Origin of the sequence: Leptotrichia hongkongensis, from assembly GCF_007990635.1 — a bacterium.
Taxonomy (GTDB): domain Bacteria; phylum Fusobacteriota; class Fusobacteriia; order Fusobacteriales; family Leptotrichiaceae; genus Leptotrichia; species Leptotrichia hongkongensis.
This window is the reverse complement of the sequence record NZ_AP019846.1, coordinates 749730-807400: the sequence shown is the minus strand read 5'-3', so window position 1 is coordinate 807400 and position 57671 is coordinate 749730. Positions and strand designations below refer to the sequence as shown.

General features: G+C 29.1%; 58 protein-coding genes, 1 tRNA gene and 1 CRISPR repeat array (2 of these 60 cut by a window edge). Of the genes, 17 read left to right on the top strand and 42 right to left on the bottom strand.

The window, feature by feature from the left end:
• The 3 genes from tilS to FVE75_RS03840 form a co-directional block, all read right to left on the bottom strand.
• On the bottom strand, positions 1-116 hold the start of the coding sequence (tilS, locus tag FVE75_RS11245; protein WP_232052620.1) for a tRNA lysidine(34) synthetase TilS. Its footprint begins 844 nt before the window's first position; 116 of the gene's 960 nt are visible here — the first part of the coding sequence; it begins with the start codon at positions 114-116; its stop codon lies beyond the left edge, outside the window.
• A 30-nt stretch (positions 117-146) separates the two neighbouring features.
• Entirely contained in the window at positions 147-1097 is a 951-nt protein-coding gene (gene mltG / locus FVE75_RS03845) for an endolytic transglycosylase MltG (RefSeq protein ID WP_147005293.1), read from the bottom strand.
• 187 nt (positions 1098-1284) lie between these two features.
• Entirely contained in the window at positions 1285-2349 is a 1065-nt protein-coding gene (locus tag FVE75_RS03840) for a hypothetical protein (RefSeq protein ID WP_147005292.1), read from the bottom strand.
• Between the two features lie 334 nt (positions 2350-2683).
• On the opposite strand from FVE75_RS03840, the gene FVE75_RS03835 reads away from it, so the two are divergent.
• Positions 2684-2881 carry a hypothetical protein gene (locus FVE75_RS03835; RefSeq protein ID WP_147005291.1) on the top strand — a complete coding sequence of 66 codons (198 nt, stop codon included), beginning with the start codon at positions 2684-2686 and terminating at the stop codon, positions 2879-2881.
• A 43-nt stretch (positions 2882-2924) separates the two neighbouring features.
• Positions 2925-3419, top strand: coding sequence for a hypothetical protein (locus FVE75_RS03830; RefSeq protein WP_147005290.1), 495 nt, complete (start codon positions 2925-2927; stop codon positions 3417-3419).
• A gap of 60 nt (positions 3420-3479) precedes the next feature.
• Here FVE75_RS03830 and purD read toward each other — a convergent pair whose 3' ends face one another.
• The 10 genes from purD to purH form a co-directional block, all read right to left on the bottom strand.
• Complete coding sequence (purD, locus tag FVE75_RS03825; protein WP_147005289.1) at positions 3480-4748, bottom strand: phosphoribosylamine--glycine ligase; 1269 nt, start codon at positions 4746-4748, stop codon at positions 3480-3482.
• A gap of 263 nt (positions 4749-5011) precedes the next feature.
• On the bottom strand, positions 5012-6040 hold the full coding sequence (locus FVE75_RS03820; RefSeq protein ID WP_232052619.1) for a tetratricopeptide repeat protein: 1029 nt from the start codon (positions 6038-6040) through the stop codon (positions 5012-5014).
• 8 nt (positions 6041-6048) lie between these two features.
• Complete coding sequence (locus FVE75_RS03815; RefSeq protein ID WP_147005288.1) at positions 6049-7158, bottom strand: tetratricopeptide repeat protein; 1110 nt, start codon at positions 7156-7158, stop codon at positions 6049-6051.
• Positions 7159-7417: 259 nt separating this feature from the next.
• On the bottom strand, positions 7418-8593 hold the full coding sequence (locus tag FVE75_RS03810) for a YARHG domain-containing protein (RefSeq protein ID WP_147005287.1): 1176 nt from the start codon (positions 8591-8593) through the stop codon (positions 7418-7420).
• A 253-nt stretch (positions 8594-8846) separates the two neighbouring features.
• On the bottom strand, positions 8847-10220 hold the full coding sequence (locus tag FVE75_RS03805; RefSeq protein WP_147005286.1) for a cation:dicarboxylate symporter family transporter: 1374 nt from the start codon (positions 10218-10220) through the stop codon (positions 8847-8849).
• Between the two features lie 152 nt (positions 10221-10372).
• A complete protein-coding gene (locus FVE75_RS03800) occupies positions 10373-11905 on the bottom strand; it encodes a DKNYY domain-containing protein (protein ID WP_172618768.1) in 1533 nt (510 codons plus the stop codon).
• Positions 11906-12206: 301 nt separating this feature from the next.
• Positions 12207-12283 (bottom strand) — tRNA-Lys (locus FVE75_RS03795).
• A gap of 238 nt (positions 12284-12521) precedes the next feature.
• Complete coding sequence (locus tag FVE75_RS03790; protein ID WP_197735202.1) at positions 12522-12707, bottom strand: excalibur calcium-binding domain-containing protein; 186 nt, start codon at positions 12705-12707, stop codon at positions 12522-12524.
• A gap of 252 nt (positions 12708-12959) precedes the next feature.
• Positions 12960-13493, bottom strand: a complete 534-nt coding sequence (locus tag FVE75_RS03785) for a hypothetical protein (RefSeq protein ID WP_147005283.1) — start codon at positions 13491-13493, stop codon at positions 12960-12962.
• Between the two features lie 257 nt (positions 13494-13750).
• A CRISPR array of direct repeats spans positions 13751-14396; the repeat unit is 37 nt; unit sequence GTTTTAGTCCCCTTCGATATTAGGGTAGTCTATATCA.
• 130 nt (positions 14397-14526) lie between these two features.
• Positions 14527-16047 carry a bifunctional phosphoribosylaminoimidazolecarboxamide formyltransferase/IMP cyclohydrolase gene (purH, locus tag FVE75_RS03780; protein WP_147005282.1) on the bottom strand — a complete coding sequence of 507 codons (1521 nt, stop codon included), beginning with the start codon at positions 16045-16047 and terminating at the stop codon, positions 14527-14529.
• A gap of 331 nt (positions 16048-16378) precedes the next feature.
• Here purH and FVE75_RS03775 point away from each other — a divergent pair, with 331 nt between their 5' ends.
• The 5 genes from FVE75_RS03775 to FVE75_RS03760 all read left to right on the top strand — a co-directional run bounded on the left by FVE75_RS03775 (position 16379) and on the right by FVE75_RS03760 (position 19491).
• Positions 16379-17395: a hypothetical protein gene (locus tag FVE75_RS03775; RefSeq protein WP_147005281.1), complete on the top strand. Its 1017-nt coding sequence runs from the start codon at positions 16379-16381 to the stop codon at positions 17393-17395.
• A 30-nt stretch (positions 17396-17425) separates the two neighbouring features.
• The gene (locus FVE75_RS11240) at positions 17426-17794 is read left to right on the top strand and encodes a hypothetical protein (protein WP_232052618.1); all 369 of its coding nucleotides are present in this window, start codon (positions 17426-17428) and stop codon (positions 17792-17794) included.
• A gap of 250 nt (positions 17795-18044) precedes the next feature.
• Positions 18045-18200, top strand: coding sequence for an SH3 domain-containing protein (locus FVE75_RS11235; RefSeq protein WP_232052617.1), 156 nt, complete (start codon positions 18045-18047; stop codon positions 18198-18200).
• Positions 18201-18246: 46 nt separating this feature from the next.
• Positions 18247-18669, top strand: a complete 423-nt coding sequence (locus FVE75_RS03765; protein WP_147005280.1) for a hypothetical protein — start codon at positions 18247-18249, stop codon at positions 18667-18669.
• A gap of 138 nt (positions 18670-18807) precedes the next feature.
• Positions 18808-19491, top strand: coding sequence for a hypothetical protein (locus FVE75_RS03760; protein WP_147005279.1), 684 nt, complete (start codon positions 18808-18810; stop codon positions 19489-19491).
• Between the two features lie 86 nt (positions 19492-19577).
• Here FVE75_RS03760 and FVE75_RS03755 read toward each other — a convergent pair whose 3' ends face one another.
• From FVE75_RS03755 to FVE75_RS03745, 3 genes are all read right to left on the bottom strand, one after another.
• Positions 19578-20807, bottom strand: coding sequence for a replication-associated recombination protein A (locus FVE75_RS03755; protein ID WP_147005278.1), 1230 nt, complete (start codon positions 20805-20807; stop codon positions 19578-19580).
• A 63-nt stretch (positions 20808-20870) separates the two neighbouring features.
• Positions 20871-21815, bottom strand: coding sequence for an Abi family protein (locus FVE75_RS03750; protein WP_147005277.1), 945 nt, complete (start codon positions 21813-21815; stop codon positions 20871-20873).
• 213 nt (positions 21816-22028) lie between these two features.
• A complete protein-coding gene (locus FVE75_RS03745) occupies positions 22029-22838 on the bottom strand; it encodes a hypothetical protein (RefSeq protein ID WP_232052616.1) in 810 nt (269 codons plus the stop codon).
• A 299-nt stretch (positions 22839-23137) separates the two neighbouring features.
• Between FVE75_RS03745 and FVE75_RS03740 the strand changes: the two genes are divergently transcribed.
• The 6 genes from FVE75_RS03740 to FVE75_RS03715 all read left to right on the top strand — a co-directional run bounded on the left by FVE75_RS03740 (position 23138) and on the right by FVE75_RS03715 (position 27408).
• Positions 23138-23635 carry a methylated-DNA--[protein]-cysteine S-methyltransferase gene (locus FVE75_RS03740; RefSeq protein ID WP_147005276.1) on the top strand — a complete coding sequence of 166 codons (498 nt, stop codon included), beginning with the start codon at positions 23138-23140 and terminating at the stop codon, positions 23633-23635.
• Positions 23636-23815: 180 nt separating this feature from the next.
• Entirely contained in the window at positions 23816-23995 is a 180-nt protein-coding gene (locus FVE75_RS03735; RefSeq protein ID WP_147005275.1) for a hypothetical protein, read from the top strand.
• A 127-nt stretch (positions 23996-24122) separates the two neighbouring features.
• The gene (locus FVE75_RS03730; RefSeq protein WP_147005274.1) at positions 24123-24302 is read left to right on the top strand and encodes a hypothetical protein; all 180 of its coding nucleotides are present in this window, start codon (positions 24123-24125) and stop codon (positions 24300-24302) included.
• 127 nt (positions 24303-24429) lie between these two features.
• A complete protein-coding gene (locus FVE75_RS03725) occupies positions 24430-24609 on the top strand; it encodes a hypothetical protein (protein ID WP_147005273.1) in 180 nt (59 codons plus the stop codon).
• Between the two features lie 290 nt (positions 24610-24899).
• On the top strand, positions 24900-25319 hold the full coding sequence (locus FVE75_RS11230; protein WP_232052615.1) for a DUF6290 family protein: 420 nt from the start codon (positions 24900-24902) through the stop codon (positions 25317-25319).
• A gap of 841 nt (positions 25320-26160) precedes the next feature.
• Positions 26161-27408 carry a dicarboxylate/amino acid:cation symporter gene (locus FVE75_RS03715; protein WP_147005272.1) on the top strand — a complete coding sequence of 416 codons (1248 nt, stop codon included), beginning with the start codon at positions 26161-26163 and terminating at the stop codon, positions 27406-27408.
• A gap of 123 nt (positions 27409-27531) precedes the next feature.
• On the opposite strand, the gene FVE75_RS03710 is transcribed toward FVE75_RS03715, so the two are convergent.
• The 8 genes from FVE75_RS03710 to FVE75_RS03675 form a co-directional block, all read right to left on the bottom strand.
• Positions 27532-28734: a Sapep family Mn(2+)-dependent dipeptidase gene (locus FVE75_RS03710; protein ID WP_232052614.1), complete on the bottom strand. Its 1203-nt coding sequence runs from the start codon at positions 28732-28734 to the stop codon at positions 27532-27534.
• A 12-nt stretch (positions 28735-28746) separates the two neighbouring features.
• Entirely contained in the window at positions 28747-29712 is a 966-nt protein-coding gene (locus FVE75_RS03705; protein WP_147005271.1) for a N(4)-(beta-N-acetylglucosaminyl)-L-asparaginase, read from the bottom strand.
• Positions 29713-29739: 27 nt separating this feature from the next.
• Complete coding sequence (locus FVE75_RS03700; RefSeq protein WP_147005270.1) at positions 29740-30819, bottom strand: M42 family metallopeptidase; 1080 nt, start codon at positions 30817-30819, stop codon at positions 29740-29742.
• Between the two features lie 5 nt (positions 30820-30824).
• On the bottom strand, positions 30825-31814 hold the full coding sequence (locus FVE75_RS03695) for a hypothetical protein (RefSeq protein WP_147005269.1): 990 nt from the start codon (positions 31812-31814) through the stop codon (positions 30825-30827).
• Between the two features lie 134 nt (positions 31815-31948).
• Positions 31949-32470 carry a GrdB-related putative oxidoreductase gene (locus FVE75_RS03690; protein WP_147005268.1) on the bottom strand — a complete coding sequence of 174 codons (522 nt, stop codon included), beginning with the start codon at positions 32468-32470 and terminating at the stop codon, positions 31949-31951.
• 264 nt (positions 32471-32734) lie between these two features.
• Positions 32735-34084, bottom strand: coding sequence for a PTS sugar transporter subunit IIC (locus FVE75_RS03685; RefSeq protein WP_147005267.1), 1350 nt, complete (start codon positions 34082-34084; stop codon positions 32735-32737).
• Complete coding sequence (locus FVE75_RS03680) at positions 34077-34412, bottom strand: PTS sugar transporter subunit IIB (RefSeq protein ID WP_147005266.1); 336 nt, start codon at positions 34410-34412, stop codon at positions 34077-34079. Before FVE75_RS03680 ends, FVE75_RS03685 begins: the two co-directional genes overlap by 8 nt.
• A 51-nt stretch (positions 34413-34463) precedes the next feature.
• A complete protein-coding gene (locus tag FVE75_RS03675) occupies positions 34464-35360 on the bottom strand; it encodes a DUF7916 family protein (protein ID WP_147005265.1) in 897 nt (298 codons plus the stop codon).
• 678 nt (positions 35361-36038) lie between these two features.
• Between FVE75_RS03675 and FVE75_RS11780 the strand changes: the two genes are divergently transcribed.
• Both FVE75_RS11780 and FVE75_RS11220 read left to right on the top strand, forming a co-directional pair.
• Positions 36039-36494 (top strand): hypothetical protein, encoded by a 456-nt coding sequence (locus FVE75_RS11780; RefSeq protein ID WP_332069802.1) that lies wholly within the window; start codon positions 36039-36041, stop codon positions 36492-36494.
• Positions 36481-36825: a hypothetical protein gene (locus FVE75_RS11220; protein WP_232052613.1), complete on the top strand. Its 345-nt coding sequence runs from the start codon at positions 36481-36483 to the stop codon at positions 36823-36825. Before FVE75_RS11780 ends, FVE75_RS11220 begins: the two co-directional genes overlap by 14 nt.
• 221 nt (positions 36826-37046) lie before the next feature.
• Here FVE75_RS11220 and FVE75_RS03665 read toward each other — a convergent pair whose 3' ends face one another.
• Together FVE75_RS03665 and FVE75_RS03660 are read right to left on the bottom strand one after the other, a co-directional pair.
• Positions 37047-38795 carry a glycoside hydrolase family 13 protein gene (locus FVE75_RS03665; protein ID WP_147005264.1) on the bottom strand — a complete coding sequence of 583 codons (1749 nt, stop codon included), beginning with the start codon at positions 38793-38795 and terminating at the stop codon, positions 37047-37049.
• A gap of 124 nt (positions 38796-38919) precedes the next feature.
• Positions 38920-40242: a 6-phospho-alpha-glucosidase gene (locus tag FVE75_RS03660; protein WP_147005263.1), complete on the bottom strand. Its 1323-nt coding sequence runs from the start codon at positions 40240-40242 to the stop codon at positions 38920-38922.
• Between the two features lie 394 nt (positions 40243-40636).
• Between FVE75_RS03660 and FVE75_RS03655 the strand changes: the two genes are divergently transcribed.
• Positions 40637-41344 carry a GntR family transcriptional regulator gene (locus tag FVE75_RS03655; RefSeq protein WP_147005262.1) on the top strand — a complete coding sequence of 236 codons (708 nt, stop codon included), beginning with the start codon at positions 40637-40639 and terminating at the stop codon, positions 41342-41344.
• A gap of 129 nt (positions 41345-41473) precedes the next feature.
• Here the strand turns inward: FVE75_RS03655 and FVE75_RS03650 are convergent, their stop codons facing one another.
• The 7 genes from FVE75_RS03650 to FVE75_RS03625 form a co-directional block, all read right to left on the bottom strand.
• On the bottom strand, positions 41474-43066 hold the full coding sequence (locus tag FVE75_RS03650; RefSeq protein WP_147005261.1) for an alpha-glucoside-specific PTS transporter subunit IIBC: 1593 nt from the start codon (positions 43064-43066) through the stop codon (positions 41474-41476).
• Positions 43067-43286: 220 nt separating this feature from the next.
• On the bottom strand, positions 43287-44078 hold the full coding sequence (locus FVE75_RS03645) for an endonuclease/exonuclease/phosphatase family protein (protein ID WP_147005260.1): 792 nt from the start codon (positions 44076-44078) through the stop codon (positions 43287-43289).
• A gap of 36 nt (positions 44079-44114) precedes the next feature.
• Positions 44115-44261, bottom strand: a complete 147-nt coding sequence (locus FVE75_RS10905) for a hypothetical protein (RefSeq protein WP_172618767.1) — start codon at positions 44259-44261, stop codon at positions 44115-44117.
• 404 nt (positions 44262-44665) lie between these two features.
• Positions 44666-45235: a hypothetical protein gene (locus FVE75_RS03640; RefSeq protein WP_232052612.1), complete on the bottom strand. Its 570-nt coding sequence runs from the start codon at positions 45233-45235 to the stop codon at positions 44666-44668.
• Positions 45225-45812, bottom strand: a complete 588-nt coding sequence (locus tag FVE75_RS03635) for a restriction endonuclease subunit S (protein WP_147005259.1) — start codon at positions 45810-45812, stop codon at positions 45225-45227. The genes FVE75_RS03640 and FVE75_RS03635 overlap by 11 nt, the downstream gene beginning before the upstream one ends.
• Before the next feature lie 111 nt (positions 45813-45923).
• Positions 45924-47648: a hypothetical protein gene (locus FVE75_RS03630; protein ID WP_147005258.1), complete on the bottom strand. Its 1725-nt coding sequence runs from the start codon at positions 47646-47648 to the stop codon at positions 45924-45926.
• Positions 47649-47709: 61 nt separating this feature from the next.
• A complete protein-coding gene (locus tag FVE75_RS03625; RefSeq protein ID WP_147005257.1) occupies positions 47710-49362 on the bottom strand; it encodes an Hsp70 family protein in 1653 nt (550 codons plus the stop codon).
• Between the two features lie 325 nt (positions 49363-49687).
• Here FVE75_RS03625 and malQ point away from each other — a divergent pair, with 325 nt between their 5' ends.
• Complete coding sequence (malQ, locus tag FVE75_RS03620) at positions 49688-51184, top strand: 4-alpha-glucanotransferase (RefSeq protein WP_269472171.1); 1497 nt, start codon at positions 49688-49690, stop codon at positions 51182-51184.
• 107 nt (positions 51185-51291) lie between these two features.
• Here malQ and FVE75_RS03615 read toward each other — a convergent pair whose 3' ends face one another.
• From FVE75_RS03615 to purE, 9 genes are all read right to left on the bottom strand, one after another.
• Positions 51292-51840 (bottom strand): hypothetical protein, encoded by a 549-nt coding sequence (locus FVE75_RS03615; protein WP_147005255.1) that lies wholly within the window; start codon positions 51838-51840, stop codon positions 51292-51294.
• Positions 51841-51993: 153 nt separating this feature from the next.
• Entirely contained in the window at positions 51994-52146 is a 153-nt protein-coding gene (locus tag FVE75_RS10900) for a hypothetical protein (RefSeq protein ID WP_006803660.1), read from the bottom strand.
• Positions 52147-52173: 27 nt separating this feature from the next.
• Complete coding sequence (gene purN / locus FVE75_RS03610; protein WP_147005254.1) at positions 52174-52797, bottom strand: phosphoribosylglycinamide formyltransferase; 624 nt, start codon at positions 52795-52797, stop codon at positions 52174-52176.
• Entirely contained in the window at positions 52785-53783 is a 999-nt protein-coding gene (gene purM, locus FVE75_RS03605; RefSeq protein WP_147005253.1) for a phosphoribosylformylglycinamidine cyclo-ligase, read from the bottom strand. Before purM ends, purN begins: the two co-directional genes overlap by 13 nt.
• Before the next feature lie 127 nt (positions 53784-53910).
• Complete coding sequence (locus FVE75_RS03600; protein WP_147005252.1) at positions 53911-54195, bottom strand: YciI family protein; 285 nt, start codon at positions 54193-54195, stop codon at positions 53911-53913.
• A 9-nt stretch (positions 54196-54204) separates the two neighbouring features.
• Positions 54205-55656, bottom strand: coding sequence for an amidophosphoribosyltransferase (purF, locus tag FVE75_RS03595; RefSeq protein WP_147005251.1), 1452 nt, complete (start codon positions 55654-55656; stop codon positions 54205-54207).
• Positions 55657-55908: 252 nt separating this feature from the next.
• A complete protein-coding gene (purC, locus tag FVE75_RS03590; RefSeq protein ID WP_147005250.1) occupies positions 55909-56625 on the bottom strand; it encodes a phosphoribosylaminoimidazolesuccinocarboxamide synthase in 717 nt (238 codons plus the stop codon).
• Between the two features lie 25 nt (positions 56626-56650).
• Entirely contained in the window at positions 56651-57379 is a 729-nt protein-coding gene (locus FVE75_RS03585) for a hypothetical protein (RefSeq protein WP_147005249.1), read from the bottom strand.
• An 11-nt stretch (positions 57380-57390) separates the two neighbouring features.
• A protein-coding gene (gene purE, locus FVE75_RS03580; protein WP_147005248.1) for a 5-(carboxyamino)imidazole ribonucleotide mutase crosses the window boundary here: on the bottom strand, positions 57391-57671 show its 3' portion. It continues 199 nt past the right edge of the window; the window shows 281 of its 480 coding nt (coding positions 200-480); its start codon lies beyond the right edge, outside the window; the stop codon is at positions 57391-57393.

The following is a 57671-nucleotide window of genomic DNA, read 5'->3' as shown; positions in this document are numbered from 1 at the left end:
TCAGGTCCTCCAGAAAAGGCAATAAGAATCTTGTCTTTTTCAGATATCATCCCTTCCTTTATAGCTTCCTCTAATTTTTTTAATATTTTTTTTTCAATTTTTTTTACTTTTTCCATCAATTTTATTCCTAATCTTGATTTTCAATTTTATTTTAACTGTCCGCTTTCACGACGTTTTTTTAAATGTTCCTCATGTGTTTTTGAATAATATGTTTTTCCTTTATATGTAAAGAAAAATAGATTATCTGTCTTTTCTGCATTTAAAACTGCCTTGAAAGTTTCTATTGGTGGATTTCCAATCGGTGTTGGCGGCAACCCTTTGACTTTATATGAATTATACGGTGTATTTTGAGATTTTAATTCATTTCTTGATGCTTGTCTTCCCAGTTCATATTTCAAAGTTGCATCTGATTCCAATTTCATTCCAATTTCCAATCTTTTCAAAAATATTCCCGCAACTTTTGGCTTATCTACAGCATCAGGTACTTCCGCTTCCACTATTGAAGCCATTTTTAAATTATCATAAAACTTTTGTTTATCAGGATATTTTTCAGGTGGAAATTTTTTCAAAAATTCACCTAAAATAGTTTGGATAACCTGTTTGGTTGTAACATTTTCAGAAAAAATATAAGTTTCAGGATAAAAATATCCTTCAAAATTATTATTTTCATGCGGATATGGAAAATCCATTTCACTAAGGACTTTGTTTATTTCTTCTCTGTTCCCCAGTTCTAATGCTTCCATTCTTGCAAATACTTGCTTTGAAGTAAATCCTTCAGGTATTGTTAATCTAATTCCATTAGTTTCACTGCTCTTAATTTTTTTTATAATTTCATATTTTGAGAATTTTCCATTAAATTTATAAGTTCCTACTTTTAATTTTATATTTCCACCATTTAACTTTAAATATATTTTATCTACAATTCCATATTTTAACTTTAAATCTTTGTATATCTGTGCGAAATTTGTTCTTTTTTTTATATTTATATTAACATTTTTATATTCTCTTTTAGCAAAAAAGAAATTATAAAAAAGTGTTAGGCACATAAACAATATTAAAAATAATATTGTGTAGACAATTTTTAGTGTATTTTTCATTTTTTCTCCTAAATATTTGTTTTTATATTCTGTTATATAATTAAATTGAAATTTTTTATATTTTTAAAACTTATATTTTAAGTAAAATATTTTACGGGAATAATTTTAAAGTGTGATTTTAAAACAATGTATAAATTTTAAGCTTGTCAAATAGTATACAGTAAAATTTGATAATTATTTATTATAATTAATGTCTCTTATTTGTTTCTGTGTCACTACTGTTATTTTTTATGTTAGTTTCATTTTTTAAATCTTTATCATTTATTTCTATAACTTCTACGTTTTTAGGACCATTTTTTGTTTCAAGTTTAAGTGTATTTTCTTTTTTCTTTCTTCTTTCAAGCTCTTTTTTAGCACCAATTGTGTCAATTTGAAATACACTCGCAGGATTTTCACTTAATTGCTTTTCTAATTCATCTGTTCTATTCTTCAATTCAGCTTTTTTTCTTTCATTTTCAATTTCCCTAATATTTTTTATTTTTACATCATAGAAAACATTTTTTAGATTATTATTATTTCCAACAATTTTTTCAAATTCACCTAATTCTTTATTCTCAAGTGAAATTTTTTCATTATTTGGGTAACGTGAAAATACTTTTGTAGTCCCGTTGTTATATCTTATAACCATGTATCTATAATTTTTATCAAAAAATACAATTTCATTTTTTGTATTTTTAAAATATTTCTTTTCAATATTCAAGTATACATTCCCCTTTTTTTCATCAATCCATCCTCTATATCTTTCTTCACTCCATTTGTCAGTTTTAGGATCAAAATAACTTTTAATAATAGCGTATCCATTTTCTTGCTGTATAAAATCATATCTTACATTTTTTAATTCTTTTTCTGCATTATCATCAGTTTTTATCAGATACCATACACCATAACTTTTTGCAATCTGAAATTTTATAATTGGATTGACTTTTTCATCTATTTTTCTAATAATTCGCTCAAATTTATTGACTTTTTCCATTTTTTTCTGTTTTTCTTCTTCTTCATCCTCTATCTGATCTAAATATATCAGATTCCCATCTTCATTATTCTCTTCTATATCGCTATTTTCATTTTCAAAATCACTAATATTGTTTTTGTTAATGATAATATCAACTTTTACAGCCTCGTCTTCAAGTTTATTTTTACTCACAGAACTTTTATTCTCGTTAGCAAAAGTTAACAATGAAAATATCCAAAAACAAGTGGCAATATAAAGTCTCATTTTTTCATATTGATTATATTTTTTTATCCAAAGCATTCACCTTTTTTCATTTCTAAAATTATAATAGTCAAAATCTTAAAACTTAAATTTAAATATTTTTCAGTCTGATTTTAGAATTATTTCAAGAATATTATAACTTTTAATAATTATATCATACATTCCTTAATTTGCAAATTAAATATTTCTTTGTAATTAATCATACTTTTCTTACAAATAAATATTTTATTTGTGTTTTTAAAACAGTTTTTTAATTACCGTAAAAAATATTGTAATTTTATAAATTGTATATTGACTTTTTTAAAAGATGTCTTATAATTATATTACAGAAAAATAATTACCGTTAAAAGAAGATAGAAAGGAAATGATTATTATGAAAAAGAGTTTTAAGCTTTTAACAATTATTCTGGCAATGTCATCATTTAGCAGCTGTACAAGCTTAATGGCACTTGCAGGAAGTGAAAAGGCAGATCGAGAGCTACGTGGTCATACTATTGAAGAATCAAAACGTTATTGTGCTGTCTCAAGAGTTTCTACTGGAGAATGCTTAGAATGGAGAAAACATAACTAATATTTGTTTTAATTAAAAATGAAAAGAGAAAGAAGGTTTTAAAATGAAAAGTTTAAGAAAAATTATACTATCACTATTTGTTGTGATGTCAGTATTTACATTTGCAAAAGGAAATTCAGGTTCAAGTATAAGATTCGGAAGTCCTAGAGTTGGATATATAACTGTTCCTACAAACTGGTATGAATTTGGAGATCCTGATGCTTCACCTACAGCCAAACAAGTATCAATAGATAACACAAATATTATAACTTTAGATATTGTTGCAACTAACGGAAGAGGTACTGCAAAAAGAGCAGCTGAAGTAATCATTCAAAAATATATTAATCTAGGAACTCCTGAAGATAACATTTTTGAAGGCAGCGTTAACATAAATGGTTACGAAGGGGAACAAGTGGCAATAGAATATGATGATGGAAGTGTATTAATAATGTACTACATTGAAGCTAACGGAAATATCTATTACATTGCTCAGGAAGGTGAACCTGAATATCAGAAACAATTAGCAAAAGCTATCAAAACTTGGAGTCCAAGAAGATAAATAACAATAAAAAAAGGCTGTTTAAAATTCAAAACAGTCTTTTTTATTACTATTTATTTTTTAATAAAACCTTCCGCCAATATCTTTTCTAAAATACATTCCTTCAAAATTTATAGTTTTCAAAAGTTCATACGCTTTTTTTTGTGCTTCTTCCAGTGTATTCCCAAGAGCTACAGCATTTAATACTCTTCCGCCATTAGTCAACAATTTTCCATTTTCAACTTTTGCTCCACAGATAAATACTTTGTTATCGTTAGTTTCTTTAAAGTCAAGAACTCCTGTAATTTCATCGCCTTTTTTATAACTTTCTGGATAACCTCCTGCAGCAGCTACTACGCAGCATGAATGTAATGGTTTCCAATCTACTTTAACTTCCGATAATTTTTTTTCAAAAGATTTTTCTATTAACTCAAGCAAGTCATTTTCCAGAAGCGGTAATACCGCCTGAGTTTCTGGATCTCCCATTCTCATATTGTATTCAAGCAAATAAACAGCTTTTTTAGTAATCATAAGTCCAAAGAAAATTACTCCTGCAAAATCCATCCCTTCAGACTGTATTCCCTTTAAAGTTGGCTCCATTATATCTGACTTAAATTTTTCAAAAATTTCATCCGTAACAAAAGGATTTGGACTGATAACTCCCATTCCTCCTGTATTTAATCCAGTTTCATCTTCCCCAATCTTTTTATGATCCTTTGCCGACAACAGCGGTACAATCACTTTACTGTCTGTAAATGATAAAATCGAAGCTTCTACTCCATCTAGAAATTCTTCAATTACAACCTGATTTCCGGCATTTCCAAATTTCTCACCAACCATTATATCTTCCACAGCCTTAATAGCTTCATTTAGATTTTGAGCAATAATAACACCTTTTCCAGCTGCAAGTCCGCTAGCCTTTATAACCACAGGAAAATCTTTCCAGTTATTCAAAAATTCCTTTGCCTTTTTAGAATTATCAAAAATTTCATAAACTGCCGTCTTTATTCCATATTTTTTCATAAAATCCTTAGAATATGCCTTACTTCCCTCAAGAATCGCAACCTTTTTATCAGGCCCAAATATTTTCAGTCCATTTTTATGAAACTCATCTACAATCCCCTGAACAAGCAATTCTTCACTTCCCACAACTGTCAATTCTACATTATTATCTTTTGCAAATGAAATATACTCATCGATTGATCCTAAATTCACACTTTCAGCATTTGGTAACATTTCTACACAGGCATTTCCTGGAGCTATAAATATTTTTTCCACCTTTTCATTTTGAGAAAGTTTCCAAGCAATCGCATGCTCTCTTCCACCAGCACCTACAATCAATATTTTCATCATTTCCTCCTTCAGAACTTCTACATTTCCAACTACCTTGTTTCCTTATATTTCTTGAATATATTTTATCACATTTTCCTGTAATATTAAATGCAAAAAATTGAAAATTATTTATTTCTATCAATCATGTATCATTATTTCCAAATAAATTTTATTTTCTTTCATAACTTTTTAATCTAATTTCTGATGCCGTGGACAATCTATCAAAAAACAGTCATACAAAAATTTAGGATAAATTTTAACTTCTGGTTTATAATCTGTTTTCAATATTTTTCATATTCTACCTTCAAATTCTTTATTTGTCTTTTTATCTCTCTAATTTCTTCTTTTTTATACGATTTCGTACATTCTGTTAAAAATTCTCCATTTTTAATGCTCTCTATTTCTTCATTTTTAAATTTCAATGCTTTCTCAAAAGATTTTTCTAATTTATCAAATTTATCTAATCGCTTTAATGAATAAAAATAAATTGGTAGTTCCTCATACGGTACTTGGCAATCCTCTTGAGTGTCTATTTTTAAATAAATTCCTACAAGTTTTTTATAATTCTCAGATAAATAATACAGACTTTCTAAATCACTACCAAAAAAATAATCATTATCAATATTTTCTAACATTAATTCATCAATTTGAGCCTCAATATTTATAAATTCCTTCAACTGAACCTTATTCGCAATATAACTATATTTTATCTTAGCAAAATCCTCTTTTCCAAACTCAAAATCTTTTTTTATTAATTCTTCCAAAATTATTTTCGCCTCTTCGTATTTTCCATTAACCATCAGCAAATTCGCATATTCAAACTTATAAATCGGATTATTTTCTAATTCACAAGCTTTTTTATACATTTCTTCTGACTTATCGTATTTCCCAGCACCATAATAATCCGCCCCAAGTCCATAATAAGCCTTAGAATTATTTGGATTAAACGCCACAGCCTTTCTCAAAGTTCTAATTGCTCTCTTACTTCCATCTCTCTGATCATCATAATAATACCCTAAATTAGTATAAATCCGTGATTTTTCCTCATCAGTCAATTCATTTTCATATTTTTTAATAAATTCATTCAATAATTTATAAATATCCTCCCATTGATAAGTTAATTCATTATAAACTGCTGCTAATTGACAAACAACTTCCACATTTTTGGGCTTTTCTTTCAATTTATTTTCCAAAAATATTTTATACTCTTCATAAACAGAATCGTAATCACTATTATTTCTAATTTTTTCTTGAATATATTTTATCCATTCTTTTATCGTTTTTCTTTCTAAATTTTTTTGTTTTTCCAATTTTCCTCCTAATCTAATTTCTGATGTCGTGGACAATCTATCAAAAAACAGTCATATAAAAATTTAGGATAAATTTTTACTTCTGGTTTATAATCTGTTTTCAATATTTTTTCATATTCTACCTTCAAATTCTTTATTTGTCTTTTTATCTCCCTAATTTCTTCTTTTTTCTCAGATTTTGTCCACTCTCTTTTAAATTCTCCATTTTTAACATCTTCTATTTCTTCATTTTTAAATTTCAATGCTTTCTCAAAAGATTTTTCTAATTTATCAAATTTATCTAATCGCTTTAATGAATAAAAATAAATTGGTAGTTCCTCGTATGGTACTTGGCAATCCTCTTGAGCGTCTATTTTTAAATAAATTTCTACAAGTTTTTTATAATTCTCAGATAAATAATACAGACTTTCTAAATCACTACCAAAAAAATAATCATTATCAATATTTTCTAACATTAATTCATCAATTTGAGCCTCAATATTTACAAATTCCTTCAACTGAACCTTATTCGCAATATAACTATATTTTATCTTAGCAAAATCTTCTTTTCCAAACTCAAAATCTTTTTTTATTAATTCTTCCAAAATTATTTTCGCCTCTTCATATTTTCCATTAACCATCAGCAAATTCGCATATTCAAAGTTATAAATTGGATTATTTTCCAGATCACAAGCTCTTTTATACATTTCTTCCGACTTATCGTATTTCCTAGCACCATAATAATCCGCCCCAAGTCCATAATAAGCCTTAGAATTATTTGGATTAAATGCAACAGCCTTTCTCAAAGTTCTAATTGCTCTCTTACTGCCATATCTCTGATCATCATAATAAAAACCTAAATTAGTATAAATCCGTGATTTTTCCTCATCAGTCAATTCATTTTCATATTTTTTAATAAATTCATTCAATAATTTATAAATATCATCCCATTGATAATTTAATTCATTATAAACTGCCGCTAATTGACAAACCTTTTCTACATCTTGTGGATTTTCCAAAAGACATTCCTCCAAATAATCCTTATATTCAACAAACGCATGCCTATAATTATCGTAACTATCATTTTTTTTGATTTCATCCTGAATATATCTTGCCCATTCTTTTTGTGTTTGTTTCATAATTTTATTCCTTTCATATTTCTTCAATCCTCATCAATTATCAAATGCTGTGGACAATCCAGTAACCAACATTCATATTCTAAATACAGGAATATTTCCATCTTAGGCTTAAAATCCGTATTCAATATTTTTCTCGATACTAAATTAATGTTTTTCAATTTCTCTTTTCACTTTCCAATTTTTATTTTAAACTTATTATAACATCTTTTATCAAAACAAAAAAGGCTACAACTTTCATTGTAACCTCTTCTTTTACCGTCTATTTTCCTCTGCTTTTTATAATCTTATCCACATTATTAATAACTTCATAGTCATCTTTTGTTAATTCCATATTTTTTCCAATTGGAATATACCATAAGAATTTTGAGAAATAATCTTTTAATTTTTTATCAGAAAAATCATAACCTGCGACTGCATAAGGGTAGTTTTTCATTATTTTCAACTCTTCATCAGAAAGTTCCTTTAATTCATCTGGTGTTAAATATTCTGAAGTGTAAGCCGCTTTTGTTAATTCATCTCTATATTTAAAGCCTTTTTCAGTCTTTTCAGGGAAAGAATAATTACCGTTCAGATATGCTATTTCTGATAAGTTAAATTCATCTTCAGGACTAAAATTCTTTGTTTTAAAATGTAAATATCCTTTTTTCAATTTTGCATAAAGAACTTTATATTGCCCATCTCTATCGTAATAACTTTTGTATCCATAATCAATATTTCCTTCTCCAGCTAATTTCCAGTCTATATATTTTCCATTCTTCATCTTTATTTCAGGTATTGCAATCAAAGCATTTCCAGGCTCAACAATTACTTCAAAGTCATCCACTTTTTGATTTTTCCATTTTGAAATAGTAGACCAGACATAGTTAAAGTCAACATATCCGACACCGCCACTTCCATCGTAACGATAGCTATGCTCAATTACATTTTCTCCCTTTTTAAAGTTTGCTTTAAAATAATAAACATAGCTTCTTTTATAATAGTCGGCTTCCTCTTTTGCCTTTTCTTCATTATATTCCTTAAAATATTTTTTCACTTCTTCAAGTTTCTTTACATCCTTTGGAACAAAATCGGTTAATCTGTAAGAAACTGTATTTACGCTTTTCCCATTTACAATAGTTCTAAAATTTTTAAAATGATTAACTTCATCCCATTCCTCATTTCCACCTTCAGGCGTAATAAATCCAATGTATTTCTCCCCAGCCTCAGGACTGTCAAACACAAATCTTACAGTTACCAACATTTCATTTACTGGTCCATACTCCCCCTTCACTTTTTCCAGCTTAAAATGAAGTTTCTCACTCTTTATAGCAATATTAGACACATTCATTGGAACAATATGTCCACCTTCCGAACCAAATTCCCAGTCATTTGCTAGTAAATTTGTACTAAAAATAAACATTAAGCAAAATAATAAAAATATTCTGATTTTTCTCATAGCAACCACTCCTATTTTTTATTAATTTTTTTGTTTTTCATTATAAATTATACCTTGTATTAAATTTTAGTCAATATCTTTAATTTTCATTTTTAGAAAAATTAAAAGGATTAACTCCTGTTTTACACAGAAATCAATCCTTGTTAATCTATTAAATTACTTATCTAATTACAGATTTATTAATAACATAGACAAAGCAAAAATTTTAAGAGAAACTATAAATTTACTGCTTTAGAAATTTTTAAAAAATTTATTATGCTTCGCTTATTCTTTCCCCTTTAAAAACTTCTTCATTAAAAGTTCCCATTTCTTTGTCTACAACAGTTGAAACTACCATTGCACCGTTTACATTTATTGCTGTACGTCCCATATCTATTATTGAGTCGATTGGCAGTACTAAAGCTACTGGAGCAAAAGGCAATCCCATTCCACCTAGTACGACTGTTGCTGCGATGTAGGCTGTTCCTGGTACTCCTGCCATACCGAACGACCCTAATGCAATCACTGTTATAAGGCTTATTAGAAATACTGGAGTAATTGCAATGCCGTTCATATTGGCAATCATTATTGCTATTACTGCTGGAAATACTCCTGCACAACCATTCATTCCTATTGTTGTCCCTAGTGTTGCTGTAAAGTTTGCTGTTGGTGAACTTACTCCTACTTCTTTTTCCAATGTTTCAATTGTTACAGGTAAAGTTCCCATGCTTGAAGTTGTTGTAAATGATAAAACTAACGGTGCTGTTACTTTCTTGTAATATCTTAGTGGATTTACACCGTGTATTGCAAGATTTAAAGATTGCATTATTACAACCAGTCCTAATGAAATAAACATTACAATCAGATATGTAACAAGATTTTTAAATACTTCAAGCCCATAAGAAGCTGTCAAATCAAACATCAATGCCGCAACTCCATACGGAATTATTTTTATTATTGTAATCGTAACGCTTGTCATTACTGAAAATAATGCTTCTGTTACGTCCTTCAAAGGTTTTATTTTCTCAGGATTTTTTAATCCAACTCGGTTTGTTGCAAATCCTAAAAACGCTGTAAATATCACTACTCCAATAACACTTGTTTCTGTCATAGCCTTAAAAATATTTGACGGTATAAACGAGACTACAACATCAACAAGACCTTTATATTCCCCTTTTCCAGCCCATGCTTCCATTCCTTCAGGCAATTTCATTCCAACTCCCAGCTTAAATGTCATTGCAATTACAATTCCAATAATCGCCGAAATAGCCACAGTCGCTGTATAATAAACTACTGATTTTATGGTAAGTTTTTTCAAATTTTCATTATTTTTAGAATTAATTATCGAATTATAAACAGATAGCCCAACTAACGGAATAACTATCATTTTTAAAAGGCTCGTAAATCCTCTCCCTACTAACGAAGCTGCATTTGTCACATTCTTTATAACAACCTCATGTTCAGCCCCTCCCACTAATCCTAACGTTGATTGAAATACAATTCCCGCAGCAAATCCTAATACTGTAGAAATTATTATCCTTGTAGAAAACTTAAATTTTTTCTTTAAATTCACATTTATATGAATCAATAAAAAGAACAGTAAAATCAAAATCACTACCCATATACTTGAAAACACTATCGCTGACATTTTTCCTCCTAATTTTATTTAAAATTTATTCTTAAAATTTTCATATACAAATATTATCATTAATTTATTTTCATGTCAAGATATTTTTGTAATTAAATCATTTTTATAACAAATTTTATAAATTAAAAGTTTAATTTTAAAAAAATTGAAGTTTATTTTACAATTCTGCAATATTCATATTTTCTATTTTTATCTTCTCCTTGTGAACTATACTCATTATTTACCTTAAAACTTCCAGCATCCGTATAATCAATTCTTTCTCCAAGACAATAAACTTCTTTGTTATCTTTTACATAATACTCATTCAAAACTTTTATTTTATTAACATCCAATCCTTCCAATTTTCTCACTTTTTCAGAAAAATCAAAAGCCGAAATAAAATAAATATTATACTTGTCTTTTGCATAAAATCCATTTAGTCCTTTTACATCGCTAATCGCTTCAAAAGTCCCTACATCATTAATTCCCTCTAATTTTTGTCCAACGTAATAAACATTCTTTTTATCTTTTAAAATAACATCAGTTATTGCTTTTACACTACTTGAATCTGAATTTTCAATTTTTTGTTCGCCAAAATAAATATAATTTTTATCTTTTCCATAATTTTCTGTCAATTCCTGAAAACTTGCCGCATCTGCTCCTTCGACTTTTAGATTGCCATGATTATTATTATAATAAACAATTTTGTCATCTTTTAGGTAATTTTTCTTTATAACTCTAAACTTATTCGGATTTACTGGTAATTTTTCTACTACAGTCGGCTTAGATACGTTGTAAATATCTATAAAATATACTCCTTTATCATTTTTTACATAATCATTTCTCTCACCAATTAAGGAAAAATTTTTCGGACTTATATTTAAAGGCTCACCAATATTATAAACATTATTGTCATCAACTTCCAAAAGTCCTACAATCGTTTTATCTTTTTGAGCTGAATTTTCACTAGGTGCTTTAAATGAGTTTTTACTTATACCCTTTACTTTTTTTCCTTCTGAATAGAAACTATTTTTATCTTTTGCATATCCAGTTTCTAGAACTTCAAAACTTGAAATATCCGCTCCCTTAATTTTCCTGTTTTCAAAATAGATGTTATTTTTATCCTTTGCATAAGAATATCCTAGTTCTTCAAACGTTTTAAAGTCAGATCCTTTTATTTTTTGAGCATCATTCAATACATAATAAATTCCATTTTTATCTCCAATATAACGAACACTATTTTTGTCAGGTGAATTAAATACTTTTAAAGTAGCAGAATCTATTCTTTTTCTCATATTTTCGTTTTCAATATCAATCTCATTTTCATCTTTCAGATAAATTCTATCTCCCATATTGTAAACAAAATTTTTATCCTTCGATATATTTCCTTTGACAACCGCAAAACTTGCTAAATCAGCTTCATGTATTTCATTTTTCTCAAAAAAAATCCTATCCTTGTCCTTTCCATATTCTCCGTTTATATCTTGAAAAGTATCCATATCTGCTGGAAAATACTGAATACCTAGTATTCTATAAAAATTTTCTTCCTTTTCTATTTCTCTAAAACTTTTTTTCACTTCTTCTAAATCAGAGTAAGACTCATCTTGCCTATAATAAACTCTTCCATTCTTTTTAATATATTCTCCAAACCCAATATTTCCTAATAAAATTAACATTACTAATATCTTAAAAATATTCTTTCTCATAAAAAACATTGCTCCTCTTTAATTTTTTATTTTTCACTACTAAACATTTTCTATATTTATTCAATCTTATATTCAAATATATTTTATTCAATAAATTATACCATATTTTTTATTTTAAAGTCTTTTAAAATTTTAAAATAATATAGATTGTATAGTGTATTACAAAAAATCTAAAGAATTTTTCATAAAATCACTTTAAAAAAAATTTTAGAAAATATCATAATTAATACTAAATTTATAGAAAAAAAATAAGAGCCTAAAACTCTTATCACACATTAATATTTTATTTTATAGAAGATGATGGTGGGACTGGTGGGGATCGAACCCACAACCTACCGATTAAGAGTCGGTTGCTCTGACCAGTTGAGCTACAGTCCCATTATATAACTAATTTAACAATCCTCAAGTATAATAACATAATTTTTTCAATTTGTCAATTTAATATTTAATTTCTTTTTTATATTTATGTATAGATGTCAAACATTTGTTACAAAAATATATTAAAAAAAATGTTCCTTTCAATTTTTTATCTTTAATAGTTTACCTATTTCATTCCTACCATCTGCTAATTTTAAAAAAAGAGTTATCTCTATCAAGAAACAACTCTACATTTAATTTATTTACTTTCACAAGCTATTCCATCTTTATCCCTGTCTAAATGTTTTGCATATCCTGGCTCGCCTTTTTTTATGTTTTTGTATCCTTTTGCACGTGCTTCCTTACAATTCTTGAAATGCAACGTTTCTGAAAATGTATTTACACTAACAAATACCAATGTTAATATCACAAAAATTTTTTTCATTTTGGTTTCCTCCATTTTTTATATTTTTAAACCAAAATTAACCCTATAAAATCTATTTTTCTCAGTTTTTAGTCTATATTCAGATAACACTTTTAAACTCTTTTTCTAAATTGTATTCTTTTGTATCCTTTCAGTAAAGCTTCATTCCCTCTAATATTATTATTTATATATAAATTCATAGGTTTGTACTTCATTTCAAAAGATTTTTGCTTTTATAAATATCTAATTAAACCATTCAATAATTTCTTTATCTTAATAAATTATATCATTAGTAGGATAAAGATTTTCCATTTTTCTGACTTCATCAATAAATCCTGCGTAATGACTGAAGTACTTCTCATTGTAATAATATGAAGTTGTATCATTAGTAAAGTTGTAGACAATTTTGTAAAGCATATAAGTGTCTTCATAATCAGGATTATACATATAAAGTCTTATATTTACGTTTTCTGGTATTAAATCCTCTTTTCTTCGATTTAATTTCACTTCATCAAATATTCCAACTTTCTTCACAAATGTGTTAAATGCATTGACTGCTTCATCTAGACTCAGCGATTTAGCATTAATGTCATTAAGCATTAATCCTATGTCAATATCATTTTCATCGTTACTTCGCCAGTAAGCCATTAAAGTGTCGTTATTATCACAGTAAACTTTGCTGATAAGGTTATGCTTTTTAATTACACCAATGTATTTCTTTAAAGTTTGATTGGGTTCACTTACCCAGTTGCAGGTATTTGAAAAGCATAAACTGGATAAAAATAAAAAAAATAAGATTTTTTTCAAAAGTTGTTTTCTCCTTTCTGTGATTTATGAATGGTTCGCTTCATATTACTCATCTAAAATTTGTTCTTTTATTTCTCTTATCCAACTGTTGAGTTCAAAAGTTATTTATAAAACACTTTAAAATTTTTGCTTTAACTTTATATAAAAATATAAAACAACAAATTGAAATTAAAATAATCATACTAGAATCTACAGTTAAATTTGGTAAGGAAAAATAAAACGGTAAGAATAAAGGGTTTATAACTCCTTATACATATTTTTTAATTTCCTTTGTTATTGGGGTAGTCTATATCAGAACTTCTTGCAAAGGCAATAAATAACGAGAGTTTTAGTCCCCTTCGATATTGGGGTAGTCTATATCAAAAAGTATTGACAGAAGTATTTGAAGTATGGGTTTTAGTCCCCTTCGATATTAGGGTAGTCTATATCAAATCATCTATTGGTTTATTTACTGCTTTTCCGTTTTAGTCCCCTTCGATATTAGGGTAGTCTATATCAACACGATTCAACCACCCAGTCAAAAAATCTGTTTTAGTCCCCTTCGATATTAGGGTAGTCTATATCATTATCAGTTTCAATTTTTAACACATATTTAGTTTTAGTCCCCTTCGATATTAGGGTAGTCTATATCATAATAGTTACATCTATTTCTATATAATAAGGTTTTAGTCCCCTTCGATATTAGGGTAGTCTATATCATGTAGGAAATACTGTTGTAAGACCTGTAAAAGTTTTAGTCCCCTTCGATATTAGGGTAGTCTATATCAGTTAAAAAATACTCAATATACAGGTATTGAGGTTTTAGTCCCCTTCGATATTAGGGTAGTCTATATCAGAAATATTGCAGGAGTATACAAGAACAGGTAGTTTTAGTCCCCTTCGATATTAGGGTAGTCTATATCCCATCATATAATTGGAATAATGTTATTTTTTAAATTTTATATTGTTCCTCTATTCTTAAATTTTGATATAGATTACCCATTTTTATACATTTTAACACAGTTTATCTATAAAAACAAATATTTGTTTAATTTTAATGTTTGAAGTGTCTGATGCCAGTAAATACCATTGTCATTCCGTGTTCATCGGCAGCTTCGATTGACTCTTTATCTCTAATTGAGCCACCTGGCTGTACTAATGCTTTGATACCGTATTTTGCAGCTTCGTCTACACAGTCTCTGAATGGGAAAAATGCGTCTGATGCCAAAATTGCTCCTTCCAGTGATTCTAAGTCTCCTTTGGCATGTTCAAGTGCGTGCTGAGTTGCCCAGATTCTGTTTGTCTGTCCTGTTCCAACTCCTGTTGCCGCTCCATCTTTTACGACCACAATTGCATTTGATTTTACGTGTTTTACGACTTTCATTCCAAGTTCCATATCTTTTAATTCTTGCTCTGTTGGCTGTTTTTTCGTTACAACTTCCATATTGTCAATCATCTTCTGATTTGTCTGCTGAACTAATATTCCACCGTCAACTTTTACATATTCCACTTTATCCTGCGGTTTTGCAACTTCACATTTTATTACTCTCAAATTTTTCTTGGATTTTAATATTTCAAGAGCTTCATCAGTAAATGCTGGGGCAATTACGATTTCTAGGAAAATTTTGTTCAGTTCCTGTGCAGTTTTTGCATCAATTTCTCTATTAATTGCAACAATTCCGCCAAAAATTGATACTGGATCACAATCATGAGCTTTTTTGTAAGCCATGAAAACATCATCTGCAACTGCCACACCACAAGGAGTCGAGTGTTTTACAGCACAGCAGGCAATTTCATCAAATTCATTTGCCACTTTCCAAGCAATATCCATATCCCTAATATTATTAAACGACAATTCTTTTCCATTTAACTGGACAAAATCCTTCATACTTCCATTTTCAGTAGTTGAAACGTAGTATGCAGACGATTGGTGAGGATTTTCACCATATCTCAAGTCAAATTTCTTTTCATACGAAACATTCAAATATTTTGGATATTCCTCTTCCAGCAAGAAATTAGAGATAGCCGCATCATAAGCTGATGTCAAATTAAACACCTTCCCAGCCAATCTTTTTTTTGTTTCAAATGAAACTTCCCCATTATTTTCAATTTCTTCCATAACTTTCTCATAGTCTTCTGTTTCGCAGATAACTGTAACGTCCTTGAATGATTTTGCAGCCGAACGAAGCATTGTAGGCCCGCCTATGTCGATAAATTCGATTTTTTCATCAAAAGTCTTATCTGTCTGAACTTCCCTGAAAAATGGATAAAGATTAACAATAACATAATCAATCGTCTCTATTCCTTCTTTCGCAATCGTATCCATATGCTCCTTATTGTCCCTAATCGCCAAAATTCCACCATGAATATTCGGATGCAATGTTTTCACTCTTCCATCCAACATTTCTTTAAAATTAGTAACTTCTGAAACATCTATTACAGAAAGCCCATTTTCCTTCAAAAACTTGTAAGTCCCTCCAGTAGAAATAATTTCCACACCTTTTTGATCTAAAAACTGTGCAAATTCCAATATCCCAGTCTTATCAAAAACACTAATCAAAGCTCTTTTTTTCATTCGGCATCATTCCTCCAATATATTTTGTTAATTTATTTTATCACAAACCCTTGTATTTATCAAGGTTGTGTAATTATTAACTTTTAAATAAAAAAACTGCCTCAAATACAAGACAGTCTTTTATCGCTTTTTTTGTTTTAATATATGTTTTAATCTTTTGCTTATAAAGCATAACATAAAATTATTTATTATCAACTGTAAAATTGTAAATTTAAAATTATTATACAACAATCTATAAAATTAACTACAATTTAATTCCCTTATAAGCAAAAAAAAAAATAGTATAATTAAAAGGGAAATATAACTTTAAAACAAATAAGGAGGTTTTTTTATGGGATTTATTAATCCATTTCAAATTTATTCTAAAGGAGAGAATACTATTACAAATAATATTCTATTACTTCTATCAAATTTATATAGAATAAATCCAAAAATTTATGAATTGTTTATAAACAGTGTTCTTCCAGAAAACATCAATTATGAGATTATCCCCGTTTTTACACAACAAAAATCACAAAAGGAAGGAGGAATTATCGACGGGCATATCCAGACAAAAGCAACAAAAATCATTATTGAAACCAAAATTGCAGGATTAGATAATACAGAAAAACTTATTAATTACTGCAAAAATGAAAATTTATCCGAAACAAATATATTAATTCACATAAGTGATTCTACCTTTGATGAAACTACCATAAAATATATAAATCAAGAAACAAGAATTTATAATTTTAATTTTGTTTCAATAACTTTTTCCGAATTAATTTCTTCCCTTCAGGAAATTGCGGACGAATATCCTTTTAATGAAGAACTATACCGTTTATCCAAAGATTTTTATTATTATTGTGGTTCAATGGGTCTAATAAAAAACGTATTCAGAATCGTTCCATGTAATAAAAGTTTTGAATTAAATAAAAAATATCATTTATACTTCCAACCTGAATCCAGAGGATATTCAAACCATCAATTTACTGGAATATATACTGCAAAAGAAGTGAAATATATTGGAAAAGTAAACAAAGTTTTTTTGGCTGAGCTTACAGAAGAAGGAACATTAATTACTAAAAAAATTTCAGGCAATGTGAAAATTACTAACGAGGAAAAAAACAGAATCATCAATGCAATAAGGGAATTTCCAGAAATTTACGGCTATGGCGATATTTCAAAAGGACATATTTTCTTTTTATTTGACGATAATGATTTTTGTCCAACAAAATTTAAAAAAACTTCAAAATATGGTTTGCTAGGCTCTAGACTTTTTGACTTAAAAGCAGATTTGGAAATTAAAAATGTAGAGAAATTATCAACTTTGGAAATTGCAGAAAAATTAAATGATATTACTTGGTAAGAATGTATTTTAAAAGATTGGAGAAGAATTATGAGAAAATTGTTGTTAATTCTAAGTTTGTTTGTTATAAATATTGTTGGATTGGCTTATGAGAAATGTAATCCTGGAATGATTTACGATATTAATGTAGACACTTTGAATGGAAGTTATTTGGGACAAGATGAGACAGGTACAGTAATAATTAAACTTTCCAAAAATACTAAAGTTTCTGGAACACAGTATATTGACGAAAAAGATGTTGACACATATGGATTTGGAGATTTAGGAGATTGTACTCCTAATCCTAAAATTACAGAGATTCATATTGAAGATGCTGTTTTTAATTCAATATATAATAATTTTTTGAAATATTTAGCAGTAAATCTGAAAGTAATCCTCACAGTGTTGGTGATATCGTAGACGTTTGGATTCATAGTATTGATAAAAATAAAGACTTTGTAAAATTTATAATGATAAAGGTTTTGATGGAAAACCTTCTGGAATTGTTTTTAATCAAGAAGTAGTAGACTTTGAAATTCACGGAAACGTAATAGATGTTGTAAGAAGGGAAGATTTTGTTTCTGGCTATAATAATTATGAAGATTTAGAAGAAAAAAGAGCAAAGCGAGAAAAATATATTGTAAATTCACCAAATGGATATGTTAATTTTATGAGAAAGCCTGACAACAATTCAACAATTCGTGGCAAGGTAAAAAATGGAAAAACTGTAAGTTTAATTAATGAAAAAGGTAATTGGTATTATGTTCAAGTTTTAGATGGTGAAGAATTTGGATATGTCAATAAGGAATATTTGAAAAAAAAATAAAACTTTAATAAACAATAAAATTAAAGAAAGGAAAGAAAAACATATTATGAAAAAAATATTTTTGATTATACTATTAGTTTCTATATTTTCTTGCGAAAAGAGTGATGACGCAATAATTAGTGTAAAATCTATGACAAATAGCAAAAAAAATTATTTTAAAGAACTAAATATTAATTATTTAGGAGAATATCCTTTATTTCTTGCACAAAGATATGTTACAAAAAAAGCAAAATCAAAAGATATTGTATGGGAACATGATGAAGCAAATAGCAGAGTAATCGCAACTTATAAACATTTAAGAACAGTTTTTCCATATAAAATTGATCACGATGGTTTTCGTTCGGTTGATTTTTATGATATAGAAACTTGTGATACATCAAGAAATGAATGTGCAGATCCTTTACTTGTAATAGCAGATGTTTCAAGCAATTGGATTTCAAAACCTATCTTTGAAAGAGAAAGTAAATAATAAATTGAATTGCGATATAGAAGAAATATTTGTACATAATTCTTGGATAAACGAAAGTCCTTATATTGATGTTGACTTGTATAAAATATGTGGAATTAAATAGATGTTAATACATTAAGAATTTTAGGAGAAATATAAATGGAAAATAATAATGTTGAAAACAAAAATTTAGTAAAAATTCTAATTGGAGTAATAATTGCTCTTGTTCTAGTTATAGGATTTATCATCATAGGTGGTGGTATTTACCAATTTGTAAGTATGAAAAATAAGATAAGCGAGATGGAAAAAGTCCAAAAGGAGCAGGAAAAACGACAGTTGGAAAATCAAATGATGGCTTCAGTACAAACTCAGACTAAAGAAAATAACAAAAAAAATGAAACCAAAATCAATGAAACTAAGACTGAAACTAAAGAATTTGATCCATATGAAAGAAGATTTACAGCTTCTGATATGGATTATACACTTGTTGAAATAAAAGGAATAAGAAGTAATAACAAAGTATTAGTTCAAGTTTTGGATGGAAAAGATAAAGGAAAAAAGGGATATATAAATTTAAAAGGCTTTAAAAATATCAGCACTTCTTCTCTAAAAAAATATATCGGTACAGTTTGGGCTGCAACAGGTATCAGTAATGGAGTAGAAATGGAATACGGTTTAATACTTCATGTACCAAATGCCAGCAGTAATCAGTTAGCTGAATACAATTTAAATAAATTGCTCATAGAAAGGAAAATGTCTGGAGATTCAGTCATTAAATACGACTGTGAACGTGACACAGCAAGAAATTTTGTACAAAACTATGACCCTTCAGCTTGTTATTAAATATTCAAAAAAATACTCAGACAACTAACCACACTATTGTTTGAGTATTTTTTATACCAACTATTTTCCAAAATTTAATAGACAATTTATTTTTGATTCTTTTTAATCTTCTTCAACCACTCATCCGCCGCCTTTTCAAATTTATTTTCTCCATGTTCATAAAATTTGATTTTTTCATTCATATAAATTTGGTCTACATAATGATTTTCATAATTGTGTGGGTATTTGTAGTCTTTTGCTCCAACTTTTGTGAGATGAACTGGCACTTCCTGAATTTTTTCATTTTCAATGTGGCTTAGTGCTGAATTTATAGCATTGTAGGCTGAATTGCTCTTGGGAGAAATTGCGAGATAGATTGCCACTTCAGATAAGATGATTCTAGCTTCGGGCATTCCAATTTCCTTTATCGCATTAAGTCCTGCCACGGCAACTGGTAAAGCCTGCGGATTTGCAAGCCCAATGTCTTCAGAAGCCAAAATCACAAGTCTTCTTGCAATATATAAAATATCTTCGCCACCAGACAGCATTTTCGCCATCCAGTAGACAGCCGCATCAGGATCACTTCCACGAATGCTTTTTATCATTGCTGAAATTGTATTGTACTTGTCTTCTGTCCTGTGATATGATTTTTTTGTATTCAAAATTTCCTTTACTTCTTCCAGCGTAAACTCCACTCCAACATTTGTTATCAGTTCCAAAATGTTTATGGCCTGCCTTGCATCCCCTTCAATTATTTCCGAAATATATCCCAAAATATCATCTGAAATTCCAAAATTCTCCTTTTCATTAATATTTCTCAATATTTTAAGCAAATCTTCTTCACTCAATTTCTTAAATTCAAATGCCATACATCTTGATAATAATGCGTTATTCAAGTTATAATAAGGATTTTCAGTAGTCGCTCCAATTAAAATAATATTTCCATTTTCCAAATCTTCAAGTAGTGAATCCTGCTGCAGCTTGTTAAATCTATGAATTTCATCTAAAAATAAGAGTGTCTGCTGTCCATTTGTGTGAAAGCTGCTGTGTGCCTTGTCAGAAATATTCTTTATATCAGTTACAGAAGCTTTTATAGCATTCAAATATTCGTAATAGTAATTCATTTTATCAGCAATTATTTCTGCAAGTGTAGTTTTCCCTGTTCCCGGTGCTCCCCAAAAAATCGCATTCATAAAGTTTCCACGTTCAATAATCTTCCTCAAAATCCCATTTTCCCCAACCAATCTCTTCTGCCCATAAAAATCATCAAGACTTTTTGGACGGTATCTAAATGCTAGCGGCTTCTTATCTTCATATACTTCATCAAATAAATTCATTTTTTATATTTCCTTTTTTATAATTTTGTTTAATTTTCTAAATATTAAAAATACAAATAAAAATTAACTTCTAAATAAGTAATTATTCTTTTTTTCTTTTAATGTTTCTTGCAATCTATCTAAAAAATTATCAGGAAGATTTGTAATTTCAGCATAACTTTTAAATTTTTCTTTATTTTCTTTATTTATAAACATTTCTAATTCCTTCAGCATTTCTGTTCTCAAAAATTCATTTCCTAACAACAGTATTATTGACAATATCATCGAAAAAATATCGTTAGAACCTCTTTGTCTTTTGGAATAATCGTTCTTGTTCATTAATTTTATATATCCGTATTCATTCAATATTTTTTTTAAATATCTAAAAATTATATATCTTTCAGCTCTATAATTTATAAAATCCATTGAGTGTGCTATTTCATTTCGATACCTTCTAATTATATAAAGGCTATTTCTAAACAAATTTTTCGCTTGTTGCTTTTCATTATCCTTATAATTAAAATATATCATTTTTTCCTTTAATTTTTCATTTAAAAAATTATACAAATTTATTGTTGTGCTAAAAGTTATTTTTTTTAATAAAATACTTGGATGTTCTGAAATACCTTCTATATCTCTTATTTCCTTTAACGTATTATTTAAAATTAAATTATTATTATTTCTTACGGTATAATTTTCTATATTTAAATATTCTTGTTTAGTTATTCCAATTTCTTGTGATAGAATCTCTGCCAGTCTATTTTTAAATATTCTTTCTATATACACACTATATTTAAATAATATATTTTGAATCCCTCTATCATAATGATAAAACAAAAATACCTTTTCTATAGTTGTATTTTTGACAAAAACATTATTTACTATAAATAAATTTTTATACACTTTAATAATATCAAAAAAATTAAAATGTTGTAAAATTTGCTTCCCTAAAGCCGTATCTTTTATTATCAATCCTTTTTCTTTTAAAATTTCTATTTGTTGTTCTAATAAATAATTTTCCTCTTTCATTCCCCTTCTCCTTAAAACAAAAAAGTCTTGTCATAACTTATTTAAATACGACAAGACCGATGATCCAAACGATCAATTTATCTTGGATTAAGTATATCACTAAAACATTGATTCGTCAACAAGTATTTTAATTTTTTTTAAATAAAGTAAATTACAAACACAAATATCATTTTTCAAAACTTTAATCACTAAACATCAATATTTTCAACAGTTTTAAAAACTATTCTTCTCCATAAAGTTTCTTTTTATTATCTGAAAAACATTTAAAATTAATATTATTGTAAATATTACAACAACAGATGATGTTAAATAAAAATAATAATTAAACACTACTTCCTGCATATTTGCATTTTGCATTATTTCTCTTATAAATCCAGAGAGTGTTTCCATTTTCCAGCCTTGACTTGTTTGAAGCAGATATAAATCTAAAAATAGCCCAACAAAATAAAAAATTACCATTAGAATTATTGAACTTATGCCAGCAAAAATTATTGCAAATAGACTTTTTTTCTTATTATTCTCGTAAACTTTAATCGAAAATAAACACATTGTCAACAAAAATCCAATTAACTGCATCCCTTTTATTCCTTCTAAAATTCCTGTTTTAAAAAATATAGTAATTTTATCACTCAAAGAAATACTCCCAATATTTTTAGCTATCGAATTTATCATCGAAAAAGTCACTCCAAGTGCAAATAAAACAATAGTTATCACTATTATAACAAAAGTCCAGAATTTTATTTTATTTAAATTTTCCTTACCAAATCTAGTCTTCATCATTTTTATAAAAATAATACTTACTATAATCAGTACAACAAGGCTAAATAACGTCTGAACAAGCGTTACCATTTCTCCAGCTTTCAAATCTCCTGTTTTTGCAACACTACTAAAATAATAACTGCTAAAAATACCTCTTTGAAAAATTAGAATACTCCACGTAAAAATCATTATTCCAACTATTTTGACGATTCCTGATATAGTTCCTACAAAATCTCTTTTTTCAGCATCTTCAAAACTTTCCATAAAATCTCCCCTATTCTATTTTTAATAATTTACTATATTATACCTTAAATCGCATAATTTAACCATAATAAAATTATTTTGTTTTAAAATATCGATTAATGTAGTATAATTTAGACTACATGTCAAAATAATTAAAATTTAAAATTCTAAAAAATTTTAATGAAGTTTGATTATATACTCGAACCTATTTAAAATTGAACTGATAGAAATTATATAATTTAGGGTTTGAGTAAAATAGTCATAATTTTTGAGTTCTATTTTAAACTAGTTTTACTATAATTAAAGAAAGGCTAATAACAATGAAAAAAAATATCTATTTTTATGAAACCAATACTCCAATTGGAAAAATTGGACTTGCCACAACAGAAAATGATTCTCATATTACTGATGTAATCTGGAATTATGAAATTGAAAAATTGAAAAATGATGATAATTTTCAAATTAAAGAAACCGAGTTAATAAAAAAGGCAAAAAATCAGTTGTTTGAATATTTTTCCAAAAAGCGAAAAAATTTTGACTTACCACTTTTAAAAGAAGGAACACCTTTTCAAATTTCCGTCTGGAACGCTCTTGAAGCAATCCCTTACGGCGAAACCCGTTCCTACAAGGATATAGCAGTTGCAATTAATAACGAAAAAGCAGTCCGTGCAGTCGGAATGGCAAACAATCGAAATAAAATCTCAATTTTTATTCCTTGCCATCGTGTAATTGGTATGAATGGAAAGTTAGTCGGATATGGTGGAGGACTCCATATAAAAGAGTTTTTATTGGAACTGGAAGGTATTGAAATAAAATAATTTAAGAAAATTATATTGTAATTTAGGTATAATTTTATTTTTCATTAAATTTTCTGCAGAAATATAAAAAACAATTTGTATTCAAACTTAAAATATTGTATAATAAAAATATAAAAAAACACAAATAATCAATACATAAAATGAGAGAAATATATTTAAAACATAAGGAGATGATATGCAATGTTTAAAAAAATTTTATTGATGGTTATACTTGCTATGTCTGTGGTGGGGTGTGAGCTGCTTGATACAAAAAGATGGGATAGAATAAATCGAGAAGATGCTGAAAGAGGCGTAAAATGTTATAGAGATGAAAGTGGATATGCTTACTGCATCGACAGATACGGAAACAGAACATACTAGCTATATGTAATTTTATATTTCAACTTAAAATATTATTTAGTTAAAAAGAACACAAATAGTTAATACACAAAATCGAAGAAATATATTCATATAAATAGATAATTTAAACGGAAGGAAATGATATACAATGTTTAAGAAAATTTTACTCTTGGCTATTCTTGCGATGTCGGTTACTAGTTGCAGTCTTTTTGATGTTAACGAGTGGAAAGAAGCACATCAAGAGAGAGTAAAAAGAGGAGAAAAATGTTATGAAGATCAAAATGGATATTTTTATTGCAAGGACAAATACGGAAACAGAGTTTACTAGCTATATGTAATTTTGTATTTCAACTTAAAATATTATTTAGTTAAAAAGAACACAAATAGTTAATACACAAAATCGAAGAAATATATTCACATAAATAGATAATTTAAACGGAAGGAAATGATATGCAATGTTTAAGAAAATTTTATTGATGGTTATACTTGCTATGTCTGTCGTGGGATGTGAGCTTTTAAGTCCAAAAGAATGGAGTGAATATCGCGAGAGACAAGATGGAAGAGATATAAGATGTTATAGAAATGAAAATGGATATGCTTACTGCAAGGACAAATACGGAAACAGGGTTTACTAGCATATGTAAATATATGCAGAGGGATAACAATGATAAGGAAAAAAGGGAATATATATTAAAGGCAGGGGCTTCCCATACAGGGGAATGACTTCCCTCCTTTTTTCTTTTGGGCAGATATTCTATTTCTTCATTAATTTTCTGATTAAAGTCAATCTTCTTTTCAACATTCATAACATTGACTAATCATCCATTTGCGATACAGTTTTTTATAAAGCCACCTATTCTGCTTATGTTATTCACTTCTTTCATTGTTTTCTGCATGAATGATCTTTTCTATTCTAATAGGGAGAATGTCATGCCCGTATAGAGCAATTTCCTCTGCGGGAATTTTTTTGATACAAATTGCAGTTAATAAAATATTTTCGTTGTTTTTTATTATTTTTTATGTTAAAATTTTATTAACAAAAATAACAAGAAAGGGTGTGAACTTTATGATAACCGTTTCTATAAATGCTCATCCTGACATAGAAGATAAAATAAACAACTATGTTAAGGAAAATAATATCAATTTAAACCAAGTAATGTTAGATTTAATTCTTGAAAAAATCGAAGATGAAGAGGACTACAAATTGGCTGTTGAGGCTTATGAAGAATATAAGTTATACAAGGAAAAAGCAATTTCATTTGAAGATTTAGTAAAAAAATGGGATTGGAAAATGAAATATAAAGTTATCATCAGACCATTAGACGAAAAGATAAAAAACAATTAAATAATCAAAATTTCGTTAAAGGAAAAATAACTAAGTACGAATGTATTTCTTTCGCCATAATTTTTATAATTATAAACTAATCCGTCGGAGCATTTTTCTGTGCTGGCAAAACTGTTTGAGCATAGCGAGTTTTTTGTCAGTGCAGAAAAATGTCGTAGACTAGCCATAGGTTATTGCGTAGCAATCTTGCCACAATTTTAATTATTAGGATAAACTTTTACTGCAAGATAAGGTTTTGCGGCAATGAGCAATCCTACGAAAATAAAAAAGAAAAAACATAGTAATATGAAAAAATATTTATTAATCAAAATATCTAAAAAATAATAAAAAACAATGTAGTTGAATGATTATAAATTAGATATCAAACAACCTTATTATAAAAATTTATTCTCATTTTTTAAACGGGGAATAGTATCAAATAGATAAAAGGGATAAAATTTATATTTAGAATTATTTCTAAATTTACTGGGTTAATTGAGAATTAAAACTGTCTGATATTCTTATTTTTAGGGATAAAGGGCAGTTTTATTTTAATACTATTTTATTCAATTTTATACTAAAATCTGTTTAAAAAATAAAAATTATATCTTAAATTATTTTAAAATATTGGGTTTATATCCTTTATTAGGGAAGTTTATAATAAATCCGTTATTTAAATGGAGTTTAGTATTATTTAATTGTACTATCAGATAAGCAAAAAATTCTTTTAAAATCTTTCATTTATTTGTTAGGATAAAAAAAATTTTTTTTATGGGTTGTAAATTTTTCTATAAAAAGTTAAAATATAGTATATTTTATAAATTTGAGAAAGGAGGCAGTATTTTATACTGTAAAAAAATCTATGAAAAAAATGGGATTAACAACTAGGATAATGGTTGGGCTAGCACTTGGGATTGTATTTGGGCTGATATTAAGTCCTTTTGCAAAAAATCCCTTCGTAAAAGATGTCGTTATTGATTCAGTCCTTGCTTTTTTTGGAGGAATGTTTATCAATCTTATGAAAGTTATGATTGTACCGTTAGTTTCTATTTCTCTTGCAATGGGAGCAGCTTCTATTGGAGATATAAAAAAACTTAAAAGAATTGGTACAAAGGTTTTGGGTTTCTATTTTGCAACTACTGCTATTGCTGTAGTAATTGGATTATTTGTAGCAAAAGTTTCTGGAATCGGAATGGGAATGGTTCATGGAGAACTTCCTAAAGGTGAATTTAAAATTGCGGAGCAAGGTAAACTTATTGATATTCTTCTTGATATGATTCCAAAAAACATTATTAATGCAATGTCAGAGGAAAAAATGCTTGCAATTATAGTATTTTTTCTGCTATTAGGAGTTGCAATTTCAGCTTTAGGAGATAAAGTAAAAAATTTAAAAGCTTTACTTGAAGAAGCAAATGAACTTGTGTTAAAAATGGTGGAACTTATAATGGAAGTTGCTCCAATGGGAGTATTCGCACTAATTTCAAAAGTTGTTGCTTCAACAGGTGTGGATGTGCTTGTAAAATTGCTTGGATTTGTGGCTGCAACATTATTTGCATTTGTTATTCATACAGGTGTTTATCAAATAATGCTAACAACTATGGCAAAAGTAAGTCCATTAAGATTCTTCAAAAAATTCTTTAATGTAATATCAGTTGCATTTTCTACATCCAGCAGCAATGCAACAATCCCAGTAAATATCGAAACTTTAACAGAAAAATTTGGTATCTCCGAGGAAATAAGTTCATTCACAATTCCTTTAGGAGCAACTGTAAATATGGACGGTACGGCAATTATGCAAGGTGTTGCTGCAGTATTTATTGCAAATCTTTATAATATTCATTTAGGTCCAACACAATATTTGGGAATTATTTTAACAGCAGTACTGGCTTCTGTTGGTACAGCAGGTGTTCCAGGTGCAGGTATGCTAATGCTTTCACTTGTATTAAAACAAGCAGGATTACCGCTTGAAGGAATTGGTGTTGTAATCGGTGTTGACAGAATAATAGATATGTTCAGAACAGCAGTAAATATAACAGGAGATGCTGTCTGCACAATGGTTGTAGCTAGAAGTGAAAATGAAATTACAGATCCCCAAAAATTCTATAACTAATTTTAGTAAAATTTCGCTAAAATTAGACTAAAAAGTTATATAAAATTATTATTTTTAAACAAATTATTCAAAAACTGTCTTTTAATCTTAGAATAGGACTATTAGACAGTTTTTTATTTCAAGTTATTCTTTTCTATTTTTCAACTTACTTATTTCGTATAATGAAAGTGCATAAATCTCTGTTATTTTCTCTAAATCTGATAAATCAAGCCACTCATCAGGTAAATGTGCTATATCCTTCTGACCTGGAAAACTTGGACCATATGCAATAATATTAGGAATTATCTTTGCGTAAGTTCCTCCTGTAGTTGTTACAGGTTCTGCATCAAAGCCTGTAACATAATTATATACCTTCTGTAAAGTCTGCACATATTCAGAACTTTTATCATATATAACTGGATTCCAGTTGGAAATTTCCTCCAACTCCGTTCCTTCAGTCAGATTACTCCTGATTAGATCCATAAGCTGTTCTTTTTTACATATTGCAGGATAACTCATTACAAATTCAAAAAAATGTCTGTTTTCAGCAATTCCAAATCTGTACCCTCTTAATATCATTTCTCCGAAATCATCATCCTTAAAGTTTATTTTTAATTTTATACCATTATTAGGTGCTGATAAAATATATCCATTTACAAATTCATATAATTTCTCTAAATCTTTCATTTCAGAATATATTCTTACTTTAAGCCTTCCCCTTTCTCCATATACAACTGGCCATTTACAATCAGGAGTCCAGCCAAAAATAGGGGCTTTTTCCTTTGTCAGATAATGTTTTACACATGCAAATCCTGTTTCTTCATTTGTTCCGAAAACTATTCTTACAGGAACATCAAATTTTATTCCTAATTTTTTCAGAATATGGAGTGCAAAAAGATTTGACAGAATGGGACCTTTATTATCTAGAACACCTCTTCCATATATGCGATTATTTTCTATTTTTCCACCTAATGGAGGATACTTCCACCCTTCACCAAGAGGAACAACATCTACATGTCCAAAAATCCCTATATATTCCTCATAATCCCTTATTTCTTCCGATACATATTCTGCATAACCTATTTTATTATCTATATTCGCTGTATTAAATCCGAGTTTTTCTGATATTTCCAGAGCTTTATCCAGTGCCTTGGCAGGCCCTTTTCCAAATGGGGCATTTTCTTCAGGTTCCGTTTGAATGCTGTAAATTGAAACTAATTCACGTATTTTCTCTATTAATTCAGTCTGTATTTTTTTCACTTCTTCTTTTATTTTCAATATTATTTCCTCATCGGAAATATTCCTGTTTTTATCATATTTTTTATTATCATCCATATTTTTATCCATTTTCTACCTGCCTTACTTTTCTATAAGAGGTTTCGTTCTTTCATTGATATACTCCTGCAGCCACTCTTCAGTCGCTTCTTCATGTAGCATTTCATCGCCTTTTCTTTTTGTCCTGTATACTTTTACAGGAGCTTTTTCATTTCCTGCGACAAAGGAAAAATTCTCAATATTCGTAGCTACTCCCCATTCTCCTTTGTTATTCATGGCAATTACAGAAATATCTCCTGCTTTTCCTCTTTTTCTTATCAATTTCTTTTCAAAAGTGAAGACAGCCTTTTCACATGCTTTCTGAGGAGAAAGACCACTTTCCATAAGTTTTACTATCTCATATGAAATTATCCCCTTCATTATATCTTCTCCAAGTCCTGTTGCACTTGCTCCTCCAATCTCACTGTCAGCATAGAGTCCTGAACCGATTACAGGCGAGTCTCCAACTCTTCCTTTCTTTTTCATGAAAAGTCCGCTTGTAGAAGTTCCTGCAACTATATTTTCTTCCTTATCAAGGCACACCATACCAACCGTATCATGTCCTGAATAGGGCTTTATTTCTATTTTTTTTATATGTGCCATATCCTTCAATCTGTTTCTATAATGTATTTTTGCCCTTTCTGTAAGCATATTTTTTCTTTCAAAACCTTTTTTATGCGCATATTTTTCTGCGCCTTCACTTACTAACATGCTATTTTCATTTAAATGACTCAAATCTCTGGCAACAGATATAGGATTAGCAAAATCTTTAATAGCACATACTGCACCAAAATCAAAGTTGCTTCCATCCATGTATGCCGCATCCAGTTCCACTTCCATTTCTTCATTTGGAAGTCCACCGTAACCTACAGATTTATAAAAAGGAAAATCTTCAACATTTTTTATTGCTGTTTCTATCGCCTCTCCCGCTTTTCCATCATTTTTCAGTATTTCCGAGGCTTCTTTGACACCATCATATGCCATGCACCATGTTGCAATTATTCCCCACATCTTCTTACCTCCTCAAGTTTTTTCATCTTATTCACTGTAATTATAGTTTTCCTTCAGTATTCTGTCATACTTTTCAGGAGTCAGATCTTCTACTATCAGTTTCAGCAGTTTCAATGTCGCAATAATATCATCCTTATGTACGACTCCAAGATGAGTATGCATGTATCTCATAGGTATAGATAAAGTTGTTGCAGGTATTCCAGTTCTTGACTTATGAATATTTCCTGCATCAGTCCCACCATCTGTAAAACAGCTCAGCTGATAAGGAATGTCATTCTTTCTGCATAGATTTTCAATATAAATAAGTAGTCCCCTGTTCATTATGGTCATTGAATCAATAACATTAATAGCTACTCCTTTTCCAAGCTTTATATTATTTTTATTCAAGGGGGTATCCCCTGCCAAAGTAGTATCTACAGCTATTGCCAGGTCAGGAAATACTTTATGTGCTGTTGTTCTTGCACCTCTTAGCCCAACTTCCTCCTGTACTGTTGCCGCGAGAGTAACCTTATTGCCTGTATTTTCTTTTTTCAGCATATTCATAAGCCATATTCCTGTTGCTACACTCACACGATTATCAAATGCTTTTCCTGCAAGGTACCCCTCTTCATTCAGCTCTATCATTTCTCCATACGGACATATCATATCTCCTACTTTTATTCCCAGCTCCTCAATCCTTTTTTTACTGCTGACTCCCATATCGATATACAATTTATCAATCGGCAATACCTTTTCTCTTTCCTTTTCCTTTATTGAATGAACTGCAGGTCCACCAATAACACCATAATATATATTCTTTTTTTCATTTATAACTGCCACCTTCTGATTAAGCAGAACATGCGACCACATATTTCCTACATTCTGAAAATACAGATACCCCTGCTCATCTATTTCCTTTATGACAAACCCTACTTCATCCATATGAGTGGCTATCATTATGGAAATACCATCTCCTTCCTTTGTAAAAAGGCAGGATCCAAGACCATCCTGAGAAAATGGAAGATTTATATGCTTTTTCAATATACCTACAATATCCTCTTCAAATCCTGAAATTGCATAAGTTTCTGTCAGCTCCTTCAAAACTTCCCATTTTATATCAAAATTCATTTTTCTCACCCTTTAAATCCGAATTTTTCTATTTTTTCAGCAGTCAGCCCCTTAATAAACTCTATGATTACATCACTAAGATTATTTATGTGTTTTACTTTTAACGAATTTAGAAGAGCCTGTTTATGTTTTAAAGGCAGTACAAGCACAACTGTTGGAGTTCCCTCCAATGACTTATGGATAAATGACCCATCTGTTGCTTCCATCTGAACATGCCCTTCAGGAATATATCCTTTTTTCTTTGCAGCTTCATAAAATTCCTGTTTTAACATTTGATTTGGAAGCATTGACTTATCAAAACTGCGAATATATATGGCATTTTCTTTAGATTCTTTTACATATGCTGCATCAATAACAATAGCTATATCAGGTTTTACAGCAGTCGTTGCCGTTATTGCTCCACGCTGACCTGTTACTGAATGGGATATCCCGCCTACTGCTACATCAAATGTAAGATTCTCACTACCTTCTTCCAGTTTATCCAGAACTGCAAGACCAACCTCAAGCCCTGCCCTGTTAGAAAGATTTTTAGAAAGTATCTCTCCTTCTGGAAGGCATAAAGTTGGAACATCAAGTAAAAAAATATCTCCAATCTGAATTCCCGCTTTTAAAACTTCCTCTTTATTTCCATATCCTGTATCAAGTAAAAGTTCATTTTCATTTTTTACTATAAATCCTATATATTCTTCATGTCTTCTGTTAAGTACTTTTACTGTTCTCTGTTCAAACAGATTCTTTTCATAAAGTCCTATTGTTAAAAATTCCATCAGTCCGTCTTCTCTAATGTCTGAAATCATTCCTCCACTTTCATCCATGTTGGAACTTATCATTATTTTATATGACGAATCATTTCCTTTTTTAAGACCAAAAATAGAGCCAAGTCTGTCCTTTATTATTGAAAGATTTCTTTTTTTATATTCATTATATAAAAAATCATATACTTCCTTCTCATCCCCTGAAACTCCATTTAACTGACATAATTCTTTTAGTCTCATATTTACTCCATTTCTTTTATTTGACAATACAAATAAATTAATAGATAAAACTATCCCAAAGATATTCAAAAATAATATAAAAATTTCTGCTTCTCATATATTTTGTTTAAATTTTTGTGATAATTTTTTCCTAACTATTTATATATATAATCGCTCACTTCGGATAAATTATCCCCATCGTAAACCTTCTTAATTACTTTTGCCATATTCTGTAGTGATTCACGTAATCCTACTCCACCTTTTTTTGGCATTTTTATCATTACTAAGTCATTTTTATATTTATCTATTATTTCTTTATTTTCTTCTGAACATACAACTACAGGTTTACAATTTGTTTCCTTTTTTACATGTTCTGCTAGAATAGAAGACATTTCTGCATAGTTGTAATAGTTGAAACATGGTCCACACAAAAGAATATCAGCTTTTACCTTATTCAGAAGACCTGTCATTTTTTCAAGGACAAGCTCCTGATTTTCCTTAAAATAACTATCGCTGCAATATGTTGTTGCAAGCACTGTTCCACCTATATTTTTTATATATTCTGAAAACATCATGTACGAACCCATTCCACCCTTTTCAAGTGCAAGTTCTACATTAGCACCTTCTTTTCCGCCTGTTCCAGATTGAATCTGATCAAAAAATAAAACTATTTTCATTATCTTTCCTCTTTTCTCTCAAAATTCTGCTTTCATTTTTTTGTATTCACTAACAATAATACTTTTTTATAGTAAAACTTATTTAAAACTAAACTCAAAAGCTATGACTATTTTACTCAAACAATAAATTTATATAATTTTAGCAGTTTAAGTTAAAATAGGTTTGAGTATATTTTGAATAGTCTTTAATAACAAATAAAACTGCTCCAAAATCAAATTTTATAATTAATTTTGAAACAGCCTTATTCAATATAAATTTATACATTAGAACGAGATATCATCAAGAGAAATATCTTCTAAATCGTCTTTCTCATTTTGTTCTACTGGTTGAGTTTCTTCTTTCAAGTACTGTGTATCAAGCACTTTAAAGAATGGGTAGTAAATAAGGCATCCAATTATAACCAGTATTATTTGGAAAATACCTGCAACTATACTTCCTGTAGCCAGCCATCCTGAAAAGAACATTGGTGTTGTCCAAGGTAGTAAAACTCCCGTTGTACGAGGTATAATATTTAACAAAGTGGCAGCTGTGGACAAAATCGTATTAACAAGTGGAACCAATAAAAATGGTACTGCAATAATTGGATTTAATACAACTGGAAGTCCAAATATAACCATTTCATTTATACCAAAGATTCCTGGGACTATAGACAATTTACCTAATTTTTTCATACGTTCTGATTTACCTTTAAATATCATAAGCAATACAAGAGATAGTGTACTTCCTCCACCACCAAAGTTACAGAAGAAGTCTCCAAATGGTCCTGCGAATATATTAGGCAAAGGTTGATGTGCATTATATGCAGCTAGGTTCTCAGCAGTCAATGCTAAATGTATAGGATTGAAAATAGTATTTGTAACTGCTGGACCGTTTATACCAAAGAACCAGAATAATGTTGACAAAAATTGATAAATAGGCTCAAATATAAGGCTTTGACCAAATCCCATCAAAGGTGCCTGCAATACTTTGTAAATAAAATCATGTGCATATCCTTCTTTTGTCAAGAACAAGAATCCAAGTCTTATTATAAAGAATGTAAACATAACAAACATACTTGGAATCAATGCTGCAAATGAATTCATTACCGCAGGTGGCACACCATCTGGCAATTTTATTGTCCATCCTTTATTTTTAATTGCCGTAAATATTGTTACAGAAACCAATGCTGTAATCATTGCTAAAAATAATCCTTTTGTTCCTAAATTCCCTAATGCAAATCCGCTAAAAGCTTTACCCTCCTTATCTACAAAAAGCGGATGTGTCTGAGGACTTATAATCAGAAATGCAACTAATGAAACTGCAGCTCCCGCAATACCTTCTATTCCTTTTTCTTTACCATAATAATAACCAATACCAATAACCCCAAGAAGAGCTATTATACCAAATGTAGAATTGATAACTGCATCAAGGTGTCCATCCCATCCCTTTCCCAAAAATTTTGCAATAAACTCTGTATATCCAGGAATTGGAAAATTCCCAATAACTAAAAATATTGAAGCTACTATAATTAACGGTGTACCTACTAAAAATCCATCACGGATTGCTGTTAAAACTTTATTACTGCTTAATTTAGTAGCCAAAGGTCCTAAAACTTTCTCTAATTTATCAAACATCTTCCTTTACCGCCTTTTCTTTTAGTATTTTTATTGCTCTTTTTAAAATACGTTCTCCATCGATTTTTCCATAATCTTCCAAATCAATTACTGCCACAGGAATTCCCTTTGGCTCATATTTTGAAGCTGTTTCTTCAAATTTAAATTTTACTTGAGGCCCAAGCAATATTATATCTGGATGAAATTCTTCAACAATAACATCTATCTTATTGTCAGGAAAAGCCTTTACTTCAACAGGAAGACTATGCTTATCTGCCACATCCTGCATTTTTTTGGCAACTAAGCTTGTAGACATTCCCAAAGCACAAAACAAATATATTCTTTTCATAAAATCCTCCTCCAATTATGTATAATTTATAATTTATTATATTTTTTATTTTTATCTATTATTTGAAGCAGCAATCATTCTAATTGTGTGTCTTACACCTCTTATGGCGATTGACAGTTCCATTATATTTTCATAATTTGCAACTCCTGAATATCCAGCATCTCCAATATGTTGAATATCCACTCCAGCTATTTTATTCATTATTGCTATTTGTCTTATTGTTTCTCTTGTTGAGCTTTCTTGACTTGTTCCTATCGCAGACATTGATAATGCTCCATTTTCCTTAATAAATCTTACAGCCTTTATCATTTCATCTTGAGTAAAGCCAGGTACTGTTCCCACAGCTGGAAGCATAATGACATCTGCACCGCTTTCGATAAATTCTTTTACAACATCTAAATTTGCGACAGGTTCATCAACTCCTGCTGAATGCATTTTTCCTGCTATTACCATTCCGCTAAAATGTTTTTTAGCCTGTTTTATTCCTTCTGAAATTCGATTGTTTGTAACTCCTGTACCTGGATTTCCTGTAAGACATACAAAGTCAAATCCCATTTCCTCTATTTTTTTTAATGTTGCCTCAGAACACATTCTTCCTTCAGGAATAATCTCTATTTCCTCCATCATATCCGCATTCAAGTCTACAGGCTCAAGATTCAGACCTACTGGTCTACCTGTAAGTTTTTTCAAAAGCTTTATTGGTTCATCACTTTCAGGCAAAGCTGCTATAACAGGATTATACACATCTAATCCATTCAATAATATAAGATCTGCTCCAAATGCTCTTGCTAATTCGCTATTTGTAACATCTCCTGTAACGCTTCTTCTTCCTGTAACATTTTCTGAAAGCACTGTTCTTCCTTCACTTGCTTTAATTGCATTCTTTAAATCTTGTCCTGACATTTTACTAAAATCACTAGTAAAACAACTTAATAATCTTTTTCCCATCTTTTGTCCTCCAATTTTAACTCTATCATTAAATTCTTCTGCTTTTCACTATCGTTATACCCCACATTTTTCATTTTGTCAAAAAAATTTTTAATTATTAATTTAATATTTTTTATATTATTTATTAGTTGATTTTTTCTTTAATTTAAGATATAATAAATAAAAGACGAATAATTATTTAGCTTTTTCGTCTAATTATAAATACTTTATAATAAAAAAATTTTAATATAAAAATTAAACGAAACTTATAAATTTTCTTTCGTCAGTTAGGAGAATAGAATGGATATTTATTTTTCAGAAAAATTTACAAATTTAAAAATACTATTAATCTTAAATTTTCAAAAAAATAACAAAAAATGAAAAAAACTTTTTAAATTATTATTCTTTAGAATTGCATCAGATTCGTCATTTTTAGAAAAAGCTGAAATTAGATTTGAAGAACTGCTTTCCATACTCGATTTCCCTTCAATTAATGATTTTACCCCATTTTTTAATGCTTTAATAGAAAAACATATATTTTTTTCTACAGATATGCAATTTTCAGGCTCCTTTGGAATCATTTCATCTTTTGTTTTATATTCTGATTATTGTCACATATTTTTTACTGAAGAATTTAAAAACTGCTTTTCTCTCAAAAAAAACTTTTTTTCCCTTCTTGAAATTGAAAAATTTATTTTTATGAATGATTCTTTCTCATTCAGTTTTTATAACAATATTATTAAAAATTTTAAAGATAAGAACGAAATCACTCTACCAGTTTCATTAGTAAAAACTTACCTAAACGCAAATGATAAATATGAAAGATTTTTTGATTTTGAAAAGTATATTTTAAAGAAAGCTATACTGGATATAAATACTTTTACAGATTTTTCAATTGAATATGAAAAAATAAAAGAACACAAAAAAGCAACGAATAAAATTACCTCAATAAGTTTTTCTATAAATAAATCAAAACAATCCTACAAGCCTTTTGATAATAAAATTTATAAAATGCTGGAACTTATTAAAGAAAAAATTTCCAATCCTGAAGAAATTTATCATCTATTTGTACTTTATGTGTCAAAAAGAGGATATAAATATGTCTACGACAATATAAATTATGCCAAAAATTCTGAAGATTTTGAAAAAATTTAAAAAAGCTCTTATGCTTAATCTAGCCTCAAACAATCTAAAACTTTTTGTAAATGTATCAAAAACTGTTAAATCACCAATAGTCCTATTTTACACACTTACAAGAAAACTTAACAAAATTAAAAGACATTATCCAAAAATTGAAGAACTTATGAATAACTTTAAATTAAAAAATATTGATTCTATCAGCTATTTCAACGATAACGACTCTTTTGAATTTTCAAATAAATATATTAGAATTTTTGTAAAATATTATTCTAGCAAAAAGTCCATTATTGAAATATATCTTCCAAGCAATATTATTAAAAAAATGAGACTAGAAAAGGAAATTTAATCTCATTAAACCATATAAAAAAACTGTCCAATATTCCTTTTTTAAGAATAAAAGACAGTTTTTTATTTTATATATTTTTCAAATTATACTCGAACCCATTTAAAATTGAACTGATAGAAATTATACAATTTAGGGTTGGAGTAAAATAGTCATAATTTTTGAGTTCTGTTTTAAACTAGTTTTACTATACAAATTATCTATTGATATTTCTGTAAAGTCTTTTATAACATATGAATTTCCACTAATAAACTTTGGTATCCTTCCAAAACTAACACATTGCCATCATTTTCAATATTCTCATAATTATTAATCAGAATATCTCCTAGCTTGATTTCTGTTTCATCAATATTTTTAGCAATTTCGCTTAGCTCCACTTTCTGTTTTTTATCAGAAAAATTATTAATACAAAGAACTTGCTGATTTTCATATTTTCTTACATATGCGATTATTTCATCATTTTCTAATTCTACTGGAACAAATTCTCCAAAAATCAGGCAATCTGAATATTTTCCATTCTGTCGTAAATCAATCATTTTCTTATAATGGGCAAAAATTGAATTTTCATTATTTATTTGAGATTCTGCATTTACTTTATCTTGACTTCCAGTTAATTCTATCCATGCTTTTACATCTTCATTTTTTGAAAATCCAGCATTTTTACTGCTATTCCATTGGAAAGGTGTTCTTGAATTGTCACGGCTTCTTTTGTTTACAAAATATAGCGCTTCTTTAGGAGAAAAACCTTCTCCCAATGCACGTTGATACTGATCTTTGCTGGCAATATCATCAAACTGTGCTATATCAGTTCTCTCAAAATTGTCCATTCCTATTTCCTGTCCCTGATAAATAAACGGTGTCCCACGTAAAAAGAAAAACAATGTCGCAAGTAATTTTGCATTTATTTCATTTGCTTTCTTCCCTAAAAATTTATTCAAACTTCTTGGCAAATCGTGATTTTCTAAAAATGGTGCTCCCCATCCATATTTCTGCTGTGTCAACTGACTTTCAAAAATTTTGTTTCTTAATTCTTTCACTTTCACATCCTGTACTGAATAATAAAATCCTTCCTTTGCCATATCTAAATCAGAATAACTAAAATCAAAAATCATTGAAAAAAATCCATCTTCACCAATAAAATCATTATATCTTTCGTATTCCAGCAAAGGTGTTTCAGCTACAGTCATGCAGTTATATTTTTTAAAAGTTTCTTTTGCTAATTCTCCCAAAAATTCCTCAATTCCCGGCTGATTTAAAGTATACTTTATATTATGTGCAAATCCATCTGCACCGTCAACAGGCAAATCTAAGTAATTTTTATCTTTTTTTATTGAATTTATGGCATCTACCCTGAATCCAGCTATTCCCTTTTCTAGCCAGTAATTTACCATTTTATAAAGTTCTTCCCTTACTTCAGGATTTTCCCAATTTAAATCAGGCTGCTTCTTTGAAAATAAATGTAAATAATACATTTCATCCCCATTTCCATCAGTTTCCCCTTCAACTTTTTCCCAAGCAGAACCTCCAAAATGGCTTCTCCAGTTTGTTGGTGGCAGTCCATTTTTTCCTCTTTTAAAAATATAATAATTTCTATACTTGCTTTCAGGATTTCTTAATGCTTCCAAAAACCACTCATGCTCATCTGAAGTATGATTAATTACTAAATCTAAAATTATCTTTATTCCTCTTTTTTCCGCCTCTACAATTAATCTTTCCAAATCTTCCTTTGTTCCAAATTCAGGATTTATATCATAATAATCAGAAATATCGTATCCATTGTCATCCATTGGCGACTTATACACAGGACAAATCCAGATAAGAGTTATTCCCAGTTCTTTTAGATAATCCAATTTTTCCGTAATTCCATTCAAATCTCCAATTCCATCATTGTTGCTGTCATAAAAACTTCTTGGATATATTTGATATCCAACTTCTTTTTTCCACCATTTTTTATCTAGTTTTTTTGTATCCATATTCTCTCCTTTTTCAGAATTATTTTATATTATCAATAAAAAGATTATCTCACAAGTTAAGAATAATTCATAAATAAATTTTTAAACTTTTGAGATAATCCTATAAATTAAGTATATTTGTTAATTATTTCAACACTGGCCAGAAGTCTTTATTTGCTTCAATTAAGTCATCCAATATTGCTTTTGCAACAGATGCACTTGGTACAGTTCTTGATAATGTAATTGCTTGCCAAAGTTTTTGGTATGAACCTTCAATCCATGCTTCTACTACCAATTTTTCAACTGATACTTGTTGTTCCATTAATCCTTTTTGGAATTGAGGGATTTTACCTTGAACAATTTTTTCTGGTCCATTTGAACCTACTATACAAGGCACTTCAACCATTGCAGTTGGATCAAAGTTTGAGATTGCTCCGTCATTTTCTACTATTAATAACATTCTTTCTTTTGTATCGTAAGCGATTGCTCTTGCTAAGTCAACTATATATGAAGCGTGATCGTCAACGTGAAGTTTGCTATCTTTTGCAGTTCCTTTTTCAGCGATTGCTTTACATTCTCCAAATACAAATTTTTCTCTTCCTTCCATTACTTCATTTGCTCTTGTGTGATTAGGGTCTGAGTGTTCTACTACGTAATCAGGGAAGAAGTAGTATTTTAAGTAAGTATTTGGCATTGTTGTAGGATCAATTGCAAATACATCTCTTGCTTTTGTGAATGTGTCATTCCAGCTTGCTTCTGTATTTTCTCCTTCAATTTCTACATTATATCCAATTTTTGCCACTTTTTCTCTTAATGCAGGCATTAAATCATTTCCTTCTTTATCTCTAATGTCTGTCCACCATCCAAAGTGATTTAATCCAAAGTATCTAATTACCATATCTTTTCTTGATTTAAGTCCAAGCATTTCAGCCATTCTTATTTCAATTCCGATTGGCATATCACAAATATTTAATATTTTAGAATTTGGACGTAATCTTCTAGTTGCTTCTGCTACAATTGCTGCAGGGTTTGAATAGTTTAACATCCATGCATTTGGTGAATATTTTTCCATATAATCAACTAACTCGATAACTCCACCAATTGAACGCATTCCATAAGAAATTCCTCCAGGTCCGCAAGTTTCTTGTCCTAATACTCCGTGTCTTAAAGGTATTTTTTCATCTTTTTCACGCATTGCATATTTTCCAACTCTTATATGTGCCATAACAAAGTCAATATCAGTAAACGCAGTTTCAGGATCTGTTGTATAAACAAAGTTAATATCAGGTGCTTTTTCCTTTATAATAATGTCACAAGCCTTTGCTATAACTTCCTGTCTTTCTGCATCATTATCGTAAAATTTTATCTGTCTAATCGGAAATTTATCTAAATTTTCAAGTAACATCAACACAATTCCTGGAGTAAATGTACTCCCACCACCAGCTACTACAATTGAAAATTTCTTCATAAATAATCATCTCCATTTCTATTTCTATTTTTATTTCCTATTTACATCATTATAATAACATACTTTTTTAAAAAAGTCAATACTTTTATATAAATCTTTTTAAATATTTTAAAAGAATTATATAAATCTTTTTTATTTTTGTTGATATTTGCTCTTATTTAGTGTATAATTACAATAGTAGTATTGATACTTATAGTAAATCTAATTTATATAATAGCAAAAACTTAAGTTATATCTGTGTCTAATTTATATATTTTCTCCAAATCGGATTAACTATGATTTCAAAAATTACAATTATTTTACTTAAATCTTAACTTTGTTCAATTTTTATCAGTTTAGCTTTCAAAAGATTTAAGTATATATAAAATATTCTATGAAAGGTTTGTATAAATAAATGAAAAAATATGAAAAAGTATATCACGATATTAAAGAACAAATTAAAAATGGAACTCTGAAATCAGGAGATTTTTTAAAAAAAGAAGATGACTTAGCAATAGACTATAATTTTTCCAAACTTACTGTAAGAAAAGCACTTTCTATGTTAGAAAGAGAAGGCCTTATACAGAAAGTAAAAGGGAAAAAATCAATTGTGCTAGAGAAAAAAAATCTAGAAAACATCTCTATAACTTCCATTCAGACTGTACAAGAAATTAGCAAGCTTCAAAATATTCATCTTGAAACTGATTTAATCAGTTTATACATTGTTCAAGGAGTAGAAAAGTTAATGGAGGAATTTCAAGTATCTGAAAGTGCTGATTTTTACAAAGTTGTACGTACTAATTCGTTAGATGGCGAAATTTTAAATTATTCTACCAGTTTTTTTGACAGAAGAATCGTACCTTTTCTAAACGAAGAAATAGCAAAAAGATCAATATATAAGTATCTAGAAAACGAACTTAAGTTAAAAATAGCTTATTCACGTAGAAATATTAGTTTTAGAAAAATTACTCCTAAAGAGCAAAAATACCTTAAACTAAAGGATATAAATATGGTTGTCGTTATTGAAACTCATGCATATCTCTCAAATGGAACACTGTTTCAATATGAAACAATAATTCATCATCCTGAAAAATTTACTTTTAGTGCCATTGCAAAAAGATAAGTATTTTAAAAATAAAAGAAAGAACTTTCTTAAGTCTTATATTTTAAAACTTTAAAATTTTTGACTTTTGAAAATTCTTTCTTAATTTTTTTATAAAATTTAATTTCAATTATTTATCAAATTTTATTTTTATCCTTTTTTCATCATTTCTTCGATTCTTTCTCTTACTTGAGGTACTGACAATCCGATGATTACTTGAATAGCTGATCCTTTTCTAACTACACCATGAGCTCCTGCTGCTTTAAATGCTGCATCTGGTGATAATTTGCTTGGATCTTTTACACTTACTCTAAGTCTAGTCGCACAGTTATTAAGTTCTTCGATATTTTCTCTTCCACCTAATGCTTCAAGAATGATTGCACCTTTTTGAGCATATTCATCTCCACCAGCTATGGCTGCTGAACCTTGTGCTCCACCTTCACCATGTTTAGCTTTATAATCAGCTTTAGTATAAAGTTTCATTTCTTCGTCTTCTTCTTCTCTACCTGGAGTTTTCAAATTCATTTTTTGAATTAAGAATTTAAATACAAAGAAGTATATTACTGTGAATATTAATCCTATTATTATTTGAGTAATTACTGTTCCAGAGTGATTTTTAAACATTGGAACCCAGTTTAGGAATAAGAAGTCAAGAAGTCCTCCACCCATATTTCCAACTACTCCAAAAGCATACATTGTTGCTGCCATTGTTGCCGCTAAAACAGCATGAACTGCAAATAATACTGGAGCTATAAATAAGAATGTGAATTCTAATGGTTCAGTTATACCTGAAACTACTGCTGTAAATACTATTGGTATCAATAATGCTGCTACAGTTTTCTTTTTCTCAGGTTTAGCAGTAGCATACATAGCAAGAGCTATTCCTATTGCACCAAATATTTTTGAGTTTCCGTGTAGAGCAAATCCTCCTTGCGGGAATAAAGATTTTAATGATTGAGTACTTTGAGCAAATTCTTTTATATGTTCAACCCAGTAAACTTGAATTCCTCCAGGAACTGCTGCTGGTCCAAATATAAACGGTGTATAAACAAAGTGATGTAATCCAGTTGGAATTAATATTCTTTCTAAGAATGTGTAAATCCATACTCCAAATATTCCTGAAGCTTTCATAAATCCTTGCATTGCACCAATTCCCAATTGAACTTTAGGCCAAATTAGAACTGTTAAGAATGCACAAGGGATTAAAACTACAAACCCTACCATGTATACGAATACTGATCCTTGGAATACTCCTAAGAAATCAGGCAATTTCTTGTCAAAATATTTATTATGCAAATATACTACTAACGCTGCTATTAAAATACCACCAAATAAATTTGTATCTAATGTTGGAACTCCACCTATTGCAGAATATCCTGTTACTTTATTAGCTATTTGTTCAGCTGCATCTATTTTATAAAATACTTTCAATATTGCCGCTACAAAATAATTAAATGTTGTGTATAATGCAAATGTTTCCATACATGCTCTTGCATTTGTCTTTGTTGCTAAACTGATCGGCAGTCCTATAGCAAATAATATAGGCATTTGTCTAAATACTGTCCAACCACCTTCTTGTACTACATACCAGAAGCTATGCCACATTGTCCCTTCTTCAGCAATACTTCCCATAACTTGTGTATTAGTAAATACAGAAGACAATCCTACGACTATCCCAGTGAATGCAAACAATAGAACTGGTGCCATCATCGCTCCACCGAATCGTTGAATTTTTTTCATCATAGTTGAATACCTCCTAAAAATTTTTATATATTTGATTTATTTTTTCCTTATTTTAAATATACCACACTTTTTTAAATTGTCAATACATTTACGTATATCTTTTTTCAAATTTTTTTGCAAAAAAATAATCGCTGTATAAAAAAACAACGATTATTACTGGGTTTATGCATATATTTAGAATTATAAATTCATTTTAAAATTATTATTTTTTCATTTAAATTTAAATTTCTATTTCCACTTCTACACCAAAGTGATCTGACACTACACCTTTATTTTTTCCATTAAAGATAACTTTACTTTCTTTTACTTTGATTTCCTTAGTACAAAATATGTAGTCTATTCTCTTTTTTGATTTATCTTGAGCCCATCCATGTATTCCTTTATCTACTGTCACACCACTATCTTTTTTTTCAGCGAGTGTATATGTATCAAATAAGCCTTGATTTAAAATTTTTTGATAATCTTCAGGATTCCCATTGGCATCTGTATTAAAATCACCCATTAATATTTTTAAATTATCAGTTTTAGATCTGTTCAAAATATTTCTTAAATTTTCTCCCATATCTTCAGTTTCACAATTTGGTAAATTCATGTGACAGCTGTAAAATTCAACATCCTGTCCATTATAATTAATAGTGATACTAACTATTCTTCTTGCTGATATTGTTCTTACTGACTGTGCAAAAGTACAGTAAAACTCATCTTCATCTTTGATTTTATGCCTTGTTATTATTGCCACGCCTTCGTTATATTTACTAAATCCAATATGTGAGTTACTCCAATGGTAATAATAGTCAGTATCTGTATATTCCTGTAATTTTTCCAGAAGAACCCATCCATAGTTTTCCTGTCTTATATCATCAAAAATCACAGGATTATTCATAAGCTGATTTACCTCCTGCATTGCTATTACATCATATTGCTTTTCAGCTATATCTTTTGCTAAAATATCAATTTTTTCCATTTGATTTTCTTCTAACCATGCGTGTACATTTATTGTTAATAATTTCATAAATTATAACCTTTCTTTCTATTTTTATTATTAAATTTATTCCTCTTCCAGATAACTATTTACTAAGTCATCACATTTTTTTCTGTTTATTGTCATTAATTCAAAAATTTTGTCCCTATTTTGCTTTAATTCTTCTAAATTAACTTTTTCCTTAGTTTTAAAAACATATCCTAAAATATCCAAATTACATTTTCTTCTTAATATTGTTTCATTGGAAACTAACTTTGAAATACCGTTTATTTCTTGTTTTTCTTAATTATTTCAACTAATTCCTTATAATTTTCAGGCTTTATTTTTCGCTTCCTTTTTCAAAAGTGCTGTGATTGAACAAATAATATATTATTTTTGTTTTCTTTTTTCATTGAATATTATCACTTGATTTTTTAACGTGTTGTTAAAAGGAATTGCGACTACATATTCTATTTTATCAGATTTTATAAAATCTTCCATTTCTTCATTTTTTAATAAGTAAAAGCATCTTTTTCTATCATTCCCTTTTACTTTCCTTTAAAAACTGTATAAGAATTTATTAGTATCTAAATTTTTTGTCAAAATTACTGCTGAATCCTTATTAGAAGACGAATTTTTTAATGAATATAAAATTTTAGTAATTGTATTTTTTCAATATCTTTCATTTTTTCACGATAAAAATTATTTTCTTCAAAAAAATCAACACTGTATAATATTTCATTATTATTTATTTCTAAAATATCCAGCGATAATTGATTAACGCTTTCATCACGTGTAATTGGTAAATTAATTACGTTATCGATATAGTTTTGTGTAATTTTTGCATATTTTCCTCTTAAAATATTCAGTTTTAATTCCATTTCCATTTCTGACAAGCTTTCAATAAATACCTGTTTATCTGGATGTTCTTCTATAAAGTCATATATCTCATTAAATATAGTTATTCTACTTGATAAATTTTTCATATTTTCCAAATACGTGCCATTCAAGTCATATTCAAATCCAAAATTATTTAAGTATTCCAGAAATAAATAATTATCGTCTCTTAAATCTTCCAACTCTTCATAAACAACCTCGCTTACACAAATAATATATAAAAGTAGAGACATTTTCAAAATCTGTAATTTTTTCTGATTTTTATTGTTTTCCAACTCATCTGTTACAAGTTCAAAGAATTTATTCTTCATTTATTATCACCTTATTTTTCGCTAGAATTTTTTCTTCGATATATTTTTTCTTTATTTTCAGATATTCTCTTGTATTTTCTTCCTCTTTTTCAAAACTTGTTATTATTTCAACCATTCTATCCTGTTCTTTTCTATCAGGCAAGTCTATATCAAGCTCAACAATATCAGTCTTATTTACAGCTCTGACAGCACTCATAGTTTTATATTTCTTTTCAAAATAAAGTAGCAGTAGTTCTGTCTTTAAAAGCCATTGTAAATATTTAGGATTTATTTTGTCATTTGCCCGCAAGATGAAGTAAAGTGTTGCAGGAAGTACATTTTCATATTCCTTATCAACATATACAACTTCTATTTTACTCCCTTTTGCCTGAAACAGCACATCGTTCTTTTTTACAAAGTATTTTTCATTTATTTTATTTTTTCCATTTCTATATCTTTCAGGAACTTCCGCATTTTCGAAGCTTTCTATCTTACCATTATTTACAAGCGTCGGATTTAACAAAAGATAACCTGTTTCCGAATCGGCTGTTTTTACATTTAATGGTGCTATTATATCTACATTATCTCCTAATTTCATATTTTCACTTCCCTTTCCTTGTAAATATTATACCATAAAAAAATGTGGAATACCATATAATAACCTTTTATATATATATAAAACATTTTAATTTAAATCTTATTTTATTTACTAATTTTTACTTTCAATATCACTTCTAAATTTTGTAAAGCATCCTCCATTACTTTTAAGCTGCTTATCTTCTTCCATCTGCTTCTTATCCTTGTAAATCATTATATCTTCAGGATTCTCAACAAATAAAGTTGTTCCCGCCGCTTTTATTTTAGCATTGCATTTAAATTTGAATATCCTGTCCTTAACTCCTTTTTTCAAGAGAATGTCATATCTTTTTTTAGGAAACTTTTCAATAACTAAAAAGTCATAATCTCCTAAACTACTGCTTCCCTTTATCCCCGCCTTTTCCAAGTATTCATCTTTTTTAGTGTTGTAGTATAAATTATTATCAGTAACATAAAAACTCATATTTTTGTCAAGTGAGATTGTTTTCTCCGTTTTTCCGTCCAAAACTATATTTCCATCATCCACTGCCGTACTTTGCGATGTTTCCGTATTTAACATAATCAAATAAATTATTACACAAAACATTATTGCAATAATTATAAAAATAATTATATTCCGACTTTGTCTATTTGATTTTTTTTTCTTAATTGGATGCACTACTTTTCGCTTTTTCAATGATTCTTTTTCTGTTTTCTTATTTTCAATCCATACCTGCCTTGTTTCCTGCAACTTTTCCTCAAGAACTTCAATCGAATCGTTTTCAGGCCAGTATAACTTTGCATCATTTAAGTATTTTTGAGCTTCTTCAAATCTAGATGCCTTTATCGCTCTTAATGCTTCTATACACAGATTTTCTGATTTTTCAGCATACCTATCTTCTTTTTCTGTTTTCAGTCCTGAATTATTATTTTGCTTATATTCTTTCATTCCACTTGATTTTTTATAGACAGTATACGGTATCTTTTTCTCCTTGCAAAATCCTATAAAAATACTTTTTGCTTCTTCCTTATCTTCCACAATTTTCTGTATTTCGTTAATAAATTCTTCAGATGGAATTTTATCATCTGTCAAATTGTAAATTTGTTCTGCTCTATCAAGTATTTTTAATACTTTTAAGTACTGGAGATATTTTAAATACTCATCATATTTATTTAATTTGTCTTCACTTTTTAATATTATTTCACATGCACTGTATAATTTTTTCTTGGCAGAAGTTTCGTTATCAAACTTTATCAGATTTTTCCTTTTTTCATCAATTTGTTTTTGAGTCAATGTATTTATATCCAGCCCTTCAGAAGCTAAAAATTCGTACAAATTCGTTTTACTTAAAATTTCGAGATATTTTTCAAATACCAAAAATTCAAAAAATTCATCTTGATTTTTATTAATATTTTCATAAAAATTTTTGTACAATTTTTGGTTATATTCACTAGGTAAAATTTTTCTTCCACTGATTTTTATTCTCTCTATTACTAGACTTTCCTGTCGTTGTGTTCTTTTGGCAATTTCTTTTACAATTTCTTCTTTAATCTCTGTATTTTTTATGTATTTCAGAAAATTATCTATCGGATCGAATAGTTTTTTCTGGGCATCTTTTATCAGTTCTTCTCTTCTAGCTTCATTCAGCATTTCTTGCCTTATAATCCCAGTTTTTGCGAGATTACTGTATTTTCTGTATTTTTTACCATCAAAAGGGTCACTTTCCTTTGATAGCCAGTATCTTTTTTTTTCTTCTATTCTTGCTTCTATTTTCTTTTCGTCTTTTTCAGGAACTGGATAATATTCAAGCCCAAGTATTATATACCAATTGTTTATTATTCGACTATCTTCTGCCATTTTTGACTACTTTTCCTCCTTTACATCAAAATTTTTTTTAACTAAAATTATTCTTATATTTTTAAAGTACTGCAATTCCTTGTGATTTATTTGTCAATTTTTCTAATTTTTCCTTAGATATTACGCTTTTTGTTTCTAATTTTACATTTACTTCTTTGTTTCCAGTCTTATCTTTTCCTCTTATTTCCAAAATTCCTTCTTTATTAAGTTTAAGAGTTATTTCTACTAAAGAGCCTGCTGGAAGGTTTTCAGGCAATTCCAATATTGCATTACCTATTTTTAAGTCCTCATCTACCTCAAAATATTTATCCATATAATCATTTTCATAAATTTCTATATCGACTGTCTCCTGATTATCATTAAGCGTCGTAAAATTCCCAGAAACTTCTAAAATTCCACTTGGCATAGGCTCATTTTTTACAATCATATTAAAACAGCTCTTAACTCCATCTTTATTTTCAACTTTTACTGCAAAGCTCTTTGTTGTTGCAATAACAATTTCTCTTGTATTTCCACCTATTCCCATCATTTCAGGGGAGAATGTCAAATCTTCCTTATAGTCCTTTGCTTTTAATTCCTTTTCATCTCCATTAACCATTACCTTTACTTCCGTATCGGATTCAAAGTCCTGTCCTGCAAGGCTCTTCTGATTATTTACATAAACATTTACAGCGTGAATTGCCGCTCCTTTTGCAACAGCTTCATCTGGCTCAAGGATTTTTATTTCTATTCCTCCAAAGTTTTCTGTCAATGCCCTTTTTATCTGCGGCATTCTTGTAGAGCCCCCCACAAGAAGTATTTCATCTATTTTTTCATATCCTTTTCTTTTAGCTACATCAATTACTTCTTTCGTTTTTTTCAAAGTTTCATTTAGCAATGTAGAAGTTATTTCTTCAAATTCATCTCTAGTTATAGAAACTTTTTCCCTGTTCCCCATAACTTCCAGCAAATCTCCAGCCTGGCTTCGTGAAGTTAGTTGTTTTTTTATTTTTTCTGCCTTCAATCGCAAATCCTGTTTTGCATATTCGTCAAATTCAATATCATAACCTATTTTCTTCACAAATTGGTTAGAAAGATATTCTATCAATACTTCATCCCAGTTTTTTCCACCTAAATCGTGATCTCCGTCTGAACAGATAACTTGAATTTTATCAGAACTGATACGCATAATCGTAACATCAAAAGTTCCGCCTCCTAAATCATAAACTAGAATTGTCTTTTCATCCTGCTCCTTTGCACATCCATAGTATAGTGCCGCTGCTGTTGGCTCACTTATGATTTCCAGTACGTTAAGCCCTGCGATTTTTCCTGCATTTTTAGTTGCTGTACGTTCTGCTGTTCCAAAGTAGGCTGGACAAGTTATTACAACATCCTTAACTTCGACACCAAGCTGTTCTGAAGCATCTTGTGTCAATTTTCTTAAAATAAATGCTGATATTTCTTCAGGAGTCTTGTCTTCCCCGTTATAATTAATTGCAAAATCTGTCTTTCCCATAAGTGTTTTTACAAGCATTACGGTATTTTCAGGATTCAAAACTGCCTCAGATTTTGCATCTGATCCGACAATCACATTATCTCCATCAAATTCAACTACAGACGGTGTTATATTATCTCCATCATTATTTTTAATTACTTCAGCCCTTGCTGTGTCATCTACACGGGCTATACAGGAATAAGTCGTTCCCAAATCAATTCCAAAAACGTATTTTGACATTTTCAATTCTCCCTTCAATTCTTCTCTTCTTCTTTTTATGAGTCTTAGAATTATATAAATTTTATGTTTTTTATAGATTTTAAATATATTTTAATATATTATTACGATTTTTATCAATAACTGTCTGTATTATATCACATTCACTATCAAATTTCATTAATTTTTTTATAAGATATATCTGTAATCTTTTAAATATAATCAGTTGAAATCAATTTTAATTCCTTAATAATTTTACATTTACGTATATGTTGACTTTTGGCATAAAATATAGTATATTTAGTATGAGAAATGAAAATTAATTTTATTAATAAATTTTAAGGAGGATATAGAAATGTTTGAGAGAAGTTCTGGTATTTTGTTACATCCTACTTCACTTCCTGGAAAATATGGAATTGGAAGTTTAGGAAAGGAAGCATATAAATTTGTGGATTTCTTAAAAAAAGCAAATCAAAAATTATGGCAAATTTTCCCATTAGGACCAACTGGATACGGTGATTCACCTTATCAATGTTTTTCAACATTCGCTGGAAATCCATATCTGATTGATTTTGACTTATTAATTGAGCAAAATTTATTATCAGAGGAAGATTTGAAAGATATTAATTTTGGTGACAATAAGGAATATGTTGATTATGGTGCTATTTATAATCAAAAATATCCTTTATTAAGAAAAGCATTTGAAAATTTTAAAGCTAATGGAAATGATGATTTAAAAAGAAAATTAGAGACTTTTAAAGCTGAAAACAGTGATTGGTTAAATGATTACAGCTTGTTTATTTCTTTAAAAAACCACTTTAATGGACTTCCTTGGACTGAATGGCCGCACGATATTAAAGTTAGAGAAGAAGCCGCTATTAATAGATACAGAGAGGAATTAGCTGATGAAGTTGAATACAATAACTTTATTCAATGCCTGTTCTTCGATCAATGGAATAATGTAAAAAAATATGCTAACGATAATGGAATTAAAATAATTGGAGACATACCAATCTTCGTTGCGGTAGACAGTTCTGACGCATGGGCAAATCCAGAAATTTTCCTTTTCGATCCTGAACTGAAACCCGTTAAAGTAGCTGGTGTTCCGCCTGATTATTTCAGTGCTACAGGACAGCTTTGGGGAAATCCTCTATACGACTGGGACAAATTAAAAGAGTTAAACTATAAATGGTGGGTAGACAGAGTTAGAGCTAACCTTTCTACTTGCGACATCATAAGAATTGACCACTTCAGAGGATTTGAAGCATATTGGGCAGTTCCTTATGGAGATGATACTGCAATAAATGGTCAATGGGTAAAAGGACCTGGAATTGACTTATTTAATAAAATAAAGGAAGAATTGGGACAATTACCAATTATTGCCGAAGACTTGGGATTAATGACACAAGGTGTTATTGATTTGAGAGAAGCAACTGGATTTCCTGGAATGAAAATCTTAGGTTTTGCATTTGATTCAGAAGAAGAAAATGACTACTTGCCTCATACTTATACAAAAAACTGTGTAGTTTATACTGGAACTCACGATAATGACACATTAATCGGATGGTTTACAAAAGCAAAAGAAAAAGATAAACAATTTGCAAGAGATTATTTAAACTCACAAACTGACGATAACATCCACTGGGATGCAATAAGAGGTGCGTGGAGTTCTGTTGCAAACATGGCAATCGCTCCAATTCAAGATTTCTTAGGATTAGGAAGCGAAGCTAGAATCAATACTCCTGGAGTTGCTAGCGGAAACTGGCAATGGAGATTAAAAGATGGTGTATTAACTGATGAATTAGCTGAAAAAATTGCTAAATTTACAAAAGTTTATTCAAGATAATTTATAAAATTTTTTGAATTTGAAAAATCAGGATAAATAAAAATAGAGAGAAATTTGAAAATATTATTCAAAAAACTCTCTATTTTTTATTACACTTATTAAAAAATTTACCTTTTTACATTATCATATTTTTGCATAAAAAGTGTTGCGACATATTCATTTTTATTGTATTTTACGCCTCCAATTTCCACTTCTCCTGCCATATCTTTCAAATCAGAATATTGATTGTATTCCCAGCCATTTTTACTTGTCTGTTCCAAAATTTTAGCATTCTTTTGATATGATAATTCAATTACTTCAACATTACCTCTATATCTATATTTTTTTAACAGTTGTAAAATCTGAACCATAGTATTTTCTTCATTTTGTTCTATCAAAAAAGTTAATTTATTTGGAAGAGATTTATTCATTCTCCAAATTTCTTCTATCAACTTTTCTGCAAATTTTTTCTCATCACTTTTATATCTAAAAGTAACCATATCTCCTAATGATAGAGCTTTTGTTAACACCCCGCTTTGCTCTACAGTTCTTGCAATAGGATTTTTGAAATTATCATCCATTATAGTTATAACCACTTTCGGCATATAAACTTTTTTTTCTTTTGAAAAAGATAAAATTCCTAGTATTAAGAATAACGATAATATTATTTTTTTCATTTCTCCTCCTTTAGTTAATTATTTTTCTTTTTTATCTTTCAATTTTTTCTGAATAAACTTCACCATCAAGAATCCAGTTAGTCCTCCTGCAATCATAGCAACAATTACTAATATTTCTTCCATATTATAGTTTACCTCCAAATCTTTCTAAAATCAATCATCTAATTTTTCTTCTTCTAATTTATCTTTACTTTCAATTTTTCCTAATTTTCTAAAAAAAGCTACTATTAATCCTATTCCAGCTACTCCTCCAATAATTATCATGATATATGTTAATATAACTAAAATAGTATAATCTGTATCCATATTTAAATCATTCCTTTACTTTTAAAATTATTGTCCTAATAACTTTTTAATCCCCTCTATTAGCAGAATATGCTCTTTTTCCAGCACTCTCTTTTGCAAAATTTCAGGTGTATCATTCTCATAAACAGGCACTTTCACATTTGTTATAATTTCTCCTGTGTCTATTCCATTGTCTACAAAATGGATGGTGCAGCCGCTTTCTTTTTCCTTGTTTGCGATTACAGCTTCGTGGACTCTTATTCCGTACATTCCTTTTCCACCGTATTTTGGGAGAAGTGACGGATGAATATTTATAATTTTACGATTCCATTTGTTTATGAAATTTTCTGATAAGATTGAAAGATAGCCTGCAAGTACGATGTAATCTGTTCTTTCTGTATCGTTTTCCAAAATAGCGTTTATTTCATCTGATAAATTTTTTCCAAATAACTTTTTATCAAGCATTATGCTTTTTATTCCATGTTTTTCAGCTCTTTCCAGTCCAAAGCATTCCCTGTCGGCAATTACGTAGGAAATTTCACAGTTTAAGTTGCCGTTTTCAATATTGTCGATTATTGACTGTAAATTGGAGCCTGAACCTGATATAAATACTGCTATCCTCGTTTTTTTATTTTCTGTATCATTTTTTGAATTTTCAATTATTTTAGACATATTTTTTCATCACCTTTTCCAATATGTCCAATTTCATAAGCATTTTCACCATTTTTTTCTAAAATTTCAATCACTTTTTCTTTATCTTTTGCGTCCACAATCAATACAAATCCTATACCCATATTAAATGTTCCCCACATTTCCTCTTCATTTACTCTTGAAAATGCATCGTGTTTAAATAATTCGTGAATTTGAATTTTTGATTTTTGTATATTTGCACAAAGTCCATCAGGTATTGTTCTTGGAACATTTTCGATTAGTCCTCCACCAGTAATGTGAGCCATTCCGTTGATTTTTACTTCCTTCATTACAGCCTGAACTGGTTTTACATAAATCTTTGTTGGAGTCAATAAATGCTCTCCAATTGTTTTTCCATTATAGACTTCAGTAAAATCAGTAAATAATTTTCTGATTAATGAAAAACCGTTACTGTGTGCTCCACTTGATGGAATTGCAATTAAAACATCGTTTTCCTTAACATCTGAACCATTCACAATTTGGTCCTCTTCTACCGCCCCTACTGCAAATCCTGCAATATCATATTCTCCTGGAGTATAGAATCCCGGCATTTCAGCCGTTTCTCCACCAATTAAGGCAGCTTCTGACTGCAAACATCCTTCCACAACTCCGCTTACAATTTCAGCCGACACATTTGAATCTAATTTCCCGCAAGCTAAGTAATCTAGGAAAAATAACGTTTTCGCTCCATGACATAAAATATCATTTATACACATTGCTACGCAGTCTATTCCTACTGTGTTGTAAATCCCTGTTTCAAATGCAACTTTTAATTTTGTCCCAACTCCATCAGTTCCAGAAACCAGCACAGGCTTTTTATAATCTCCAAGTTTGTATAAAGCTCCGAAACTTCCCAAATCATTCATAACATTGGTATTATATGTGCTTTTGGCACCATTTTTTATTTTTTCTACACTTTTATACCCTTCTTCTTTATCTACTCCCGAATCTTTATAAGAAATTGACATTTTTTCCTCCTATTATATCTTTTATTCTACAAATATTTTAAAATTTTTGTTATATAGTAAAACTAGTTTAAAACAAAACTCAAAAATTATGACTATTTTACTCAAACCCTAAATTATATAATTTCTATCAGTTCAATTTTAAATGGGTTCGAGTATATTTCGTAGGAAAAAATTCCGTAATTTCATATTCTGCAATTTCATTTATATTAAATGGATCTTCTAAAATTATCTTTTCTACTTCTGATAAACTTTCTGCATTTAATAAAATTACACCGCCCGTTCTAGGATTTTTTCTTCCTGAACAAATGAATTTTCCTATTTCATAATATTTTTCCAAAAATTTTATGTGTTCTTCTAAATATTTTTCAACTTCACTTACTTCCTTTATATAATTCAAATTTACAATATACATTTTTTCACCTTATTTCTTTAATTCCTCTAAAGCCTTTTTTTGAATTGGTGTCAACGAAGCATAAAATTCTTCTTCATAATCACCCAAGCCAGCTGGATAATCTCCATTAAAACATTCCATGCAAAGCCCTGTATAAGGTGCGTCAAAATCAAGCCCTATTGACTCAATCAGCCCATCTATGCTAAGAAATGCAAGCGAATCTGCTCCTATATATTCTCTTACTTCCTCAACAGTTTTATTTGCCGAAATTAATTCAGATGATTTTGAAACATCTATTCCATAAAAAATAGGAAATTTAAATTCTGGAGATGCAATACGGACATGCACTTCCTTTGCTCCCGCTTCTTTTAACAGCTGAACTATACGGCTTGAAGTTGTCCCACGGACTATTGAGTCATCTATCATAACTACAACTTTATCTTTTACAACGCTTTTTACAGCGGACAATTTCATTCTGACACCTTGTTCACGTAACTCCTGAGTTGGCTGAATAAAAGTACGTGCTACATATTGATTTTTAATTAATCCCATTTCATAAGGCTTTCCAATTTCTTCTGCATATCCGCTTGCTGCCGACAATGACGAATTTGGAACTCCAATTATAATATCTGCATGTTCGACTGGAGCTTCCTGAGCCAATCTTCTTCCACATCTTTTACGTGACTTATGAACATTTACTCCAGAAATATCCGAATCAGGACGAGCAAAATACACATATTCCATTGCCGCAATGGCAGTTGAAGTGTTTTCAGTATATTTTTCTATTCTATATCCACTTTCATCAATGATAGCAACTTCTCCAGATCTTATATTTCTAATAAATTCTGCTCCCACAATTTCCAATGCACATGTTTCACTTGCCAAAATATAAGCTCCATTTTTTGTTTGTCCTAGAATTAAAGGACGAAATTCAAATGGATCTATTGCCCCATACAATTCTGTCTGAGTTTGAATTACGAAAGAAAAGCCACCTTTTACTTGACGCAATGCATCTTTTAACTGGCTCAGAAAATCTTTTTCCTTGCTTCTTCTTATCAAGTGAACCAATACTTCTGTATCAGATGAAGAATGAAAAATTGCACCGTGTTCTTCTAGCTCTCTTTTTAACGTCCTTGCATTAATCAAATTTCCATTGTGTGCCAAAGCAATGCTTCCATCAAAAAATTGAAATAAAAATGGCTGAATATTACGTTCACTACTACTCCCAGAAGTTGCATATCGCACATGCCCTATGGCACTATTCCCTTCCAGACGATTAAATATTCTGTCATCATTAAATACTTCTGACACTAATCCAGGCCCACGATGTCCATTTACACGTTTTCCGTCACTTACTACAATTCCTGCCGCTTCCTGCCCTCTATGCTGAAGACTATGAAGCCCGTAATAAGTAAGTCTTGCCGCATCAGGATGTCCATAAACTCCAAAAACTCCACATTCCTCATTCAAACTTTTAAACATTTGTAATTTTCCTCCATTTTTATTATAAACTATTCTAAATTTATAATTTTATTGATATTTTTACTATAAAAAAATTATCTCCCATTTATCTGATAACAAGCATTCGAAACTTTCTTGCTAATATATATAGTAATACTGCTTTAAAACTAAACTCAAAAGGCTATGACTATTTTACTCAAACCCTAAATCTATATAATTTTTAGTAGTTTAATTTTAAATAGGTTTGAGCATACTTTAAAATTCCTAAAAAATTTATTTCAGCACTTCTTCCAAACGACGTAAAACTTCACGATATGCTCCCATTACATCTCCTAAATCCTGTCTAAATCTATCCTTATCCAATTTTTTAAGCGTGTCCTTATCCCATAATCTCATTGAATCTGGACTTATTTCATCAGCTAGCAAAATATTCTCATCCTTATCTCTTCCAAACTCAATTTTATAATCCACTAAAATCAAGTTCATTTTATCAAATAATTTTGAAAGCAAGTCATTTATCAAAAAAGTTTGCTCCTTAATCTCAGCCAATTCATCTTCAGTTACCAATTCCAAAGCCAAAGCATGATCATCATTTAATAGCGGATCTCCTAAATCATCATTTTTATACGACAGTTCAAATGTAGGTCTTTTAAAAATTTTCCCTTCTTCCGCTCCATATCTTTTCACAAAACTTCCAGTCGCCCTATTTCTAATAATCACTTCCAAAGGCACAATTTCAACTTTTTTACATAATTGTTCCCTTTCGTTCAAAGTTTCAATCCAGTGAGTTTTCACACCATTTTTTATCAAATATTCATAAATTAAAGTAGAAATTTTATTATTCAAAATCCCCTTATCTTCCAATTGATCCTTTTTCACTCCATTAAAAGCTGTTGCATCATCCTTAAAATACATAATTATTTCATCCGCTTTATCTGTTGAAAAAATTGATTTTGCTTTTCCTTCATAAATTTGTTCTCTTTTTTCCATTTTTTATTTCCTCCATTTATATTTTTTATTTTATCAAAAAACCTTGAACTATTTCAATAACTGCCAAAGCTATCCCAATAGCTGCAAAAATTTTATTCCAATTCTCACTTCTTTTATCTTCTTTCTCTTTTTCTTTTTCCCGTTTTCTTTCTAACTGATAATATGTTACATCTCTAATAAGGGAAATTATTTTCTCCAGTTCAGTAAACTGCTCATCAATATTATATTCTTCCATAACTTCATGCAGTTCTGTTGAAGCGCTTCTTACTTCACGGATAGGATATCTGTAATACATTTTTGCATAAAACAATGTAATTTCCTGTATTATTTTTTCTATTTTCTTTAATCCTTCTTCAGAATAATCTCCATACAGCTTTTCAAAATCTAATGAAGCTATTTTTATTTGAAAATATTTTACAATTTCACTATAATAATATACTATAGCCTCTCCGACTATTTTTAAATTTTCTTTACGAATTTTATCATCTTCACTATTTTTTTCAATTTCTTCAGGAAATTTTTTATTAACTTTTATAGCAGTATATTTCTCTTCACTTATTTTAAAGAAGTAGTAATAGTAATTTTTATCTTTTTCTATATTACTGTAACTTATGTTATCTCTCAAATTTCCTTTCAAAGTATCTTTTCCGCAAACCTTGTTCTCTTCGTTTATATATTTCTTTTTAAATTCATTTAACTCTTCCTGAGTCAAAAATATTTCTTTTTTATAAAGTTCATAAATTTTATTATTCATAAGTATCTTTTTTAAAATTCTACCTTTTCTTCATTTTCCTTAATAAACTTAGCCTTCATCTCTTTTCTGAAATTAATCAGTTTTTCCTTAATTTCAGGATATTTTACCGACAAAATCTGAACAGCCAGCATTCCTGCATTATACGAATTATCAATTCCAACTGTTGCCACAGGAATAGACTTTGGCATCTGTACAATTGAATAAAGTGCATCAAGCCCTCCAATCGCTCCATTTAAAGGTACGCCTACAACAGGAAGAATTGTCTTTGAAGCAATAACTCCTGGTAAATGTG

Coding starts and splice junctions, on each gene's coding strand:
- FVE75_RS03775 (WP_147005281.1), top strand. CDS start 16,379: ATGGGATTTATTAATCCATTTCAAATTTATTCTAAAGGAGAGAATACT.
- FVE75_RS03690 (WP_147005268.1), bottom strand. CDS start 32,470: ATGAAAATAGTTTTATTTTTTGATCAGATTCAATCTGGAACAGGCGGA.
- FVE75_RS03655 (WP_147005262.1), top strand. CDS start 40,637: ATGAAAAAATATGAAAAAGTATATCACGATATTAAAGAACAAATTAAA.
- mltG (WP_147005293.1), bottom strand. CDS start 1,097: ATGAAAAATACACTAAAAATTGTCTACACAATATTATTTTTAATATTG.
- FVE75_RS03755 (WP_147005278.1), bottom strand. CDS start 20,807: ATGAATTTATTTGATGAAGTATATGAAGATAAGAAGCCGCTAGCATTT.
- FVE75_RS03640 (WP_232052612.1), bottom strand. CDS start 45,235: ATGAAGAATAAATTCTTTGAACTTGTAACAGATGAGTTGGAAAACAAT.
- FVE75_RS03700 (WP_147005270.1), bottom strand. CDS start 30,819: ATGAATTTTGATATAAAATGGGAAGTTTTGAAGGAGCTGACAGAAACT.
- FVE75_RS03600 (WP_147005252.1), bottom strand. CDS start 54,195: ATGTATATTGTAAATTTGAATTATATAAAGGAAGTAAGTGAAGTTGAA.
- FVE75_RS03805 (WP_147005286.1), bottom strand. CDS start 10,220: ATGTCAGCGATAGTGTTTTCAAGTATATGGGTAGTGATTTTGATTTTA.
- FVE75_RS03750 (WP_147005277.1), bottom strand. CDS start 21,815: ATGAAAGAGGAAAATTATTTATTAGAACAACAAATAGAAATTTTAAAA.
- FVE75_RS03665 (WP_147005264.1), bottom strand. CDS start 38,795: ATGGATACAAAAAAACTAGATAAAAAATGGTGGAAAAAAGAAGTTGGA.
- FVE75_RS03650 (WP_147005261.1), bottom strand. CDS start 43,066: ATGATGAAAAAAATTCAACGATTCGGTGGAGCGATGATGGCACCAGTT.
- FVE75_RS03715 (WP_147005272.1), top strand. CDS start 26,161: ATGAAAAAAATGGGATTAACAACTAGGATAATGGTTGGGCTAGCACTT.
- FVE75_RS10900 (WP_006803660.1), bottom strand. CDS start 52,146: ATGGATACAGATTATACTATTTTAGTTATATTAACATATATCATGATA.
- FVE75_RS03680 (WP_147005266.1), bottom strand. CDS start 34,412: ATGAAAAGAATATATTTGTTTTGTGCTTTGGGAATGTCTACAAGCTTA.
- FVE75_RS03625 (WP_147005257.1), bottom strand. CDS start 49,362: ATGTCAAAATACGTTTTTGGAATTGATTTGGGAACGACTTATTCCTGT.
- FVE75_RS03685 (WP_147005267.1), bottom strand. CDS start 34,084: ATGTTTGATAAATTAGAGAAAGTTTTAGGACCTTTGGCTACTAAATTA.
- FVE75_RS11230 (WP_232052615.1), top strand. CDS start 24,900: ATGTCATGCCCGTATAGAGCAATTTCCTCTGCGGGAATTTTTTTGATA.
- FVE75_RS03740 (WP_147005276.1), top strand. CDS start 23,138: ATGAAAAAAAATATCTATTTTTATGAAACCAATACTCCAATTGGAAAA.
- FVE75_RS03660 (WP_147005263.1), bottom strand. CDS start 40,242: ATGAAGAAATTTTCAATTGTAGTAGCTGGTGGTGGGAGTACATTTACT.
- FVE75_RS03810 (WP_147005287.1), bottom strand. CDS start 8,593: ATGAGAAAAATCAGAATATTTTTATTATTTTGCTTAATGTTTATTTTT.
- FVE75_RS03745 (WP_232052616.1), bottom strand. CDS start 22,838: ATGGAAAGTTTTGAAGATGCTGAAAAAAGAGATTTTGTAGGAACTATA.
- FVE75_RS03765 (WP_147005280.1), top strand. CDS start 18,247: ATGAAAAAAATATTTTTGATTATACTATTAGTTTCTATATTTTCTTGC.
- FVE75_RS03835 (WP_147005291.1), top strand. CDS start 2,684: ATGAAAAAGAGTTTTAAGCTTTTAACAATTATTCTGGCAATGTCATCA.
- FVE75_RS03695 (WP_147005269.1), bottom strand. CDS start 31,814: ATGAGACTAAAAGAATTATGTCAGTTAAATGGAGTTTCAGGGGATGAG.
- purH (WP_147005282.1), bottom strand. CDS start 16,047: ATGAAAAAAAGAGCTTTGATTAGTGTTTTTGATAAGACTGGGATATTG.
- FVE75_RS03735 (WP_147005275.1), top strand. CDS start 23,816: ATGTTTAAAAAAATTTTATTGATGGTTATACTTGCTATGTCTGTGGTG.
- FVE75_RS03705 (WP_147005271.1), bottom strand. CDS start 29,712: ATGTGGGGAATAATTGCAACATGGTGCATGGCATATGATGGTGTCAAA.
- purC (WP_147005250.1), bottom strand. CDS start 56,625: ATGGAAAAAAGAGAACAAATTTATGAAGGAAAAGCAAAATCAATTTTT.
- FVE75_RS03615 (WP_147005255.1), bottom strand. CDS start 51,840: ATGAAAAAAATAATATTATCGTTATTCTTAATACTAGGAATTTTATCT.
- purM (WP_147005253.1), bottom strand. CDS start 53,783: ATGTCAATTTCTTATAAAGATTCGGGAGTAGATAAAGAAGAAGGGTAT.
- FVE75_RS03630 (WP_147005258.1), bottom strand. CDS start 47,648: ATGGCAGAAGATAGTCGAATAATAAACAATTGGTATATAATACTTGGG.
- FVE75_RS03790 (WP_197735202.1), bottom strand. CDS start 12,707: ATGAAAAAAATTTTTGTGATATTAACATTGGTATTTGTTAGTGTAAAT.
- FVE75_RS11240 (WP_232052618.1), top strand. CDS start 17,426: ATGAGAAAATTGTTGTTAATTCTAAGTTTGTTTGTTATAAATATTGTT.
- purF (WP_147005251.1), bottom strand. CDS start 55,656: ATGTTTAAAAGTTTGAATGAGGAATGTGGAGTTTTTGGAGTTTATGGA.
- FVE75_RS03675 (WP_147005265.1), bottom strand. CDS start 35,360: ATGGGAAAAAGATTATTAAGTTGTTTTACTAGTGATTTTAGTAAAATG.
- FVE75_RS03815 (WP_147005288.1), bottom strand. CDS start 7,158: ATGAAACAAACACAAAAAGAATGGGCAAGATATATTCAGGATGAAATC.
- FVE75_RS03635 (WP_147005259.1), bottom strand. CDS start 45,812: ATGAAATTAGGAGATAATGTAGATATAATAGCACCATTAAATGTAAAA.
- FVE75_RS03840 (WP_147005292.1), bottom strand. CDS start 2,349: ATGCTTTGGATAAAAAAATATAATCAATATGAAAAAATGAGACTTTAT.
- FVE75_RS11235 (WP_232052617.1), top strand. CDS start 18,045: ATGAGAAAGCCTGACAACAATTCAACAATTCGTGGCAAGGTAAAAAAT.
- FVE75_RS03645 (WP_147005260.1), bottom strand. CDS start 44,078: ATGAAATTATTAACAATAAATGTACACGCATGGTTAGAAGAAAATCAA.
- FVE75_RS03800 (WP_172618768.1), bottom strand. CDS start 11,905: ATGAGAAAGAATATTTTTAAGATATTAGTAATGTTAATTTTATTAGGA.
- FVE75_RS03830 (WP_147005290.1), top strand. CDS start 2,925: ATGAAAAGTTTAAGAAAAATTATACTATCACTATTTGTTGTGATGTCA.
- FVE75_RS03710 (WP_232052614.1), bottom strand. CDS start 28,734: ATGGATAAAAATATGGATGATAATAAAAAATATGATAAAAACAGGAAT.
- FVE75_RS03760 (WP_147005279.1), top strand. CDS start 18,808: ATGGAAAATAATAATGTTGAAAACAAAAATTTAGTAAAAATTCTAATT.
- purD (WP_147005289.1), bottom strand. CDS start 4,748: ATGAAAATATTGATTGTAGGTGCTGGTGGAAGAGAGCATGCGATTGCT.
- FVE75_RS11780 (WP_332069802.1), top strand. CDS start 36,039: ATGAATGATTCTTTCTCATTCAGTTTTTATAACAATATTATTAAAAAT.
- purN (WP_147005254.1), bottom strand. CDS start 52,797: ATGTCTAAAATAATTGAAAATTCAAAAAATGATACAGAAAATAAAAAA.
- FVE75_RS03585 (WP_147005249.1), bottom strand. CDS start 57,379: ATGAATAATAAAATTTATGAACTTTATAAAAAAGAAATATTTTTGACT.
- FVE75_RS03725 (WP_147005273.1), top strand. CDS start 24,430: ATGTTTAAGAAAATTTTATTGATGGTTATACTTGCTATGTCTGTCGTG.
- FVE75_RS03730 (WP_147005274.1), top strand. CDS start 24,123: ATGTTTAAGAAAATTTTACTCTTGGCTATTCTTGCGATGTCGGTTACT.